At 71.2% G+C, this 51,559-nt stretch carries 42 protein-coding genes; 16 read left to right on the top strand and 26 right to left on the bottom strand.

What is annotated here, in order from left to right:
- The first annotated feature begins 105 nt into the window (after positions 1-105).
- From ABT130_RS27395 to ABT130_RS27405, 3 genes are all read left to right on the top strand, one after another.
- On the top strand, positions 106-309 hold the full coding sequence (locus ABT130_RS27395; protein ID WP_350959941.1) for a WD40 repeat domain-containing protein: 204 nt from the start codon (positions 106-108) through the stop codon (positions 307-309).
- A gap of 184 nt (positions 310-493) precedes the next feature.
- Positions 494-1,534 (top strand): WD40 repeat domain-containing protein, encoded by a 1,041-nt coding sequence (locus tag ABT130_RS27400; protein ID WP_350959944.1) that lies wholly within the window; start codon positions 494-496, stop codon positions 1,532-1,534.
- Positions 1,535-1,616: 82 nt separating this feature from the next.
- Complete coding sequence (locus tag ABT130_RS27405) at positions 1,617-2,144, top strand: hypothetical protein (protein WP_350959946.1); 528 nt, start codon at positions 1,617-1,619, stop codon at positions 2,142-2,144.
- 340 nt (positions 2,145-2,484) lie between these two features.
- Here the strand turns inward: ABT130_RS27405 and ABT130_RS27410 are convergent, their stop codons facing one another.
- A complete protein-coding gene (locus ABT130_RS27410) occupies positions 2,485-3,162 on the bottom strand; it encodes a TetR family transcriptional regulator (RefSeq protein ID WP_350959949.1) in 678 nt (225 codons plus the stop codon).
- Between the two features lie 98 nt (positions 3,163-3,260).
- Between ABT130_RS27410 and ABT130_RS27415 the strand changes: the two genes are divergently transcribed.
- The 3 genes from ABT130_RS27415 to ABT130_RS27425 all read left to right on the top strand — a co-directional run bounded on the left by ABT130_RS27415 (position 3,261) and on the right by ABT130_RS27425 (position 5,029).
- Positions 3,261-4,190 carry a zinc-binding dehydrogenase gene (locus ABT130_RS27415; protein WP_350959952.1) on the top strand — a complete coding sequence of 310 codons (930 nt, stop codon included), beginning with the start codon at positions 3,261-3,263 and terminating at the stop codon, positions 4,188-4,190.
- Between the two features lie 282 nt (positions 4,191-4,472).
- Positions 4,473-4,682 (top strand): hypothetical protein, encoded by a 210-nt coding sequence (locus ABT130_RS27420; RefSeq protein ID WP_343974976.1) that lies wholly within the window; start codon positions 4,473-4,475, stop codon positions 4,680-4,682.
- Between the two features lie 2 nt (positions 4,683-4,684).
- Positions 4,685-5,029, top strand: a complete 345-nt coding sequence (locus ABT130_RS27425; RefSeq protein ID WP_343974979.1) for a DUF1036 domain-containing protein — start codon at positions 4,685-4,687, stop codon at positions 5,027-5,029.
- A gap of 169 nt (positions 5,030-5,198) precedes the next feature.
- On the opposite strand, the gene ABT130_RS27430 is transcribed toward ABT130_RS27425, so the two are convergent.
- The 7 genes from ABT130_RS27430 to ABT130_RS27460 all read right to left on the bottom strand — a co-directional run bounded on the left by ABT130_RS27430 (position 5,199) and on the right by ABT130_RS27460 (position 13,965).
- The gene (locus ABT130_RS27430; RefSeq protein WP_350959954.1) at positions 5,199-7,034 is read right to left on the bottom strand and encodes a GTPase family protein; all 1,836 of its coding nucleotides are present in this window, start codon (positions 7,032-7,034) and stop codon (positions 5,199-5,201) included.
- Complete coding sequence (locus ABT130_RS27435) at positions 7,031-9,091, bottom strand: ABC transporter (protein ID WP_350959957.1); 2,061 nt, start codon at positions 9,089-9,091, stop codon at positions 7,031-7,033. The genes ABT130_RS27430 and ABT130_RS27435 overlap by 4 nt, the downstream gene beginning before the upstream one ends.
- A 326-nt stretch (positions 9,092-9,417) precedes the next feature.
- Positions 9,418-10,134, bottom strand: a complete 717-nt coding sequence (locus ABT130_RS27440) for a response regulator transcription factor (protein ID WP_350959959.1) — start codon at positions 10,132-10,134, stop codon at positions 9,418-9,420.
- 49 nt (positions 10,135-10,183) lie between these two features.
- Positions 10,184-10,768, bottom strand: coding sequence for a hypothetical protein (locus ABT130_RS27445; protein WP_350959961.1), 585 nt, complete (start codon positions 10,766-10,768; stop codon positions 10,184-10,186).
- 28 nt (positions 10,769-10,796) lie between these two features.
- Positions 10,797-12,068, bottom strand: a complete 1,272-nt coding sequence (locus ABT130_RS27450) for an ABC transporter permease (protein WP_350959964.1) — start codon at positions 12,066-12,068, stop codon at positions 10,797-10,799.
- A complete protein-coding gene (locus ABT130_RS27455; protein WP_350959967.1) occupies positions 12,065-12,796 on the bottom strand; it encodes an ABC transporter ATP-binding protein in 732 nt (243 codons plus the stop codon). Before ABT130_RS27455 ends, ABT130_RS27450 begins: the two co-directional genes overlap by 4 nt.
- Positions 12,793-13,965 carry an efflux RND transporter periplasmic adaptor subunit gene (locus tag ABT130_RS27460; protein ID WP_350959970.1) on the bottom strand — a complete coding sequence of 391 codons (1,173 nt, stop codon included), beginning with the start codon at positions 13,963-13,965 and terminating at the stop codon, positions 12,793-12,795. Before ABT130_RS27460 ends, ABT130_RS27455 begins: the two co-directional genes overlap by 4 nt.
- 148 nt (positions 13,966-14,113) lie before the next feature.
- On the opposite strand from ABT130_RS27460, the gene ABT130_RS27465 reads away from it, so the two are divergent.
- Entirely contained in the window at positions 14,114-16,018 is a 1,905-nt protein-coding gene (locus ABT130_RS27465) for an efflux RND transporter periplasmic adaptor subunit (protein ID WP_350959972.1), read from the top strand.
- 111 nt (positions 16,019-16,129) lie between these two features.
- Here ABT130_RS27465 and ABT130_RS27470 read toward each other — a convergent pair whose 3' ends face one another.
- The 4 genes from ABT130_RS27470 to ABT130_RS27485 all read right to left on the bottom strand — a co-directional run bounded on the left by ABT130_RS27470 (position 16,130) and on the right by ABT130_RS27485 (position 20,697).
- Positions 16,130-17,512 carry a sensor histidine kinase gene (locus ABT130_RS27470; protein WP_350916149.1) on the bottom strand — a complete coding sequence of 461 codons (1,383 nt, stop codon included), beginning with the start codon at positions 17,510-17,512 and terminating at the stop codon, positions 16,130-16,132.
- Entirely contained in the window at positions 17,512-18,219 is a 708-nt protein-coding gene (locus ABT130_RS27475) for a response regulator transcription factor (RefSeq protein WP_350959974.1), read from the bottom strand. Before ABT130_RS27475 ends, ABT130_RS27470 begins: the two co-directional genes overlap by 1 nt.
- A 34-nt stretch (positions 18,220-18,253) precedes the next feature.
- The gene (gene lhgD / locus ABT130_RS27480; RefSeq protein ID WP_350959976.1) at positions 18,254-19,444 is read right to left on the bottom strand and encodes an L-2-hydroxyglutarate dehydrogenase; all 1,191 of its coding nucleotides are present in this window, start codon (positions 19,442-19,444) and stop codon (positions 18,254-18,256) included.
- 227 nt (positions 19,445-19,671) lie between these two features.
- Entirely contained in the window at positions 19,672-20,697 is a 1,026-nt protein-coding gene (locus tag ABT130_RS27485; RefSeq protein ID WP_350915660.1) for an NAD-dependent epimerase/dehydratase family protein, read from the bottom strand.
- 327 nt (positions 20,698-21,024) lie between these two features.
- Between ABT130_RS27485 and ABT130_RS27490 the strand changes: the two genes are divergently transcribed.
- The gene (locus tag ABT130_RS27490; protein ID WP_350959978.1) at positions 21,025-21,402 is read left to right on the top strand and encodes an STAS domain-containing protein; all 378 of its coding nucleotides are present in this window, start codon (positions 21,025-21,027) and stop codon (positions 21,400-21,402) included.
- Between the two features lie 127 nt (positions 21,403-21,529).
- Here ABT130_RS27490 and ABT130_RS27495 read toward each other — a convergent pair whose 3' ends face one another.
- Entirely contained in the window at positions 21,530-25,054 is a 3,525-nt protein-coding gene (locus tag ABT130_RS27495) for an SCO7613 C-terminal domain-containing membrane protein (protein ID WP_350959980.1), read from the bottom strand.
- Positions 25,055-25,192: 138 nt separating this feature from the next.
- Complete coding sequence (locus tag ABT130_RS27500) at positions 25,193-26,326, bottom strand: hypothetical protein (protein WP_350959982.1); 1,134 nt, start codon at positions 26,324-26,326, stop codon at positions 25,193-25,195.
- A 120-nt stretch (positions 26,327-26,446) separates the two neighbouring features.
- Between ABT130_RS27500 and ABT130_RS27505 the strand changes: the two genes are divergently transcribed.
- Positions 26,447-27,415: an aldo/keto reductase gene (locus ABT130_RS27505; RefSeq protein WP_350915654.1), complete on the top strand. Its 969-nt coding sequence runs from the start codon at positions 26,447-26,449 to the stop codon at positions 27,413-27,415.
- A gap of 258 nt (positions 27,416-27,673) precedes the next feature.
- Here ABT130_RS27505 and thpR read toward each other — a convergent pair whose 3' ends face one another.
- From thpR to ABT130_RS27525, 4 genes are all read right to left on the bottom strand, one after another.
- Positions 27,674-28,246 (bottom strand): RNA 2',3'-cyclic phosphodiesterase, encoded by a 573-nt coding sequence (gene thpR / locus ABT130_RS27510; RefSeq protein ID WP_350959985.1) that lies wholly within the window; start codon positions 28,244-28,246, stop codon positions 27,674-27,676.
- Entirely contained in the window at positions 28,203-29,507 is a 1,305-nt protein-coding gene (locus tag ABT130_RS27515) for an MFS transporter (RefSeq protein ID WP_350915650.1), read from the bottom strand. Before ABT130_RS27515 ends, thpR begins: the two co-directional genes overlap by 44 nt.
- A gap of 131 nt (positions 29,508-29,638) precedes the next feature.
- Positions 29,639-30,100, bottom strand: coding sequence for a MarR family winged helix-turn-helix transcriptional regulator (locus tag ABT130_RS27520; RefSeq protein ID WP_350915648.1), 462 nt, complete (start codon positions 30,098-30,100; stop codon positions 29,639-29,641).
- Between the two features lie 193 nt (positions 30,101-30,293).
- Positions 30,294-31,763, bottom strand: coding sequence for an NCS2 family permease (locus ABT130_RS27525; RefSeq protein WP_350915646.1), 1,470 nt, complete (start codon positions 31,761-31,763; stop codon positions 30,294-30,296).
- A 131-nt stretch (positions 31,764-31,894) separates the two neighbouring features.
- On the opposite strand from ABT130_RS27525, the gene ABT130_RS27530 reads away from it, so the two are divergent.
- Positions 31,895-32,155 carry a DUF2530 domain-containing protein gene (locus tag ABT130_RS27530; protein WP_350915645.1) on the top strand — a complete coding sequence of 87 codons (261 nt, stop codon included), beginning with the start codon at positions 31,895-31,897 and terminating at the stop codon, positions 32,153-32,155.
- Between the two features lie 153 nt (positions 32,156-32,308).
- Here ABT130_RS27530 and ABT130_RS27535 read toward each other — a convergent pair whose 3' ends face one another.
- Entirely contained in the window at positions 32,309-35,425 is a 3,117-nt protein-coding gene (locus ABT130_RS27535) for a sacsin N-terminal ATP-binding-like domain-containing protein (RefSeq protein ID WP_350959987.1), read from the bottom strand.
- Positions 35,426-35,572: 147 nt separating this feature from the next.
- Complete coding sequence (locus tag ABT130_RS27540; protein ID WP_343980863.1) at positions 35,573-36,394, bottom strand: DUF3027 domain-containing protein; 822 nt, start codon at positions 36,392-36,394, stop codon at positions 35,573-35,575.
- A 169-nt stretch (positions 36,395-36,563) separates the two neighbouring features.
- Here ABT130_RS27540 and ABT130_RS27545 point away from each other — a divergent pair, with 169 nt between their 5' ends.
- Positions 36,564-38,174, top strand: coding sequence for an MFS transporter (locus ABT130_RS27545; RefSeq protein ID WP_350959990.1), 1,611 nt, complete (start codon positions 36,564-36,566; stop codon positions 38,172-38,174).
- A 36-nt stretch (positions 38,175-38,210) separates the two neighbouring features.
- On the opposite strand, the gene ABT130_RS27550 is transcribed toward ABT130_RS27545, so the two are convergent.
- Complete coding sequence (locus tag ABT130_RS27550; RefSeq protein ID WP_343982973.1) at positions 38,211-38,609, bottom strand: cold-shock protein; 399 nt, start codon at positions 38,607-38,609, stop codon at positions 38,211-38,213.
- A gap of 90 nt (positions 38,610-38,699) precedes the next feature.
- Positions 38,700-39,329, bottom strand: a complete 630-nt coding sequence (locus tag ABT130_RS27555; RefSeq protein ID WP_350915639.1) for an HAD family hydrolase — start codon at positions 39,327-39,329, stop codon at positions 38,700-38,702.
- A 304-nt stretch (positions 39,330-39,633) separates the two neighbouring features.
- Between ABT130_RS27555 and ABT130_RS27560 the strand changes: the two genes are divergently transcribed.
- The gene (locus tag ABT130_RS27560) at positions 39,634-40,257 is read left to right on the top strand and encodes a TetR/AcrR family transcriptional regulator (protein ID WP_350959992.1); all 624 of its coding nucleotides are present in this window, start codon (positions 39,634-39,636) and stop codon (positions 40,255-40,257) included.
- A 26-nt stretch (positions 40,258-40,283) separates the two neighbouring features.
- Here the strand turns inward: ABT130_RS27560 and ABT130_RS27565 are convergent, their stop codons facing one another.
- A complete protein-coding gene (locus tag ABT130_RS27565; RefSeq protein ID WP_350959995.1) occupies positions 40,284-41,609 on the bottom strand; it encodes a hypothetical protein in 1,326 nt (441 codons plus the stop codon).
- Between the two features lie 145 nt (positions 41,610-41,754).
- On the opposite strand from ABT130_RS27565, the gene ABT130_RS27570 reads away from it, so the two are divergent.
- From ABT130_RS27570 to ABT130_RS27580, 3 genes are all read left to right on the top strand, one after another.
- Positions 41,755-44,157 carry a helicase-associated domain-containing protein gene (locus tag ABT130_RS27570; protein ID WP_350959997.1) on the top strand — a complete coding sequence of 801 codons (2,403 nt, stop codon included), beginning with the start codon at positions 41,755-41,757 and terminating at the stop codon, positions 44,155-44,157.
- Between the two features lie 421 nt (positions 44,158-44,578).
- Complete coding sequence (locus ABT130_RS27575) at positions 44,579-45,139, top strand: DUF4190 domain-containing protein (RefSeq protein WP_350960000.1); 561 nt, start codon at positions 44,579-44,581, stop codon at positions 45,137-45,139.
- A gap of 222 nt (positions 45,140-45,361) precedes the next feature.
- Entirely contained in the window at positions 45,362-47,008 is a 1,647-nt protein-coding gene (locus ABT130_RS27580) for a DNA repair helicase XPB (protein WP_350915629.1), read from the top strand.
- A 188-nt stretch (positions 47,009-47,196) separates the two neighbouring features.
- Here ABT130_RS27580 and ABT130_RS27585 read toward each other — a convergent pair whose 3' ends face one another.
- The gene (locus ABT130_RS27585) at positions 47,197-47,511 is read right to left on the bottom strand and encodes a hypothetical protein (RefSeq protein WP_350960002.1); all 315 of its coding nucleotides are present in this window, start codon (positions 47,509-47,511) and stop codon (positions 47,197-47,199) included.
- 131 nt (positions 47,512-47,642) lie between these two features.
- Between ABT130_RS27585 and ABT130_RS27590 the strand changes: the two genes are divergently transcribed.
- Complete coding sequence (locus ABT130_RS27590; RefSeq protein WP_350960005.1) at positions 47,643-49,667, top strand: HelD family protein; 2,025 nt, start codon at positions 47,643-47,645, stop codon at positions 49,665-49,667.
- Positions 49,668-49,680: 13 nt separating this feature from the next.
- Here the strand turns inward: ABT130_RS27590 and ABT130_RS27595 are convergent, their stop codons facing one another.
- Together ABT130_RS27595 and ABT130_RS27600 are read right to left on the bottom strand one after the other, a co-directional pair.
- On the bottom strand, positions 49,681-50,682 hold the full coding sequence (locus ABT130_RS27595) for a YVTN family beta-propeller repeat protein (RefSeq protein WP_350960007.1): 1,002 nt from the start codon (positions 50,680-50,682) through the stop codon (positions 49,681-49,683).
- Positions 50,683-51,151: 469 nt separating this feature from the next.
- On the bottom strand, positions 51,152-51,559 hold a 408-nt coding region (locus ABT130_RS27600; protein WP_350960010.1), incomplete at its 5' end, for a TCP-1/cpn60 chaperonin family protein.

The following is a 51,559-nucleotide window of genomic DNA, read 5'->3' on the forward strand; positions in this document are numbered from 1 at the left end:
TCCGGAAGACACCGCCCCGACGCCCTGCACAGTCTTCCGCGACCTGCGACGCAGCGGTTTACCGCCAATGACTGTCCCGCTGTTCCTCAACCCCGTATATCGTCGGTGGCCTTCAGCCCGGACGGCGAAACCCTCGCCACCGGCAGCGCCGACAAGAGCGTGAAGTTGTGGGACGTGGCCGCCCGCAACACCGTCGCCACCCTCACCGGCCACACCGGCGAGGTCTTCTCAGTGGCGTTCAGCCCGGACGGCACAACCCTCGCCACCGGCAGCGCCGACAAGAGCGTGAAGTTGTGGCCGATCCGCTGACCCAGTAGATCATCACCGCTTCAGCCCTACCGCCAAAATCCGGTCCGATCCTCCCCGAAGGCCCGTCCGGCGCGGCCGCGCTCCGGAGCCGTTCGCCGCCGGCGAGCTGCTCGGCCCGGGCGGGCAGAAGGTGATGCAGAGGCATACAAGTCAATCTCAAGCGTGATCTTCTACACCTACGGGGGTGAATACGATCTCTCCGCGGCAGCGCCGTTCACTATCTCGCCGTACCCTGCTCCGGGGCGGGCTCGGCGCCCTGGCCGCCATCGGCGTGCCGACCATGGTCGCCTGCACCCCCGACCCCGCACCAAACGCCACCAAACCCACACCGAACGCCGCCAACCTCGCCCTGAGCGCCACCCTCACCGGCCACACCGATATCGTCCGCTCGGTGGCCTTCAGCCCGGACGGCAAACTCCTCGCCACCGGCAGCCTCGACCAGAGCGTGAAGTTGTGGGACGTGGCCGGCCGCAACACCATCGCCACCCTCACCGGCCACACCGACTGGGCCTTCTCGGTGGCGTTCAGCCCGGACGGCAAACTCCTCGCCACCGGCAGCGGCGACCAGAGCGTGAAGTTGTGGGACGTGGCCAGCCGCGAAACCGTCGCCACCCTCACCGGCCACACCGACCTTGTCACCTCGGTGGCGTTCAGCCCGGACGGCAAACTCCTCGCCACCGGCAGCGCCGACCAGAGCGTGAAGTTGTGGGACGTGGCCGGCCGCAACACCATCGCCACCCTCACCGGCCACACCGACGATGTCTACTCGGTGGCGTTCAGCCCGGACGGCAAACTCCTCGCCACCGGCAGCTTCGACGACACGGTGCGGTTGTGGGACGTGGCCGGCCGCAACACCATCGCCACCCTCACCGGCCACACCGACGATGTCTACTCGGTGGCGTTCAGCCCGGACGGCAAACTCCTCGCCACCGGCGGCCTCGACCAGAGCGTGAAGTTGTGGGACGTGGCCGGCCGCAACACCATCGCCACCCTCACCGGCCACACCGGCAATGTCTCCTCGGTGGCGTTCAGCCCGGACGGCAAAACCCTCGCCACCGGCAGCCTCGACAACAGCGTGAAGTTGTGGGACGTGGCCGGCCGCAACACCATCGCCACCCTCACCGACCACACCGAATATGTCACCTCGGTGGCCTTCAGCTCGGACGGCACAACCCTCGCCACCGGCAGCACCGACAAGAGCGTGAAGTTGTGGCAGGCCCGCTGACCCAGTAGTAGCTCATCACCGCTGCAGCCCTACCGCCAAAATCCGGTCCGATCCTCCCCGGAGGCCGATGAAAGGGGAACGAATGAGGATTCCGGGAGGCGCCGCCGTGTGCCTGCTGGCGGCGGCCGTGGGCGAACTGCTGGTCGCGGGGGGCACTCTCATCCTGCTGCCTCCCCTTCAGGGGGAACTGACGGCCCAGCACGAGCGCGACAATGGTGTGGACTACTCCTTCTTGGAGAGCGCGGTGTCCTCCCTTCAGGGCTGCATGTGGGCCTACGCCGCAGCCGGTGTGATCACGCTGGCCCTGGCGGTCCTGGCGTGGCGGCGAGGCGGGACCGTAGGGGCGCGGACCGCCACCGCGTTGAGCCTCATACCGTACGCCGCGTTCTATCTTGTCTTCGGCCTGCTGGGGTGGTTGCCGTTGGACGAGTGGCATGCCCAGCTGCCACAGCGGACCTCGGCCGATGGGCATGGGATCTGGTACTCGGACATGATCCGCGGGCTGGCGGGCGTGGCCGGGCTCCTCTACCTCGCGGGGGCGATTCTGCTGTTCTTCACCGAGCCAAACGTTCGCCAGGCGCATCGGGTCGAGGTCTCCTCCGAGACGTGACCGCCCATGGCGCGGGGCGGTCACCGATCCGGCTGCGCACGATCACTCCACGGCGTGAACGTGGCGGCATGGACCCTGAGCTGAACGCCGCCATCCGCGCTACTGTCCGCCTCGATTTGGAGAAGTGAGGGCGCGGCTCCGGAAGACACCGCCCCGACGCCCTGCACAGTCTTCCGCGACCTGCGACGCAGCGGTTTACCGCCAATGACTGTCCCGCTGTTCCTCAACCCCGCAGATGACGAAGACACGAAGGCTTTGAACTTCAACACACCTACTTGACAGGGAAGCAGGAAACCGCGCAGACCCGCGCGGACGTACAACTCGTTGACCTGACCTGTCTCTACGAGGGCGTCTGAGCTTCCTCCCGTAGGCCGAGGGTCAGCGTGAGGCTGCCCGGGATCGCGGCGAAGGCGTCGCGGGTGTGGGCGGCCAGTTCGGCGCGGGTGGGGGCACCGGGCCGGGATATCCATGTCTCCAGGGCGCAGTGGAACGCGGCGACGAGCATGTCGAGGGCGAGCCTGGGGCGCAGGTCGTACGGGTCGGCCAGGTTGAACCTGCGGTGCAGGATCGCGAGTGCGGCGCGGCTGGTGCGGTCGCAGAAGTGCAGGCCGTGCGCGTCCATCGAGGGGGCTTTCTCCGCGAGTCGGCGACTGAGCCGAACACGGTTCTCCCAGCCCTCGGCGGTCATCCGGTCGAGGGCGGCGAGCAGGGCGTCCTGAAGCATCTCCAGGACGGGGCGGCCACCGGGTTCACGGGATTCGAGGTCGTCGAGGAAGGCGGTCCACAGGTCGTGGACGGGCGCCATCGCCACGTCTTCCTTACTGCTGAAGGTACGGAAGAAGGTGCGCTTGGAGATCTCGACCGCCGCGCAGAGCTCGTCGAGTGTCGTGCCGTCGAAACCCCGCTCGGTGAACAGCTCCAGAGCGGTGTCGATCAGCGCCTGGCGGGTGCGGAGCTTCTTGCGCTCGCGCAGCGGCAGCCGGTCGGCCGGGGCGGTCGGTGAGGGCGAGGTGGTCATCGCGGCCAGTCTAGCGAGATACGAATGCCCCTTATAGGCTTATGCCACTCAGTGGCATTATGGTGATCGTCAACGTCCTCGCGAAAGGTTCACGACCCATGCGCGCTCTGCTTGTCGACCGTTCCCTGCCCGGCGGGTTGCGATCCGGCGAGGCCCCCGACCCCGCCCCCTCCCCCGGCCAGGCACTGATCAGGGTGACCGCGACCTCCCTCAACTACGGCGAGGTCAAGTTCGGCCTGGACAACGCGCCCGAGGGCAGCGTGCCGGGCTGGGACGCGGCCGGGGTGGTGGAGCGAGCCGCCGCCGACGGCTCCGGCCCGGCCGCGGGCACCCCGGTGGTGACGCTCGCCGCCGACGGCGCGTGGGCCGAGTTGCGCGCCGTCGACACGGAGCTGATCGGCACGGTGCCGCAAGGTGCCGACCTCGGCGCGGTCGGCACCGTCCCGGTGGCGGGCGCCAGCGCACTGCGCGCCCTGCGCCGGCTTGGCCCGATCGCCGGAAAGCGGGTGCTGATCACCGGCGCCACCGGCGGGGTCGGACGGTACGCCGTGCAGCTCGCCCGGCTCGGCGGCGCGCACGTGGTGGCGTCCACCGGCGACCCGGGAGCGCACGAGAACAGCCTGCGGGCACTGGGCGCGCACGAGGTGGTGGCCGGCCCGTCCGAGGTCGATGCCCCGGTGAACGGCATCGTCGAACTGGTCGGCGGACGCCAGCTCGTGGACGGCTTCGACAAGCTTGCCGAGGGCGGCACGCTCGTGTCCGTCGGGCACGCGACCAGCGAGGGCGAGCACTTCCCGTTCGGGGCGCTCTTCGGCGACCAGGGCCGCCACGACCGCTCGATCGTCACCTTCTTCCTGCTCGCCTGCTCGGGCCTGGCACCGGACCTGACCTGGCTGGCCGGGCAGGTCGCGGCCGGCCGCCTGGACCCGCAGATCTCCTGGCGGGGCGGCTGGGACAAGGCCGCCGAGGCGGTCGAGGCTCTCCGCGACCGCAGGCTGCACGGCAAGGCGGTTCTCGACATCGGCTGAGCCGGTCACGTTTCCCTGATTCGCGAACGGCGGGCAGGCGACCAGACGCTCCTTCCTTGATGATCCGGGTGTTTCCGCACACCGGGGCGCACGGAAACACCCGGATCAAGGAAGAGCCGACAGCGCCCTCCCGGCCCCACTCCGAGATCCGCCGTCTCGTCGAACCCGTTCCGCCGACGCACTCACTGTGGAAATGAAAACGATTCTTTACATGACCTTGATTATGACTGTATGTTGTTGCCCGATCACCCTACGCACTCAAACGAATGTAGGTGAGCAACCATGCCGGACAACGGCACCGAACATCCCCCGGACCCCCGGGTGGCGTTCGCGGACGCCACGGCGGCCAGCACGGGAGAGACGAGCGAGCGGCCGGGAGCGGCCGACCGCGTCGCGGTCGTCGCGAAGAGCGACGACCACCTTCCCCCGGTGGCCGGCGAGGCGCTTGACGACAGGCCCCTCGCCCTGCGGTTCACGGAAGCGGAGGAGTAGACATGCAGCTGCGTTTCCGTAACCGCTACGGCTCCAAGGTGTGGGTCGCGATCATGTTCTACAGCCCCGACGGCTGCCGCGACTACGGTCAGTGGGGCACCCGGGGCTGGTGGGCCATCGACCCGGGCGGCGAGGCGTTCGTCCTCAACACCAACAACCGCTACGCCGCCTACTACGCCGAGGCCGCCAACGGGGCCGTCTGGACCGGCGCCTACGGCCCGATGTACGTCTACCAGAACGCCTTCGACTCCTGCATCAACATCGGCAGCACCGCGGCCAGGCGCGTGGGCACCCGTCTGATCGACATGAACGGCTACTCCACGTACTACGTCAACCTCGTCGCCTGATCCACCCCTCACCTGACGCCCCGACCGGCACTGACCGGCCCGGCCCTGTGGTGAGGACCCATCTGAGCGCCTCCTGCGTGACGGACACCGATCTCCCTTCTCCGGGTCCGTCCCCTTCTACCGGGAGGCGCTCGCCCCCAGAGCGCACCTTCTCTCCTGAGAGATCACCTCACCTGCGAGTCCCGTTCCGGGCCAGCGTGACCGCTTCGGCAAAGCGGTGATATCGGGACAGCTCCTCCTCCATGGGGTCGAGCACCAGCTCACGGGCGACCCGGTCGACACTCGCCCGCAGCGCCCTCGCCGCCCTGCGGGCGCGGCGCCGGCCGCCGAGCCAGGAGGCCACCCGGGAGAGCAGCGCGATCAGCAGGCCGAGCAGGACACCCCCGATCAGCAGCGTGGTCGGCCAGGGCAGCTCTCCCGCGGTCGGCAGGTAGAGCTGCGGAAGTCGTAGGTAGTCGATGGCGACCAGGGCGAGCAGCCAGGCCCCTCCGGCGAGCACCGTCGCCAGTGCCAGCCACTGCGCCAGCCCGGCCAGCCGCCACCACAGGGGCCGCCGGGCGGCACCGAGAGAGGTGGTGGCGACCGCTCGGTCCAGGCCGTCCTCCAGTTCGTCCCCGTGTGACCTCGCCGCCTGCCGCACGGCCGCCGTCCACGGCGCGGGCAGCCCGGCCGAGGCGCTTCTCGCGGCCTCCCTGATCGCGTTGTCCATCCGGGAGCGCTGGACGACCGTCGCCACCGGGATCGAGGTCCTCCCGACGATTTCCCCCTGCTCCCCCGACTCCCCGGAGACGCGGCTGGTGGCGTCCAGGCGGAGGCGGCGGAGCGGATCGGGCCGCAGGCGGCGGATCCATCGGGTGGGCGGCCATCCCGTGGCGGCGACCGAGCGGTGCCGGTAGGACCTGGCCACGGCCTCGACGACGACCGGCACCCCGGCGGCCTCCGACAGCGCGTCCCTCAGCGGCTTCACCAGATTGTCCATCGAGGGGGTCTCCCCCGGAGTGGTGGCGCTGGACGCCTCTCCAAGCGCGTCGGCGGCCATGCCGGTGTCGGCGGCGAGACGTGCGGCCCAGGACCGCCGGTCGGCGACCCGGGAGGCGAGCAGGGAGCGCAGCTCGGGGATGCCCGCGCCGGTGCGGGCGGAGACCCCGATCACCGGCACCCCGGCCAGCCCGTCGGTGTCGAGGAGCCGCCGGAGGTCTTTCAGGCACCGCTCGGCGGCGGCCGGGGAGAGCCGGTCGATCTGGTTGAGGACGACGACCGTGACCTCCCGGTGCCGGGCCAGCGGCCTGAGGTAGCGGTCGTGAACCGCCGCGTCGGCGTACTTCTGCGGATCGAGCACCCAGACCAGCAGGTCGACCAGCTCGACGAGCCGGTCGACCTCCAGCCGGTGCGAAGGCACGATCGAGTCGTGGTCGGGCAGGTCGAGCAGGATCAGTCCCGCGGCCTCCCCGCCCATCCCGGACGGCTGACCGACGGGCACGGGAGCATCGGGGACGGCGGAACGGATCTCGCGACCGCCCTCGGAAACGCCGGAGCCGGGAACGTCGAGAAGCTCCTGCTCCCCGGAGCCGAACTCCTCCTGGGCGACGTCAGCGGAGCGGATCTCGCGACCTCTCTCGGGGGTGACACCGGCCGAGCCTGAGGTGTCGAGAAGCTCGTGGCGGCGGGGGACCCCCAGCCAGTCGAGCAGCGGTCCCGCCCCGCCGCCCTCCCAGAGGGCGGCCTGGGCGGTCGAGGTGGTCGGCCGGGTGACCCCGACCGTGGCGAGCGAGGTACCGGACAGCAGGTTGAACAGCGAGGACTTACCGCTGCCGGTGGCTCCGGCCAGCGCGACCGCCGTGTGGTCGACCGACAGGCTTGCCCGTACTCCGGCGCGGGAGACCACCGAACGCGCCGCGGCGACCGCCTCGGCGTCCAGCCGCCCGTCGGCCAGGTCGGCGGCCCGCGCCAGCGCCGCCAGCCGGTCGTCCAGCGAGACCGCCTTCTCCCGTCGCAGCAGCTTCACGCCTCGCCCGCCTCTCCCGCGCCGGGAGCCCGCCGGCCCCCGTCATCAGGTCCGCCCGGCGGACGCGGAGAGCCGGGCCCGCCTGTCGCGCGCGGAGAATCAGGTTCACCGTCCGCCCGTGGAGCACCGTCGGATCCGCCCGGCGAGCGCGAATGACCAGGTCCACCGGTCGCGTGCGGGAAATCCGGCCTTTCTGCCGGATGCTGGACGCCGTCGGACCGTCGCCGGGAATCGCGTACGGTCTCCGAGCCTTCTTCAGGCGCCGTCGTGGCGGAAGCGGCGGAACCCGCGCCCTCTGGGACCGCGCCCGGCGAAAGAGCTGCCCGGCGGTTCGCGACGGGCAGTTCGCGCAGGTGCTCGCGTACCGCGTCCGCGGTGGCGCGGAGGGCGGGGGCGGTGCTCTCGGGGGGCTGGACGGCGTCCAGGAGGGCGATGAACCGGTCGGCGTCCTCACCGAGCAGGATCGCCACCCGGGCGCGCAGATCGGAGCGGGCCTTGACGGTGAGGGTGCGGACGGCCTGGTCGCCGAAGACGGCCTCCAGGACCTTCTGGCTGAGCACGCTGGTGCCTCCAGCGATGCCGACCTCGATGCCGGTCAGGCCACCGGTCGAGGCGAACACCGCGAGCATCAGCAGCAGCCCGGCGCCGTTGAGTCCGAACGAGGTGATGCGGGCGGTGGTCCGCTTGTCCGCCCCCTCCTTTCTGACCAGGTCGAGCACGTACGACTGCCAGCCCCTGACCGCCTCCTGCGCCCTGGCGGGCAGGTCGGCGGAGGCCCTGCCGAGACGCCCCGCGGTGGCGACCCCCTCGCGCTCCAGCAGGGCGCGCCCCGCCGGGTGCGACGACCACGACTCCATCAGGCGCTCGGCGGCACCGTCGGCCGAGGCCCTGATCAGTGCCTCCACCCCGCTCTCCAGCGCGACCCGCAGCTCGCTCTCCGGCGCGGGCCGCCCGGTGACGAACGCCACGACCCGGTCCCTGAGCCGGCCGACCCGGCTCTCCAGGGAGCGCATCAGGTCACCGGTCCCGATGAAGTCCTGCCAGCGGGCCAGGACCTCCCCCCTCAGCAGCGACCCGTCTCGCATGCCCTCGTCGAAGGAGGCGAGGCCCACGGCGTAGGCGGCGTCCGCCATCGAGCGCAGTTCGGCGGCCCCGGCGTGCTGGCGCTCGACCGCTCCGGCGAGCGCGGGAACGCGGGTGGAGAGGCTCTCCAGCGCACCGGACAGGGTGTGGCGCACCACGTCGGCGCGGGAACGGGAGTCGGCGGCGATGACGGTGAGCCAGTCGGCGATCGGCTGGACCGCCTGGCGCGGCAGCCGGGCGTTCTCCTCGGGCAGCACCAGCTCGGGCACCTCGAAAAGCTGAGTTCCGCCCAGACCGTTGGCCTCCAGCAGCCGGGCCAGGTCCTTGCGCACCACACCCAGCGCCTCCGGCGGCACCCGGGAGAGGATGACGGCCAAGGCCGTGCTCCGCTCACTGGCCGAGCGCAGGAAGCTCCAGGGGACCTCGTCGGCGTACCGGGCGGCGGTGGTGGTGAACAGCCACAGGTCGGCGGCGGCGAGCAGCTGGGCGGCCAGCTCGCGGTTGGCGGTGACGACCGAGTCGATGTCGGGGGCGTCCAGCAGGGCCAGTCCCGGCGGGAGTGCCTCGGTGGTGACGACCCTGAGCGAGCCGGGCTCGCCCCTGCGGTTCCCGGTGACGCGGGGCAGACCGGGCAGGATGTTCTGGGCGGTGAACCAGTCGCGGTCGGCGGGACTGGTGACCAGGGTGGGGGCCATCGTCGTGGGCCGCAGCACGCCGGGCTCGGAGACGTCCGCACCGACCAGGGAGTTCACCAGCGTGGACTTGCCGGCCCCGGTGGAGCCGCCGACGACGGCGAGCAGCGGGGCGTCGATGGCGCTCAACCTGGGGATGAGGTAGTCGTCGAGCTGGCCGGTCAGCTCGCGCAGTGCCCGGCGGTCAGCCGTCACGTCGCCGATCGCGAGGGGGAACAGATCACGGTCGAGATGTCGCCGCAACTCTCGCAACGTCTCCAGCAGACCGTCGTTGTCGCCCATACGGTCGATCCTGCCCGACAGGATGCCCCTCTAGACGCGATCGGCACCACCGCTCGCCCGGGTCATGGCGGCGAACCCTGCCGACGGGACCCCCTCCAACGAAATTGGCCCCACCGCCTGACCGGGTTACGGGGGCGAACTCGGTAAAGCGGTGGGGCCCAGCCCTCGGATCCCAGCCGCGGACCGTGCCGGACTCGTCTCCCCCGCAGCTGGAGGCGAGCCCGAGTCCATCGGATGGCTCCGAGGCGATCGGGGGTCGTGCAGTGTCTATTTGAACACACAAAACTCAGAATCAGGTCAGGTAGCGCTGAATATCGGCTGAAAATTCAATCACTGTGCGGGGGGCGCAGCACGTACCCCACCCCGCGGAGGGTGTGGATGAGCCTCGGCTCGGCCGTGTCGACCTTCCGGCGCAGGTAGGAGACGTAGGACTCGACCACTCCGGCGTCGCCGCCGAAGTCGTAGTTCCAGACGTGGTCGAGGATCTGTGCCTTGGACAGCACCCTGCCGCTGTTGACCATGAAGTAGTGCAGGAGCTTGAACTCGGTGGGCGACAGCCGCACCGGAACGCCGGACCGCCAGACCTGGTGCGCCTCCTCGTCCAGCTCCAGGTCACCGACCTGCAGGCGGGCCGGCAGGTCGAGGTCTCCCCTGGTACGCCGGAGCACGGCCCGGATGCGGGCGAGCACCTCCTCCAGGCTGAACGGCTTGGTCACGTAGTCGTCGGCCACGCGCAGCCCGGCGACCTTGTCGTCGGTACCGTCCCGCGCGGTGAGGAAGAGCACCGGCATCTGCCCGCTCATCTCCCGCAGCCGCCCGGCCACGGCGAAGCCATCCATGTCGGGCAGCATCACGTCCAGCACGACGAGGTCGGGGCGGATGCGCTCGGCGAACTGCACAGCCTCCCGACCGTCCACCGCGGTCACCACCTCGAACCCGGACAGTCGCAGGCTGGCCGAGAGCAGCTCCCTGATATTCGGTTCGTCGTCCACGACCAGCAATCGGGCTTCCACTCTGTCCAGCACCCCCTGAGGCTCGCTCACCTCTCTGGAACGAAGCTCAGCCGAAGCTGAATGTTTCCTGGGAACCGGCTCACCGTCGGCCGCCCCCCTCGTTGATCGCGGTCGCGCTGACCGAGCCGTCCTCGGCCCTGGCTCCCTGTACGACCACCGTGCCACCGGGCTTGAGGTCCGCGACCTTGCCCTCCTTGGTGAGGCGCACGGACGTCTCGTCCGTGGTGTTCACCGTCACGACGGATCCGTCGGCCGTCTGGAGGTAGACCTTCTCGCCCTCCACCCGCTGCACGGTGCCGACGGTCATGCCGCCCCGGCCGCCACCGCCCTGCCCCGGCCCCGCCCCCGGCCCTTGGCCCGGCCCCTGGCCACCCTGCTGCCCGTTTCCAAAGCCGCCGTATCCATTGAAACCGCCGGGACCCGCACCCTGCCGCATCGCGGCTCCCGGGGAACCGGTGGGACCGGACGCGCCACCCGTCGCCTTCTGCACCTGGATGCCCACGATCACCCCTGCCACGAGCATCACCCCGGCGCCCAGCACGAGGGTGAGCGTGGACAGCCGGCGCGGCGGCCGGGCCGCCAGCTCGCTGTCCAGGTCCCCCCGGAACGGGGAGCCCTCCAGGGATCTCCCCGCCGGGACCGTCTCGTCGGCGTTGCCGCCCATGTCTCTCTCCTTGCCTAAGCCGTACGGGTCACTCGTGGCGCAGGGCCTCGATGGGCCGGAGCTTGGCCGCCCGGTTGGCCGGGTAGCCGCCGAAGAACAGCCCGATGCCCACCGAGACGCCGAGGGCCAGTGCGATCGAGGACGGCACGAGCACCGGTGAGATCCCGGCGATCGTGAAGCGGGTGCCGGCGAACGCGATCGCGACGCCCAGCAGGCCGCCCACCAGGCTCAGCACCGTCGCCTCCAGCAGGAACTGGCCGAGAATGGCGCTCCTGGGCGCGCCGATGGCCTTTCTGATGCCGATCTCCCTGGTCCGCTCGGTGACGGTGACCAGCATGATGTTGGTGATGCCGATGCCGCCGACCAGCAGGGAGATGGCGGCGACCGCACCGAGCAGGGCGGTGAAGATCCCGATGGTCGAGCTGACCGTCTCCTGCAGGGTGGCCTGGTTCAGGATCCGGTAGTCCGCGGTGCCCGTCGGGGTGATGCCGTGCCGCTGGTTGAGTACGGCGGTGACCTCGGCCTGCGCCGAGTCGGTGGCGTCCGCACCGGTCGCCTGCACGATGATGGAACCGAGCGCGCCGAACCCGGTCAGGCTCTGCTGCACGGCGGGCAACGGCACGATGGCCACGTCATCGGCGTCCTGCATGCCCGTGGAACCCGACTCCTTGAGCACCCCGATCACGGTGAACGGCACGCCTGAGACGCTGACCGGCTTGCCGACCGGATCGGCGGTGCCGAACAGCCCCTCGGCCACGGTCCGCCCGATCACCATGACCTTCCTGGCGGCGATCACGTCGTCGTTGACGAAGTAGGTACCGCTCTCCACGGGCTTGTTCGTCGCCTCGAAGTAGCTGGGGTAGGTTCCCACGAGCTGCGCGATCGTATGGCTGGCGCCCTCGTGGACCGCGGCGGCCGAGTTCGCGGTCACCACGGGCGACACGCTCCGTACCGAGGGCACCTGCTCGCGGTCGGTCAGCGCTCTGGCGTCCTCCAGGGTGAGCGGCCTGGCCTGGGTACGCGGGCCGGCGTTCTGTCCCGCGCTCACCCGGCCTCCCCCGGCGCCGCCGAAACCGCCACCGCCTCCACCGCCCCCGGCGAAGGACGCCGAGATGGTGAGGGTGTTGGCGCCGAGCCGCTGGATGGACTGCTGGATGCTCTGTGAGGCTCCCTCGCCGAAGGCGACCAGCAGGATCACGGCCGCCACCCCGATCAGGATGCCGAGCGTGGTCAGGAAGCTGCGCAGCTTGTTCGCGGCCAGCCCGCGGAGTGCGAACCGCAGGATCTCCAGTTGGCTCACGCGATGACCTCCGGCATGCGGGGCGGGAGCCCGTCGACGGGGGCCTGGCGGCGGTCCTCGATGATCCGGCCGTCCACCAGACGGATGACCCGCTTGGCGTGAGCGGCCACGTCATCCTCATGGGTGATGATCACGATCGTCCTGCCTGAGACGCTGAGCCCGTCGAGGATGCCCAGCACGTCCTCGGTGGAGGCGGTGTCGAGGTTGCCGGTCGGCTCGTCGGCGAGGAGGAGGGCGGGCGCGGTGACCAGCGCCCTGGCCACGGCCACCCGCTGCTGCTGGCCACCGGAGAGCTCGTTCGGCTCGTGGCGGACCCGGTCGGAGAGACCGACCTGCTCCAGGGCCGCCAGGGCGCGGGCCCGCCGGTCCGCGGCGCCGACCCCGCCGTACGCCATGGGCAGCTCGACGTTGGCGAGCGCGCTCATCCGGGGGATGAGGTTGAACGACTGGAAGACGAAGCCGATCTTCCGGTTGCGGAGCACGGCGAGCCGGCGCTCGTCCAGCGAGCCGACATCGGTGCCATCGATGTGGTAGTCGCCCGAAGTGGGCACGTCCAGGCAACCCAGGATGTTCATGAGCGTGGACTTGCCGGACCCGGAGGCGCCCATGATGGCGACGTAGTCGCCCCGTTCGACGCTGAGCGAGACACCGCGCAACGCCCGAACCTCGGCGTCTCCTCGGCCGTACACCTTGGTGATGTCCTTCAGGGAGAGGACGGGGACGGTCATCTGCCGGCCCCTCCCCCGCCGCCGAAGCCGCCACCGCCGCCGATACCGCGACCGCCGCCCCCGCCCCCGAGGCCGGGGAAGCCGCCCTGCTGGGTGGTCCCGGTGGCCGCCGGGCGGACCACCTGGTCGCCCTCGTTCAGCCCGGACTTGATCTCGGTGAGCGTGTCGCCCTTGACCCCGACCTCCACCTGGACGGGCACCTGCTGCCCGTCGCGCAGGCCCGTCACCGTGCTGCGGGAGCCCGTGGTGGAGATCACCGTGGAGGAGAGCGCGAGCACGTTCTCCACGCTCTCGACGACGACCCCGACCGTGGCGGTCTGGCCCAGCCTGACCTCGTCCGGCACCTCGGTGAAGGAGATCGTCACCGGGTACTGGACCACGTTGTTGCTGGTGGTGGCGGTCGGCTGGATCTGGGTGACCTTCCCGGCCGCGGTGACGCCGTTGAGCGCGTCGAACCCGATGGAGGCCGCCTGGCCGACCTTGAGCCGGGTGACGTCGGACTCCGTGAAGGTGCCGACGAGTTGGAGCCTGCCGGTGTCCGCGATGTCGATGAAACCGCCCGAGCCGCTCGCCGCACCGCCGGAGGAACCCGCACCGGCCGCGTTGCCCGAGTTGCCCGCGCCGCCGGTGTTTCCGGTGTTTCCGGTGGCCTTGGCGGAGGCGCCCGAGGAGCCCCCGACCGTGCCGTTGACCGCGGTGACCGTACCGGAGAACGGCGCCTTGATGACCGTGCCGTCCACAGCGCGCTTCGCGGCCCGGTAGGTGTTCCTGGCCGTGATGTACTGGGCGTAGGCCGCGGCGGTCGAGGTGTCGTCGTCCGCGGTGTCGAGGGCGGCGGCGGCCGCGTCCAGGCTCTCCTGCGCCGAGTCGTCGTCCAGCCTGGCGAGGATCTGGCCCTTGGTGACCTTGTCCCCCACCTTGACGTAGATCTTCTCGACGGTGCCGCTCGATGCGAAATCCAGCGCCCGCGCGCGGGCGCTGGCCACGGTCCCCGAGGCGGAGACGGAGGCGGTGACGGAGGCCCGGGTCACCTGCACGGTCCGCACCGCGGCGTCGGCGGATGAGGCCTCGCCGCCGAGGGAGGAGTAGGCGATCACCGCTCCGCCCAGCAACAGGACCCCGAGGGTCCCGTTCACGATCAGCGCTCCGCGCTTGGTCGACAGCTTCACAGCGCTCGACCCTGGCGTACCAGGCTTGGGCCTACCCCGACAAAGGCTGAAGATTTCCTGTAGACCGTGTCGTACCGCTCAGGATGCACAGCAAACCTTCAGGCACCTGTGAGCATGCTGTGAATCAGACGGTCCAGGATTGTCCGCCATGAGACCGACCCATCTGTCGAAGAACCTGCGCGTGGGAGGGCTTGCCCTCGCCGCCCTCGTCCTGGTGGGCGCGGGCGCGATCGTCGTACTCGACGGCGGCTCCGACCAGGCTCCCCGGGTGGAGTTGGCCTCCGCCAGGCGCGGGACGGTGACCGCCGCGGTGTCGGCTGCGGGCAACACCGTGGACGACGGCACCCGGGACCTGGCCTTCGGCGGATCGGGAACGGTCACGAAGGTCTATGTCAAGGCCGGGGACAAGGTCAGCAAGGGGGATGTGCTCGCCAGGATCGGCTCCGCACCCGCACGCGAGCGTTACACCGCCGCGAAGGCGCAGCTCGCGGCGGCCGAGGAGGCGCTGGAGGAGACCGGAAGCACGACCGGAAACACAGCGGGGGACGCGACAGGCGGAGCTCCCCAGCAGCAGCAGTCGACACCGGGCCAGACCGGGACCGGCCGGTCCGATCCCGCCGGGCAGACCGGATGCGAGCCCACCGCGACGCGGCCTCCGGGGGCGGGCGCCACCCCCGCACCGACCGGGACGAGCGCCCCGGCCCCGGCGCCCGAGCCGACCGGAGCGGAGCGGGAGGTACGGGTCGTCCCGGCCGCTGGTATCGCACCCGCCGGATACCGCCTCATGACGGCACCGGTCACCCCGACGCCCGTACCTGACCCGGCGCGCTCCTCCACTACGGCCGCCGCGCTCACCCGGACCTCGCCCGCGACGCCCACTCCCACCCCGTCAGCGGCGGGACGGCCGGGGGACGACTCTCCCCAGCCCGCCCCGACGGTCACCGTCACCGTGACGGCCGCTCCGACGGTGACGGTGACGGCCACCGCGACGGTCACCGTGACCGCGAGGCCGGACGGTGGCGGGCCGCCCGCGACCACGGAGCCGGTGCCCACGGCCCAGCCCTCCGGTCCGACGACCGGCCCGGGTGGGCCCGCAGGACCGACGGCCCACCCCGGCCCGACAGCCGCCCCCACCGGCGCGGCCAGGCCGACGGCGACCGCCAGGCCCACCACCGTCAGGACGCCGACCCCCGGACCCACCGGATGCTCCACCCCGAAGCCGGGCGCGAACACCGGCGCGGGTGCGAACGCAGGCGCGGGTGCGAACGCAGGCGCGGGTGCGGGCCGGAACTCCGGGCAGGCCGCCAAGCAGGGCACCGCCCCGAACACCGCCCCGAACACCGCCCCGAACACCGTCCCGAACACCGGACAGAGCGGCGGGGCCGGGCGGGGGACGCTCAGCGTGGAGCAGGCCGAGGCCCGCGTGAAGCAGGCCCAGGCGGAGCTGACCGACGCCAAGGAGGAACTGGCGGGCGTGCGGATCGTCGCTCCCGCCGACGGCACCGTCATGTCCGTGGCCGGCGCGGTCGGCGACAGCGCGGGCACCGGGACGTTCCTCACCCTGGGGGACCTGGACGAGCTTCAGGTGGAGGCGCTGTTCACCGAGTCGGACATCGGCAGCCTGGAGCTGGGCCAGCAGGCGGCGATCACCCTGGCCACCCGGCAGGGGAAGCGGTACACGGGCACCGTGACCGGCATCGCCCCCACCGCGACCACCACGGACCGCCTGGTGAGGTACGGCGTCACGATCGCGTTCGACGAGCCCCCGGCGGACCTCATGGTGGGCCAGACCGCCTCGGTCACCGTGACCGTCGCCAAGTCGGCGGAGGCTCTCTACGTCCCGGCCCAGGCGGTGAGGACCAGTGCGGGGGTCTCCCGGGTCACCGTGCAGGGCGGCGTCGAGCGGGTCGTGGAGACGGGTGTCCGGGGCGACCAGTACGTCGAGATCACCTCAGGGCTGGCCGAGAACGACCGGGTGGTACTGCCCGGCGGCGCGGCCGGCGGGGAGTTCCCCGACAGCAGCTGGCCGGAGGCCGGCACCGGCGCCCGCTGAGCCCGGACGACCATCGCCGGCACGAGAGCCGGGGTGGGGCCGCCACACCCCGGCCCCACCCCGAACGGACAGGCGACACCAGGCAGGACCGGCGTCGTACCGGACGGGAGGTCAGTCGGACTCGGGGGCGAGGGGAAGAAGCACCCGGAACGTCGCGCCCTTGCCGAGTTCCGAGTCCACGGCGACGCTGCCGCCGTGGGCCTCGACCATCGCGGCCACGATGGCCAGGCCGAGCCCGCTCCCGCCGTCCTCGGGGGCGCGGCGCCCCCGGGCGGAGTCGACCCGGTAGAACCGCTCGAAGACGCGTTCGCGCTGCTCGGAGGTGAGGCCGGGCCCCTCGTCCGCGACCTCGATGACGGCCATCCCGTCATCGGCGGAGAGCGCCACCCGCACGGGGGTCCGCTCGGGAGTGTGGGTGAGCGCGTTGGTCATGAGGTTGCCCACGACCTGGCGGAGCCGTACCTCGTCGCCGGAGACGATGAGCGCGGAACCGTCCACCGAGAGCGTGACCTCGCGCTCAGGGGCGAGGATGCGGGCGTCGTGGACGGCGTCGGCGGCGATGGCGAGCAGGTCGACCGGGCGCATGACCAGCGGCCGTTGCTGGTCCATCCGGGCGAGCATCAGCAGGTCGTCGACGAGCAGGCCCATCCTGACCGCCTCGGACTCGACCCGGCGCATCAGCGGCGCGGCGTCGATTCCCGGCCCCTGCCGGTAGAACTCGGCGAACCCCCGGATCGAGGTCAGCGGCGTGCGGAGCTCGTGCGAGGCGTCCGCCACGAACCTCCGCATGCGCTCCTCCGACCTGCGAGCCGAGGACTCCGACTCCGAACGGGCCCGAAAGGCGGTCTCGATCTGGGCGAGCATGCCGTTGAGCGACCGGCCGAGGCGGCCCACCTCGGTGCGCGGGTCGGCATCGGGGACCCGGCGGCTCAGGTCTCCGGCGGCGATGGCCTCGGCGGTGCGCTCGATCTCCTCCAGCGGGCGCAGGCTCCTGCGGATGATCAAAATCCCGGCCCCGGCGAGCATCAGCATCAGACCGCCACCGCCGAGAAGTTCCACCAGCGCCAGCTGGCCGACGATCTGCCGGACCTCGGCCATGTCAACGGCGGCGACGAGATTTCCACCGCCGTTCAACGGGACCGCGCGAGCTCGCCAGTCGCCGCTGTCGAACGGCCGGTTGTCCTGGCCCTGAGGCACCGACGGCCCCGGCTTGCCCTCCACGTCGGCGCCGCTGTAGACGTCGAAGGTCCTGCCGCTGGAGCCGCGGAGCTCCAACCTCGCGTCGGGCGACAGCGGCTTGCCGATCGGTATGACTCCCCGGTTCATCCGGCGCAGCGCGGTGTCGACCATCATGTCGATCTGGGTGTCGACGCGGTCGATCAGGTAACCACGCATGATCGAGACACTGCCGATCCCGATGAGGGTGAGCGCGATCGTCAGCAGGGCCAGGATGACGGCGATCAGCTTCACCCGCAGCGGGGTCGCGTTGAGCATCACGGCGTCGGCGGCAGGCGCAACACGTATCCGACGCCGCGCAGCGTGTGGATCAGCCGCGGGTCCGTGTTGTCGATCTTGCGACGGAGCACAGAGACGTAGGACTCCACGATCCCGACATCGCCCCGGAAGTCGTAGTCCCACACGTGGTCGAGAATCTGGGCCTTGGACAGCACCCGCCCCGCGTTCGCCATGAAGTAGCGGAGCAGTTTGAACTCCGTGGGTGACAGTGCCACCGCCTTGCCCTTGCGCCACACCTCGTGGCTCTCCTCGTCGAGCTCGACGTCCGCGAAGTTGAGCCGGGGCTGGCGGGGGGCGAGGTCGCCGGAGCCGGTACGGCGCAGCACCGCCCTGATCCGGGCCACGACCTCCTCCAGGCTGAACGGCTTGGTCACGTAGTCGTCCCCGCCCAGGGTCAGCCCCCGGATCTTGTCCTCGGTGGCGTCGCGCGCGGTGAGGAAGACCACGGGGGTGTCGCTGCCACCACCGCGCAGACGCCGTACGACGTCGAAGCCGTCCATGTCCGGGAGCATCACGTCAAGCACGATGAGATCGGGCCGGTGCCGCTGGACGGCGGCGACGGCGTCCGTGCCGTTGCCCGCCGTGTTGACGCCGAACCCGGCGAACCTCAGGCTCGCGGCCAGAAGCTCAAGGATGTTCGGCTCGTCCTCGACGATCAGCAGACGTGCCTCGGGTGAGTCGGTCACTGGTCTATTTTCACCGGCCCACATGAGAAAGCAGTTAACTGGTCAACACAGAGGCTAACCCCACAATATGTCTGGCAATGGCCAGACTGGAGGTTGCCGCCGGTGAGGGGGCGTTGCGCACGAGGGCGACGCGGCCGTGCACGTCGATCGCGAAGTCGTCCAGCATGCCGCCGGAGGCGTCCACGGCCTGTGCGCGAACGCCGCCGGTGGTCCTGACCAGGTCGGCGGCGGTCAGGGCCGGGACGTAGCGGCGCGCGGCCTTCAGGAACGACCTCCTGCCCATCGAACCGGTCACCTCCCTGATCCCGGTCCGCCAGTGCCGGGCGGCCAGCCGCCGGGTGCCACGCCAGGCCAGAATCCGGCCCAGCTCCGCCAGGTCGACGTCCCGCCAGGAGTAGCCCTCCAGCGCCAACGCCATGACCGCGTTGGGGCCGACCAGCACCTCACCGTCGATCCTGCGGGTCAGGTGCACGCCGAGGAACGGGTAGCGGGGGTCGGGAACCGGGTAGACGAGCCCTCGGACCAGGTCCTTCGCCGCGCCGGCCAGCGCGTAGTACTCACCGCGGAAAGGGACGATCCGCACGTCCCCGGCGGCCTTGACCATCCGTGCGACGGTGTCGGTACCGAGCCCGGCACAGACGATCAGCCGGTCGAAGCTCAGCGTCCGCTCCCCCGCCAGGACCTTCACCCCACTCGCGGTCTCCCGTACCGCGCGCACCGGATGTGAGAGCAGCACCGATCCGCCGTTCTCCTCCACATCCGCGGCCAGACGCCTGGCGACGGCGGGGAAGTCGGCGATCGCGGTGCGCGGGGAGTGCACGGCACCCGTGCCGACGGTGTGCGGCTCGACCTCCCGCAGGGCCAGCGCGTCCAGCTCGGCGATGCCGGGAACCCCGTTCGCGCGGGCCCGCTCGGCGATCCGCCGCAGCTCGGGCCGCTCGGCCGAGGTCGAGGCGACGACGAGCTTGCCGACCTCGTCGTAGGGGATACGGTGCTCGGCGCAGTACTGCCGCAGCAGTGCCACGCCCTCACGGCAGAGCGTGGCCTTGAGCGAGCCGGGCCGGTAGTAGATCCCGGCGTGGACGACGCCGCTGTTGTGCCCGGTCTGGTGGGCTCCGACGCGGTCCTCCTTGTCCAGCACCGTCACTCTGGCCCCGCGGGTCAGCGCCACCTCCCTGGCCACGGCCAGACCGACGATCCCCGCACCGACGACCCCGACGTTCATCGCCACCCCCCACCCACACCTCGACCCCGATACCCATCGCCGACACCCACCCACAAACCGGCCACGGCCAACCCGACGTTCATCGCCGTCCCCCGCCCACACCTCGACCCCGGCACCCATCGCCGACGCCCACCCACGAACCGGCCACGGCCAACCCGACGTCCATCGTCGACTCCTGACTGTGAGGTGGTCACCGCCGCCACCCCTGTCGCGCTGGAGGGATCGCGTTACCGCGTGACACTACCCGCCAGCCTGCCGACCTTGTCCAGACCGAGATGCCCTTCCTGCGCCAGCCAGCGCAGCGAGTCGGTGACGGTCTCCTGGACCGGCCGCAGCCCCACGCCGAGCGCCTCAAGGGTCGGGGTGTCGTACGCGCGGACCATCGTGACCATCATCTCGACGGCGTCCCTGGTCAGCGGGTAGTCGATCTCCTTGATCAGTTTCATCGCGTCGACCACGGCCGCCGCGCCGCGCAGCACCGAGCGGTGGACCCGGAACCTCCGGCAGCGGTTCCCGGTCACCTCGTCGCAGACGTCGGCGAGCTGCGCCCAGGTGAGGTAGTGCCCGCCCAGCATGAACCGGCGAGGTCCCCGCCCCGGTTCGAGGCAGCGGGCGAGTATGAGAGCCAGATCCCGTACGTCGACGACGCCGACGCCGCCGGCGGTGATCGGCCATCCCTGTTCCAGCCCCGCGCGCAGCCCGTCCATCAGCGCGTCCAGCGCGGGCTGGCACGGTCCGGCGACCGCCGCCGGGTAGACGATCGTGACCGGCATCCCCTGTTCCTGGAGCCGCCTGGCGTAGTGCTCGGCGGAGATCTTGCTTCTGCCGTACTCGTTCCTCGGCGTGGAAAGCGGACTCTCGGTCGTGATCACCGGGCCGGTCGGGGGCACGAAGACGCCGATGCTCGAGATGTGCACGACCGGGTCGAGACCGAGTTCGACGGCCTGCCCGAGGACGTTCTTCGCTCCGGTCACATTCGTACCGGCCAGGTCGCCGACACGGCCGATGACCCCGATTTCCGCGGCGGCGTGAATGACCGCGTCACACTGTTCGAGCCCGTCCCGCACGGCCGCCGTGTCGCGGATATCGGCCCTGTGCAGGGGAACCGGATCCGTCACCCCGACACCGGCCAGCACTTCGCGCGTTCTCTCTGGATTGCGTATGAGAAGAAGCGGCTCGTGCCCGTCGGCGAGAAGCGCGGCGACCGCATGCGAGCCGACGAAACCTGATGCCCCGGTTACCAGAACGCGCATCTTCGAAAGTTAGCGGCAATCCTCACTGGAAGAGAAGGGATAACCCCTCTGGTTCTTAACCATCATTGCCTATTGCCGGAAATCCATCCGGGACGGTTGAGGAATACCCGAATATGTCAGGGCAATAAATCTGGATGCGGTCATTCATCTTCGGCATGGGGTCACGTTCCGGACCGGTCGGCGGCACGGGAGACGAGCGATGGTCCTCGTAGCCGTTACGCACATGTCTCCCGCCCGTCGCCCACCCCGGCGGTCCGGCGGGGTATACCTTGATCAGGTCGGACGACAGCCGAAACCGACAGCTTCACCGGGTGGAAATGCGAGGCGATGAGCAGAGAACTCTCCATCGGCGTCGACCACCACGAGCGTGCCGGCTGCACCGTGATCAGCGTCGCGGGCGATATCGACCGTAACTCCAGCGAGCTACTCAGGGAGACCATCGAGCGGCTGGTCTCCGAATACCGCCCCCGGATCGTCGTCGACGCCCAGAAGATCACTTTCTGCGACTCCACCGGGCTGCGGGTGCTTCTCAGCGGCGTGCGCATGACCTCGGAGGCGGGCGGCTGGTTGCGGCTGGCGGAGGTGTCGGACGTCCTGGAACGTCTTCTGCAGATAACCGGGCTGCACGCCTGGTTTCCCATCGACGCCGACGTGGCGACCTCCCTCGTCCAGGCGACCGGCCGCACCCCGCGCTCTCCCGGCTGAGCCCGGAAAGAAGCGCCGTGTCCCGGCTCCGGGGAGACCGGCGGGACCATACCTCGGGATCACCGCGTCCGGGCTCCGGGAAGGCCGCCGCCGACCGGCGCGGCCGGGATTCGCGGGCCCGGAGCGGTCAGCGCATCCGGCCGACCGCGGCCCGCAGGCGCCGCACGTCCCGCAGGCGCGCCTCGTAGGTCGCGCCGACGGAGACGAGCAGCAGCCCACCCAGCGCCATCGGCACCCACCGGGGCACCAGCACGGCCACCTCCACGAGCCACGGCGCCAGCTCGTGCAGGGCGACGACGGCCAGGGCCAGCCCGCCGAGCACCGCCGGGGCCTGGAGCCGGAACCGGGCACCGGCCAGCAGCATGGCCAGCGAGACCGCTCCGAGCAGCAGCGGCCGGAGCCAGCCAGAACCGGCGAGCAGCGCGAGCGCGCTCGGCACCAGGCTGGAGGCGAGCGCGGAACCGTAGGCGATCCAGGACGACACCTTCCCGCCTCTCGCCCGCCACCAGCCGAACACCAGCAGCACCAGCGAGAACGGCACCGTGTACGCCTCGACCACGCTGACGTCGGAGGCGAGCAGCCGCAGCCAGGAGGCCAGCAGCAGAAACCCCGTCCCCGCGTATCCGGCCCACCGCCGGTCGGGCCGCAGTGCCGTCCCGGTCAGCAGCACACCCGCCATGGCGCAGGCCAGGCTCACCGACGGCAGGCCGTCCGAGGCGAGCGAGCTCCCCGACGGCAGACCGCCCAAGGCGAGCGACAGGCCCGCCGCCGCGAGGGCGTACCCCGCCGCCTCCACCCCCGCCGCGAACCTCGCCCTCCTGAACCGGGCGGCCAGGGCTGCCGCCACGCAGGCCACGGCGAGCAGGCCGAACACCGCGTGCGCGACCGGCCGGTCCAGCGCGAGCCCTCCCGCCAGCGCCTCCCCTCCCGCCAGCAGCGTCGCCAGCCCGGCCGCGACAGGAGCCACCGGCGTCCCCCTGCCCCCGGACCCGGCCGCGACCGGCGTCCCCTGACCACCCGGTCCGGCTGCGACCGGCGTCGCCCGCTCTCCGAGCGCGACCGCCACGGCGACCGCCGCCACGACCGGCAGGACGATCAGGGTGGCGGGCTCGCTCATCAGAGCCCAGGAGATCGCGACGAAGGCGGCCCACAGCGCCGCCACCCCGCCGAACGCCCGACCCGCACCGCCGCGCGCCACAACCCACGCCGGCGGGACGACACCCGCGACGAACAACCCCACCTCCACGCCGTACGGCAGGGCGACCGACACCGGAAGGGCCACCAGCACCGCGGGCCAGGCGAGCACCGCCGCCCTGAGCGCGCCCCGCCACCGCGCGACCTGCCAGGAGATCAGCACCGCCGCCACGGCGACGAGGACGATCACCACCGCGAGCAACGGGTAGCGGCCCGCCGGACCGTCCAAGGCCGTCCACGGGCGTACGAGGGGGCGGTGGAAGGCGAGCGTCGCGGCGACGGCGGTATGCGCGGAGAGGACCGCGAACACGGCCAGCACGGCGCTCAACACCAGCCCGGCGGCCCAGCGGAGATCACCGTCCCGCCGGTCCTTCCCCGTCTCCGGCGCGCTAAAGGCCGCTCGGCTCTCTCCCACCATCGGGCGGCGGAAGACGAGCAGGGCCGCGAGCACCGCGCCGGCCGCCAGGGACAGGGACAGGGCGTCACCGGCGGGGAGCCACCTGGTCCCCGCGCAGACCGCCCAGACCAGGCCGGGCGCCGCCAGCGCGCCCACGACCAGCGAGAGCGCCCCGGCCTCCCGCAGCCTGGCCGTGAACGCCGCCGCACCCCAGGCCGCGAGCAGGACCGCGAGCGCCGCGTACGTGGAGGTCCGATCGGCGAGCGCGGTGGCCAGCGCCACCGCGGACACCGTACCGGCCGCGACCGCGAGGGCCCCCGCCCACCGCAGTCGCCCTGCCAGGGCCGTACCGACCACGAGCGCGACGGCCAGCGCCAGCAGGACCGTGAGGTCCGCCGCGTGCCCCCAGCCGAAGGCGACGGGGGCGACGGCCACCGCGAGCGTCCCGGTGGCGAGCGCGGCGAACCCCATGGCTGCCCGTCCCCGAAGGGCCGCCGAGATGGAGGCGACGGCCAGCAGTCCGGACACGACCGGGAACTGCGGGAACGGCGCGATCAACCGGGCCTCAGCAAAAGCGGGAGATCCCGACCAAACATCGCCAAACCGATGAAACGGCGCGAAAAGGGTGAAGCCCACCGCGGCCGCGAAGGGGAGGGCGGTGAGCGCCGCCAGCACCCCGGCGGAGGCCGCACCGACCGAGCGGACCCTCGGCTCGCCCAGGCCGGGCGCGTACAGCATGACCGCCACCGTGACCAACGCCGCCACGGTGTACGGGACGACCCACCAGGTGTGCGGCAGCATCGGCCAGACGGGCGCGGCCAGGCCCGCCGCCAGCGCGAGCGCCGAGACGGCGGTGACGACCGCGAGACAGCCCGTGTCCCGCACTCCCCGCGCGACCGCCAGCCCCATCACGGCCAGCACGACCAGCAGGACTCCCCTGACCGAGGAGGCCGCGGCCCCGCCGACGGGCAAGGGGCTCAGCAGTTGCAGGAAGGAGCCCAGGAGCCCGTGGCAGACCCCCAGGCCCCACACCATGCCGAAGCAGGCCGCGACCGTCGTCCGCAACCCGCGCCTACCGGCCGGAACGCGCCCAGGCACCTTCCGTGCGAGGTCGCCGGACGTCTCCCGCTCCCCGCTGCGGGCGGCGCGACGGACCAGGAAGGCGGCGTCGGCGGCGGCCGTCACCGCGAGGGCGACGGGGGCGATCCACGACGCCGTCTCGTAGAAGGCCGGCAACAAGAGCGGGAACTGGGCGAGGACGACCGCGACGGGCAGCGGCGTTCTCAGCGGGAGGAGCCGCGAATACCCCGCCATGGCGAGCGCGACCAGGGCGAACAGGAGAGCGGCGTAGTGGGGTCCCGCGAGGCCGTCGGCACCGGCCAGCCCTGTCCGCCAGGCCGCGTAGCCGTCAAGGAAGAGCAACGCGACGCCGAACAACGCGATGGTCTCGGCGGTGGCGACGAGCCCGCGCCTCACCAGGAGCACCGGCGCGGCGAAGGTCAGCCCGGTGACCGCGGCGAGGACCGCGGCCCGTCCGCCGAGGCCCATGCTTCCCCAGCTGACCACCGTGAACACGACGGCGGCGACGACCAGCAGCAGCCCGCCGGCGCCGAGCAGCAGACTCTGCACCGCCCGGGGCGAGAGGTCCCTCCCCGGCCCGGGTGCCGCTCCCGGCCGCTCGGGGAGACCGGCCCCACCCCCACCCCCCGGCGGCCCGGAGAGGGACGCGAGCGGGGCGGGACGTGAGGGTTCGCCCGGGGCCGGTTCCCTGGTCGCCTGGGACGTCTGCCGTATCGGCGGGCCACCACCGACCAGACGGGTCCGCTCCTCGCCCAGCAGGCCGAGGAGGTGGTCCCGGCGTAGCAGAAGCTCCGCCTCGCGGGTGCGCAGCCCGGCGAGGGCGCCGTCGAGCTGCCACAGCTCGGCCGCCACCGGCCCCCGCAGGGGCAGCGCGCAGCTCGGGCAGCGCTCATACGTCCCGGTGAGAGGTGCGGCGCACTCCGGGCAGCTCACCCGCGGCGGGGAGCGGTGGGAGGTGGGTACCGGGATCTCGTCACGCATGGCCAAAGGATGGCGGCCAGGACTTGCGCTTCGCCTGCGCTGTGCTACTCAACCGGGCCTGAGTATCTTCCGGCGGCCATGGCGGCCGGGCTCGCACGGGGCCGGGCGGTGAGCGTTCCGGGAAGACCCGGCCATCTCTCAGCGGGTGTTACGGGCGATCAGGGTGATGGTGCCCGTGGCGCCCGCGGCGATGGCCAGCCAGAGAAGCACGGCCGAGGTCGGCACCCCCGCGTCCTCACCGGTGTCGTCCTGTTCGGCCTTCGCCCCGGCGACCGGCGTGGAGGGCAGTTCGGGATCCGGCGTGGGAGCCGGTGTGGGAGCCGCCCGCCGCAGGGCGGTCGTGGGTTCCGGAGCCGCCTCACGGAGAACCTCCTCGGGCAGCGGCACCTGGTAGACCGGGCTGCGCTTCCCCTCGCTACCGGTCAGCAGGTACCTGCCGTCACGCGTGTAGGTGATCGACTCGGCCTGCTCCAGCTGCGGCATCGTCACCCGGGTGATCTGTTCGCCGGGAGCACGGTAGACCGTGGCGGAGAAGTAGGTCCGGATCACGAAGCTCGACCCGTCGGGGGCGTAGGCGGCGTCGGTGGCCATGATGGGCGCCGGGCCGACCTTGCGGAGCACGTTGACCCTGTCGGTGCGCAGCCGTTTCGGTGCCTCGTAGACGGCGCCGGCGAACTGCTTGGTCACGATGTAGAGGCGCCCGGTGCGGGGGTTCACCATGACGCCCTCCGCGTTGTGCCCGCCGTCCTCGTAGCGGAAGCGGTAGCGCACGGCGGGGACGACGGCGTCGCTCAGCACCGTGGGCTCCGCGACCTTGTATACCGAGATGTCGGGCCAGGCCCCGTCGAAGTTGTCGCCGATGTCCGCGAACCAGAGCACCCCCCGGCCGGTCTTCTGGTCGATGGAGGCGGCCATGCCCTCCCAGTCGCGGGCCTCCGCCCCCCGCAGGGTGAAGGTCGCGCGGGTCTGACCGTTGGGACCGACCGCGTAGAAGACCGGCCCGGCGCCGCTGTCGTTGTGCGTGTAGTAGACGTCCTCGTGGGTCGGCGAGACCGCCAGCCCGCTCGACTCGCTGATCCGGCTGTCCTTGAAGCGAAAGAGCATCCGCTCCTCACCGTCCGCCCGCACCCCCTGCCCCGCGCCCTGACCCGCGTCGGCCCATGCCGCCCGCCCGTCGCCCACCGATGCGCTCTGCCCCGTGAAGGCCATGGCCGCGGTCAGGCCGACCACCGCGAACGCGCGAACCAAGACTTCCCCCGGCTTACTCAGCATCCAGCCATCATGCCCCGGCGGGACCGGCGGGCAGCACAGACGCGACGGGGCCGGCCGACACGGATTTCCCCGCTAATTCCTCTCGCCTGGAGTGCACTCCAGGTATTTAGTGTGGGGCGCATGGAATACACGCAGCTTGGCCGTACCGGCCTGAAGGTCAGCCGCCTCTGCCTGGGCACGATGAACTTCGGCCCCTTGACCTCGGAGGAAGACTCCTTCGCGATCATGGACCACGCCCATGAGCTGGGGATCAACTTCTTCGACACGGCCAACGTGTACGGCTGGAAGAAGGGCGAGGGCATCACCGAGAAGATCATCGGCCGATGGTTCGCCAAGGGAGGCGAGCGCCGCGAGAAGACGGTGATCGCCACGAAGCTCTACGGTGACATGGGCGACTGGCCCAATGAGGGTCGCCTGTCCGCGCTCAACATCCGGCGCGCCGCCGACGCGTCGCTGAAGCGGATGCAGACCGACTACATCGATCTCTACCAGGCACACCACATCGACCGGAACACCCCGTTCGAGGAGTTCTGGGAGGCCATGGACATCCTCAAGCAGCAGGGCAAGATCCTGTACGTGGGGTCGTCCAACTTCGCGGGCTGGCACATCGCCAAGGCCCAGGAGAGCGCGCGGCGGCGCAACACTCTCGGCCTGGTCTCCGAGCAGTCCCACTACAACCTGATCGTCCGCGCCCCCGAGCTTGAGGTCATCCCGGCGGCCGAGGACTACGGCCTGGGTCTGATCCCGTGGAGCCCGCTCGCGGGCGGCCTGCTCGGCGGCATCCTCAAGAAGATCGACAAGGGCCGGTCGGCCTCGGAGCAGATCACCGCCCAGTTGGAGAAGCACCGCGACAAGATCGAGCGCTACGAGGCGTTCGCGGACGAGCTCGGTGTGGACCCGGCCAACCTCGCGCTGGCCTGGCTGCTCCACCAGCAGGTCGTCACCGCGCCGATCATCGGGCCGCGCACGCTCGACCAGCTCGACGGCACCACCAAGGCGCTGGAGATCGCGCTGGACGAGAAGGCCCTGACCCGCCTGGACGAGATCTTCCCCGGCTTCAAGACGGCGCCGGAGGAGTACGCCTGGTAGGCGGTGCCCGAACGGTGACCCCCGCGAGGTCGCCGGGCAAGCCGCCGGTGGGCGGCCAGAGCCCCTGTCCCGCGGATCTCGCCGTGGCCAGGCTCGGTCAGCGGGCCTCTCGTGAGGCGCGGTGACCGACGAGGCCCCGCCTGCAGATCCAAGGGACACGGGGCCTAGGACACGAGTGCGCCGATCACCACGAGGAGCACGAGAAGCACGAGCACCGTGGGCAGCAGCCAGCGACGGGGACGATCCACGCCCTGGAGCCTAGCCCTGCCCACGAGGTGCCCGTGCCGCCAGGTCCCATTCCTCAACCGTTTCGTAGCGGACCCTGGCTCCGAGGTTGCTCCGTATCAGGTGCACCGTCTCCAGTTCCCACTCGGTGCCGGAGAACGGCCCGAACGCCTCGACCAGGGGACCGATGTCCGTCTCGGGGCGGCATCTGGCCAGGCTCAGATGCGGTGCGAACCTCCGGTGCTCCGCCTGTCCGGCTCCGGCGCGGCGCGCCCCGGCCGCCACGGAATCGGCCAGGCGGCCCAGCCGGGGGAGATCACCGCGCAGCCCGGTCCAGAAGACCCGCGCCCTGCCCGCCGAGGGAAACGCGCCGGCGCCGGCGAAGGACAGCGTCATCGGAGCGTGCCGCGCGGCCGCCCTGGCGAGGCGCGTCCGCAGCTCGGGCAGCACCCGGTCGGGCACCTCCCCCAGGAACGCCAGCGTCACGTGCCAGTTCTCCGCGTCCAGCCAGCGCAGCCCCGGCCATCGCACCAGGTGAGGTTCGAGGGCGCGGACGAGCTCATCACGCGCCGGCGCCGGCGGCGGTAATCCCACGAACAGCCGCATGCGACCTCCTGCTGATCAGCCTTGTCAGCATTGTCGCCGCAGCGGCGCCGATCAGGGTGAGCACCCCGCCGATCACGACTCCGGTACGCACCCCGCCCAGCTCGGAGATCCAGCCGAGCAGCGGCGCGCCGAGGGGGGCTCCCCCGGTGAACACGAGCACGTAGATCCCCATCACCCGGCCGCGCATCTCCGGCGAGGTGGCCAGCTGCACGCTGGCGTTGGCCGCGGTGTTTATCGAGATCAGCGCGACGCCGGTGGGCACGAGCAGGATCAGGTAGAGCGGATACCAGGGTGCCAGGCCGCTGGCGATCTGGAACAGGCCGAACGCGACGGCGCCGCCGACCAGCAGGCGCCTGCTCGGCTTGACCCGCCGCGCCGCCACGAGGGCACCCGCCAGCGCTCCGACCGCGAACATGCTGGAGGCGAGCCCGAACGAGGAGGCCCCGGCCCCGAAGACCTCGCGCGCCATCAGCGCTATCGACATCGAGAACGACTGCGTGAACATCGAGACGAAGGCGATCAGCAGTATCGGCATGAGCAGCTCGGAGCGCTCCATCACGTAGCGCAGCCCCTCGCGGAGCTGGCCCTTCCCCCTGGGCACCGGTTCCGGGGTGGTCAGCTGGGAGGTGCGCATCAGCAGCAGCCCGCTGAGCACCGCGGCGAACGACACGAAATTGATCAGAAAGATCGGGCCGGTGCCCCCCAGCGCGTGGATCAGGACACCGGCGACGGCCGGGCCGACCACGCGGGCCAGGTTGAAGCTCGACGCGTTCAGCGCGATCGCGTTGGACAGGTCCTTGCGGCCTACCATCTCGACGACGAACGCCTGCCGGGTCGGTATCTCGACACAGGCGATGAGGCCGAGCATGAAGGCCATCACGTACACCTGCCAGACCTGGGCCGAGCCGGTCACGGTGAGCACACCCATGGTGAGCGCGAGCAGGCCCATCAGCGACTGGCAGACGATCAGCAGCGACCGCTTGGGATAGCGGTCGGCGAGCATGCCGCCCCAGAGGCCGAACAGCAACAGCGGCAGGAACTGCAGCGCGACGGTCAGGCCCAGCGCGGCGGCGCTGCCCTTCGTCAGGTCGAGCACCAGCCAGTCCTGCGCGGTGCGCTGCATCCAGGTGCCGACGTTGGAGACCACGCCTCCGGCCGCGAACAGCCGGTAGTTGTAGACGCGGAGCGACCGGAACATCCCGTCCCGCGTCTCGGGCACGGCCTGGGCCGATCCGCTCTCGGTGGCCTGGAGCTCGTTCACGGTGGCGGCCCTCGCGGCCCGCCGCCGCATCCGCGCCCGCAGTCCGAGCCTTCTCCTGGACTTTCCGCCTGGCACGGCGGACGCCCCGGCGTCACTCGGGACCGCCGGGGCCCCGGGTTCCTCGGGGTCGGCTAGATCCGGCTGAGCTTCTCCAGTATCGGGGCCGCCTGCCTGAGCGTCGCCCTCTCCTCGGGTGTCAGCTCCTTCAGCTGCCGCGTCAGCCACGCCTCCTTGAGACGGCGCTCCTCCTTCAGCAGTGCCGAACCCTGGTCGGTCACGCTCACGGTCACCTGGCGCCGGTCGGTCGGGTGCGGTGTACGCGACACCAGCCCCCGCTCGACCAGCACGGCGATCACGCGGGTCATCGAGGGCGGTTGCACCTTCTCTAGATCGGCCAATTCTCCGGGGGTTATCCCGGAATGCCGTTCCACGGCGGCGAGGGTCGCGAGCTGGGTGGGCGTCAGCGAGTGCACCGCGGCCTGCCTGCGCAGGCGCCTGTTCAGTCGTGCCAGAGACACGCGCAGGGCCGAAGCCAGACCGGCGTCGCTTCGCAGGATCGCGACGTGGTCCTTCCTGGGATGATTCGTTATCATAAGTCATTACCTTTGCTAACTATATACGACTGCACGTGATTCCCTCCAGGGGTTTACTTCTCGACGCGAGCCGTACGGCGCGCCGGACGGCCAGGGCTCGCCAATCTTGGCGTGAAGCAGTCGCCCTTGACACGCGAAAGCCGCCACGGCGACCGACATGGGTCGAGCACCGTGACGGCTTCCGCGCCGATTCTCAGCCCAGGTTGAGCAGGGCCTTGATCGGGCCGAGGGCGAAGTAGACGGCGAACAGCGCCGCGACGATCCACATCAGCGCGTGCAGTTCGCGGGCCTTGCCCTTGATCAGCTTGATCAGCACGAAGGTGACGAAGCCCGCGCCGATACCGGTGGCGATCGAGTACGTGAACGGCATCAGGACGATCGTGAGGAACGCCGGGATGGCGATCTCGTAGTCGGTGAAGTCGATCTCCCGGATCGAAGTCATCATCAGGAAGCCGACCACGACCAGGGCGGGGGCGGCGGCCTCGTAGGGGACGACGGCGACGAGCGGTGAGAAGAAGATCGCCAGCAGGAACAGGGCACCGGTGACGACGCTGGCGAGGCCGGTGCGCGCGCCCTCGCCGACACCCGCGGCCGACTCGATGTAGGTCGTGTTGGAGGAGACGGAGGCCGCGCCTCCGGCCGCCGCGCCGATCGAGTCGACGAGGAGGATCTCCCGGGTCCTGGGCAGGGTGCCGTCCTCCTTGACCAACCCGGCCTGGCTGCCGACGCCCACGATCGTGCCCATGGTGTCGAAGAAGTCGGTGATCAGCAGGGTGAAGATGAGCAGCAGGGCCACGATGACCGAGACCGAGCCGAAGGCGCCGATCGGGTCGAACTCCGCGAACAGCACCAGCGGGTTGTGGAACCCGAAGATCTCCTTGGGCATTTCCGGAACGACGAGCTGCCAGCCCGCCGGGTTGGGGTCCTGGCCCGGCACCGTCGCGGCGCCGACCTTGGTGACGGCCTGGACGATGATCGCGAGAACCGTCGTGGCGACGATGCCGATCAGGATGGCGCCCTTCGTCTTACGCGCCACCAGCACCACCATCAGCAGCAGGCCGACCACGAAGACGAAGATCGGCCAGCTGGCCAGCGAACCCGCGATGCCGAGTTCCAGGGGCGGTCCCGCGGCCACCCGGCGGACGAAGCCCGAGTCCACGAAACCGATCAGGGCGATGAACAGGCCGATGCCGACGCTGATCGCGGTCTTGAGCTGGGGTGGGATGGCGTTGAACACGGCGGTGCGGAACCCGGTCAGCACCAGGATCCCGATGATCACGCCCTCCAGGAACACCAGGCCCATCGCCGACTCCCAGGACATCTGCGAGGCGATGCCGAAGGTGACGAAGGCGTTCAGGCCGAGGCCCGCGGCCATCGCGAAGGGGACCTTGCCGATGACCCCCATCAGGATGCTGAGCACTCCCGCCACAAAGGCGGTACCGGCCGCGACGAGCGGGACGTTGGGCACACTTCCGTCGCCGATGAACTGGCCCTCGACGTCCGGGACGGTAGCGATGATCAGAGGGTTGAGCACGACGATGTAGGCCATCGTGAAGAACGTGGCGAACCCACCACGCACCTCCCGACCCACGGAGGAGCCCCGGTCGGAGATGTGGAAGAAACGGTCAAGTCCACTTATTTGGGAGGTTTTACTATCTTTCACTCACGCAGAGTGACAGCGAGTGCCTCTTTCGGGAAGACCCGGTTGCCGATGGTGATGGTTTCGAGATGGATTCGCGCCTTCACGTAATCCGTTTTGCGAACAGTGAGACACCGTCGCCTAGTCTGGAGCACGTGAACCAGCCACGACGCCCGGATCTGCAGCCGTTGAAGACCAACGACACGCTCACGATCCTCACGGGTACGGGTCTGTGGGCCGTCGCCCTGGTCGTCCTCCTGGTCGTGCAGCCGGACCCCGAGCACCGCTGGTGGATCTGGATGTGCGTGTCGGGCATCTGTGGCGGCCTTTTCGGCCTCTGGTTCGTACGCCGCCGCGACAGCCGCCTCCCGCCCCCGTCCGAGGGTCCGATCGAGCCCACCACGGCGACCTTCTGAGCCGCTCGGCCGGTCCCCGTGCCGGCCACGCCCGCGCCGATTCCGGCAGCGTGCCCGGAACCGGTGCGAGCGTGACCTGACGAAGCTCGGCGGACGTGTCACCCGGCGCGCGCCCGAGACGATATCGTCCAGGCCGGGCCCTACGTCGAGCCCCTAGGTCGAGGCGGTCCAGCTGTCCAGGTCGGCCTCGGCGAGCAGCAGCGGCACCGCCGCGGGATCGCGCAGCAGCGCCGCCACCGCGAGCCGGTCGCCCCACTGGCCGGACGCCCAGGCGAGCCCGCGCGCCAGCCCCTCCACATCCGAGGCGTGCACCGTGCCCTCGAAGAACCGCCAGGCCGCGGGGACACCGTCCACCAGCAGCCGCTCGTGCGCCACGTAGCTCGCGGGCGCGGTCGGCAGCAGCGACCGTACAGCGGGCGGGACGTCGCGGACCTCGCCCGAGGACGTCACCTCCCCGGCCGCCTCCTCACCGGCCAGCGGCAGGTCGAGCAGCTCGGAGAGCGCCTCCGCCAGGTCGAACGGGGCCAGGATCAACGGCCGTCCCGCGACGAGCGGCAGCAGGTCGGGCGCCTCGACCACGACCGGCTCGCCCGCGCCCTCGTTCCCCGAACCGGCGTCGGCGGACACCGGCCGGCCGTCAGCGGCGTCGACGACGACGATCTCGTCACCCAGGACCGCGCGGACGGCGCGCGGGGGCGCGACGCGGGCGGGGTCGACGGCGGCGAGGGCCACCCACAGGGAGCGGAGCTGCGCCCGGTCGACCTCCACGGAGGGGTCGCCCAGCAGATCGAGCAGCTCGTCCGGACCTCCGTGGGAGGCGAGCAGGTCGGCCAGCGTGCTCCGGACGCCGATCATCGCCAGCGCGGCCTCGTCGACATCCGCCGGGGCGTCCCCGTACAGGCCGAACAGCAGCGGGTCACCCGCCGGGAGCCGCAGCTGCGTGGGGCGCCTGCCGCCGAGCACCGGGTGCGTGGAGAGCCACCACGCGGTGTAGGACGGGACCTCCACGATCTCCCCCGACACCAGGATCCGCAGCGGGTGCAGTACCGAGCGGAGCGGCGGGCGGGACAGCAGGGCGAGGGCGGCGGGCCAGTCGGCGACGTACTCCAGGTCCCGGACCGCGGAGAACTCCCGGGCGACCGGCGGCACGTTCATCTCGGGCAGCAGGTCGAGGACCGTCTCCAGCCACTCGTCCTCGCGGTCGAGGTCGTGGTCGCACTCGTCCGGGTCGATCATCACGTCGTGATCGTTGACCACGGCGAAGCCGTCGAGCACCCCGACCGCGGCGAGTACCCTCCGGCCGTACCGCTCGACCAGCTCGGGCGCGGCGGTGCCGAAGTGCGTCTCCGCGTCGAGCAGCCCGGCCAGCGCCCCGTCGGCGAGGAGCAGTTCGCCCGCCGGGTACAGCTCACCGTCGGCGCCGCGCAACGCCAGCTCGGCCAGCCAGGGCGCGTCGCCCGCGGTCAGCCCCGCAGCGTCGACCAGCGCGAGCACCGCCTGGGCCACCGGTTCCGGGTCGGGGCTTTCCAGCGACTCCGAGACGGCGGAGCGGGTCAGCGGATCCTCCAGGACCGTGCGGGGAGTCGCCTCACCCGCGCCGAGCCTGAGCAGGAGGGGGTGGGCCGCATCCGGGTGCACCACGCGCAGCCCGAGCGGGGCGAGGACCGCCGGATCCAGCGCGGAGCCGTCGGTCAGCAGCAGCGTGCCGCGCGGCCCCCTGACCAGGCGGCCGTCGGCGAGCGGCACCGGCAGCGCGCCGAGTGCCTCCGGGTCGTCGGCGGGCAGCACCTCGTACAGCGACCGCCACCAGGCCGGATCCCTGTCCTTGACGGCGTCGCCGGAGAGCATGTCCACGATGTCGGAGAGCTGCACCCGCCTGACGCCGAGCGCGTTGATCGCCGGATGCCGTGACGGCCACCCCGCGGGCAGCAGCCCGCCGATCATCGGAGCGACCCTCTCCAGCAGCTCGGCCGTGGCCGTGACCACGGACGCCTGCCGCCCCGAGATGACCAGGTCCGCGCCGACCGCGGGCGGAGCCCAGGCCGCGCCGGCGCTCTCCGCGAGGTCGTCGGGAAGCAGGGGCGAGGCTCCGGCCTCGGAACCCTGGTCGGCCGGCAGCGAGAGCGCGGGGAGCAGCGGGGCGTCCGGGAGCCTGCGCAGGATCGCCCGGCGGATGCTCGCGTCAAGCTCGCCCTTGCCCATCAGGCCGGGGACGAGGTCGAGGAGCCGGGGCGTCCGCGGCAGGCCGGTGAGCAGTTCCAGGTAGGTGTCCGCGGCGCGCTCGACCAGGAAGTCGGCCAGCGGACCCGGTGCGACGTGCCGCCGGTCGGTGGCCATCGGGAACGAGGCGATCAACAGCGCGGGCAGGTCAAGCGGCTCGTCACTCGGCGTGGGCGCGTGCACCACGGGCGGCACCGGCGCGGGCAGCGGCCGGGGCTCCCCGGTCGCCTCGCTCACGGGTACGGCCCAGCGGACCAGCCAGTGCGGCCGGGAGCGCTCCTCGGTCGGGCGGTCGGCGAAGAGCTCGGCCATCTGCTCGGGGGTGAACCGCCCGGAGGCCGAGACGACCTTCCAGCCCTCCGCGGTGACAATCCTCGTCTCCCCGTCCAGGTCGACCTCGATCACCTCCAGAGCGGGCAGGCCCAGCAGCAGAGCCGGGCTGGTCTCCCGCAACATCGCTCTGACCGCGTCCTCGGCCGCCCTGTCCCGGAGCGGCAGCCGCACGAGCGTGTCGAACCCGGCGGGGATCTCGACCGGGCCGGCGGGGAAGGGCAGGCGCAGCAGCGGGACGTGCCCACCGCGCTCGGCGAGCTCCTTGGCCAGCTCGGGCTCGGCGGCCACCAGGGCGGCGGTCTGGTCGCGGGACCAGCGGACGACCCCTGAGCCGAGCGAGCCGATCACCGGTTCGTCGCAGACCGACACCACGGCCGCGAACCCGACGCCGAACCGGCCGGCCGCGTGGGCGTCGCCGCGCTTGGCGGAGACGCGCAGCGTGGACAGCGCCTCGATCCCGTGGGCGTCGATGGGAGCGCCGATGTTGGCCGCCGACAGCACACCCTCGCGCAGCGAGAGACGTAGCCTTCCCGGCACCCCGGCGCGGAGCGCGGCGTCCGCGGCGTTCTGGGCGAGCTCGACGATCAGCCGGTCACGGTAGCCGCCGAGCGCGAAGTCCTCCTCCGCGTTGGCGTCCTCGCGGAAACGCGCGGGCGACGCCTTCCAGGCGGCCAGGACGGTGGAGCGCAGTCGTTCGGTGCCGAAGATGTCAGTCAAGGCGATCTTCCAAAGGTCGGGGCCCACGCGGCCAGGCACCCCGGCCGGGACACCACGGGAACCGCGCCCGAACGGCGGCGGCCGGGCGGACCGCTGGGATGGGCGGCGGGGGCGGCTGCGGGGCGGAACAGACCCGGCGGCGCCGGGTCAGGAGTGACCGAGCGGCTCGGAGGCCGTATCGTCCACCGACCCGGTCAGGTCGGGTTCCGGGACGTCCTCGGCGGTGTCGTACGAGAGCGAGAGATCGTCGAGGATCGGCGCGGTCGGCTCGACCTGGTGCGGCAGCACCGCGGCCTCGGAGTGCGCGCCGCAGCCGTGGTCGGCGGCGACCACCCGCCCGTCGTCGGGGGCGTACTCGTTCGCGCAGACGCCGAAGCCGGTACGCAGCGCACCCGCGAGCGGCCAGTAGAAACCGCAGGTGGAGCACTGGGCGGGGGCGGCGTGCGCGAGCGGGGTGTGCGGCCCCGACTCGCCGGAGTGCCAGCGCCGCACGGCTCGGTCGCGGCCGATCGGAGAGAGCACCCGGGCCCGGCCGAGGCCGTACTCGAAGATCATCTGCTGGTCGGAGTCGTCACCGGTCTCGGTGAAGCCGGGCGCGAGCCGGTCGTCGTCCTCCGAGGTGGGCAGCAGGTCGCCCACGCCGAGGTCCCCCGGGCGGAGACGATCGCTCCAGGGCACCCACTGCGGCGGCATCAGCGCGCCCGCCCCCGGCAGGAGCACGACCTCGCTGACCGTCACGTTGCGTGCCCGCGAGGCGCGGGCGACGGTGACGGCCCAGCGCCAGCCGCGGTAGGCGCGGTCGAGACATGCGAAGTAGTGGGTGACGACACGGTCGCCCTCGCCCTCGACCCCGAGGTGCTCGCCCACATCGCCCGGCCTGACGTTCTCCTCGACCGCGGCACGGGCCAGGTCGACGGCCGCGACACACGCCTGGTCAAGGACCACGGCGCGGGATCGAGTCCGGCTCACGAGTCGTCTCCCGTCAGCCCCGCAGCACGACGGCTGCTGTCCCTACTGGCTCGCTCGCTCACTGCGCTCACAGTTCATTCTCACCCATGACCGGAGCGAACGGCACCGCGGACTCCCGTTAGCCCGGGGAGTGACCAGGCGCACCGGACAACTCCCCCACCCTTCGGGTATGACTGGATACGTGGCAGCTGGGTGGGAGCGGGTTCGCAAGACGGTGAGTGACGCCTCTCGACAGGTCGGCAGGTCGGCCGCCGCCGCAGGCCGAGCGGGCGCGCGCGCCGGCCGGGGCACGGGCCGGGCGACGACGCGGGCGGCCCTGGGCGCGGTCAACGGTACCCAGCGAGTGGGCAGGGCCGCGCGACGGCTGACCCACGCCCAGGGCGCGGGCCGCACCGGGCTGGGCCAGCTGATCGAGCTGACCGCCGCGCACAGCGCGGGTGACGCCCTGGTCACCGCGGCCCTGGCCGGGACGCTCTTCAAGCTCCCGGTGAACGAGGCCCGCGGCCAGGTCGCTCTCTACCTGCTGATCACGATGATTCCGTTCGTGGTGGTCGCGCCCTTCGTCGGCCCGGTCCTCGACCGGTTTCGCTCGGGGCGGCGCTTCGTGATGGCCGGCACCCTCTTCGGCCGCGGGCTGCTCTGCTTCGCGATGGCGGCGGCGATCGTCCCCGGCGACGTGTTCACGATCTTCCCGGCGGCGCTGGCCGTGCTGGTGCTGTCGAAGGCGTACAACGTCTCCCGCGCGGCGATCATGCCGAGCGTGCTGCCCGCAGACATCGCGCTGGTCACAGCCAACGCGAGGGTCGCCCTGTTCGCACTGGTCACGGCCGGCGTCGCGGTACCGGTCGGCGCGGGCGTCAGCGCCTGGCTCGGCGCCGAGTGGGTGCTGCGCGGGGCGACGGTGCTCTTCCTGCTCCAGGGTGTGCTGGCCGTACGGCTCCCGCGCCACGTCGACTCCCCCGACCTGGAGGAGCTGGACGAGAGCGGCGAGGAGCGGCCGCACCGCTGGCGCACGATGCTGAACGTGGGCCCGGTGGTGGCCGAGGCGATGTGGGCCAACGTGGCCATCCGCCTCTACTCCGGGTTCCTCCTCTTCTACCTGCTCTTCCTCGTGCAGGACAGGAACCTGCCCGGCCTTCCGCCGACGGTCGCCATCGGTGTGCTGGCCGTGGCCGCCGGTGCCGGCGGGCTGGCGGGCACGGCCGTGGCCTCCTGGGTGCGCAACCACTCCCCGCAGGTCATCGTGCTGGCCACGCTCGCGGTGACGACCACGATCACGGTGCTGGCCGCGGTCGTCTTCCAGCTGTGGAGCGCGGTGGCGGTCGCGCTGGTGGCCGCCTTCGCCCAGGGCCTGGGCAAGCTCGCGCTGGACGCGATCGTGCAACGGGAGATCGGCGAGGAGGTGCGCTCGTCCACGTTCGGCGTGGTGGAGGCCTTTCTGCAGATCTCCTGGGTGCTGGGCGGCCTGATCGGGCTGCTGCTCTCGCTGTTCGCCGGCGGATCGGCCGGGCTGGCCCTGATGACCGTGGTGCTGGCGGGCTCGCTCGGCTGGCTGCTGGTCCGTCGCCGCAGGCGGGTCCGGGAGGTGGACGCCAGGGTCAAGGCCGCCCGGGGTCCGGGCACGCCTCGTCCCACCGAAGGTACAGAGCGGTTCGCACGGGACGGGGTGTCCGCCGAGTGGGTCAGGCCGCGGGCCGCGGGGACGGCCACAGTGGTCGTGCGGCCTGAGAACGCCCCCACGGAGAAGCGGACCAGACCGCTGACCACCCCCCACGGCTGAGCCGGGGCACGCGGGGGGCGGGCGGTCGGCGGGCTGTCAGTCGTCCAGGTCGTCGGCCACCGCCCGGAGCACGGCAGCGATCTTCTTCGCGTGCGTGGCCTCGGGGTGTTTGCCCTTCTGGTACGACATGGAGACCGTGTCCAGGAGCTTGATCAGGTCTTCCACGATGACGACCATCTCGTCGGGCTTCTTGCGCTTGCCCTTGGGCTTGGCGGTCTTGGCGAGCGTGGGGGGCTGGTCGATCACTCGAACCGAGAGCGCCTGCTGGCCGCGGCGCCCCTCGGCCACACCGAACTCGACCTTCTGGCCCGGCTTGAGGGAGTCCACGCCGGAGGGCAGCGCGGAAGAATGCACGAAGACCTCACCGCCGTCGTCGCGGGTGAGGAAACCGAAACCCTTGTCGGCGTCGTACCACTTGACCTTGCCACTCGGCACAGGGGTGACCTCGTTCAGACTGTCGTGAAAAGGAATGGATGTAGGTTATGCCCAGCGGGCGCCGAGAGCGACCGTGTATTGGGGCCCGAATTACACAAGAGCCGTGGGAGTTCGCCAGCCGTCGAACCATTCGGCGAACTCGGTCAGATCGCCCAGGATCACATCTGCTCCGTGATCACGCAGTTCCACCGCCGGATAGACGCCCGTTGCCACCGCCACGCTGACGGCTCCTCCCGCTCGCGCCGCCTCGATGTCCGCGACATGATCTCCAACATAGGCGGCGGCGCCGAAAGTCGCGAGCGCGGGCCCCTTGGCCGCCCCGAAGACCGATCCGACGAGCTCGTCCACTTCCAGGCCGAGGAACTCGACGGTGTGCGCCGCGTCGCGGGCGTTCTTCCCCGTCACCACGGTGACCCTGCCCCCGGCCCGCCGTACCGCGTCGACCGCCTCGCGCGCACCGGGCATGAGGGTGGTGACCGGGACCGCGATCGACGGGTAAAGCCGCCGGTAGACGTCGGCCGCCGCGGGGACCTCGGCGGCGGGCATCCAGTTGGCCAGTTCCCACTCCAGCGGCGGCCCCAGCCTGGCCAGCACGGCGCCGCTGTCGATGAAGAAGCCGGTGCGCAACGCCACCTCGTCGTAAACGGCGGCGATGCCCGCGCGGGTGTCGGCAAGCGTCAGATCGAGGTCGAATCCCACCGAGTTCATCGGGTCACTCACCGCTCCTTGTCGGCTACTCGAAGAGGTTTCTTCGAGAAGCCCTCAAAGAATGCCAAATCCCCCTAAATATGGCCAATCCCAAGTGTTGTACATGACGCCGCCCACTGTGGAACCCTGCACCGGAAGGATTTACTTATCCGCCGGCAAACGGTCCCTCCCCGGACGGTTCCCCCTGAGCGCCCGACGGTCGGCACGCCCTCTCGGCGAGTCGGCAGGCGTGCCCTCGCAACGGGCTTGGACCGGCGCGGTGCGACCCGGCATGGTCGGCACTGGATAGGGTCATGGTGGAGGTATCGGCAGAGAAATGACCAGATCAACGCGCGAGCGGATCATCGACGAGGCCCTGCGACTGTTCGCCGAGCGGGGCTACTCGGCAACCTCGGTGGCCGAGATCGAGGCCGCCTCCGGGCTGTCACCGGGCGCCGGTGGTCTCTACCGGCACTTCAAGTCCAAGTACGAGGTGCTGGCCGCGGCGGTGAACGAGCACGCGGCCAGGACACGGGCGCAGATCGCCGAGAGCCTGGCCGAACTCAGCGTCGTCGACACCTCGATCGAGATCGAGGAGCGGCTGGCCCAGCTGTGCAGGTCCGGGCTGGCCAAGGTCCGCGAGGAGAGAGACCTCACGCGCGTGTTCTTCCGCGACCTGAGCCAGTTCCCCGAGCTGGTCGCGACCGTACGCGACGGCCTCCTGCAGCCCATGTTCGACGCGATCACCACCTGGTTTCGCGCCCAGCCCGAGTACGCCGGGGCCGATGCCGACTGGCCCGCCATCGGTGCCGTACTCGGCGGGGCGGTGGTCCATTACCGGCTGTTCGAGGAGACCGTGGGCGAACCCCCCGGCCGCGCGGAGCGCGACCGTTTCGTCGCGGCCTGGGTGTGCCTCGCGCTCGGCCTGCTGCCCCGGCCGGCGGTCCAGGCCATCGGCTGAGAGCCCCCGGCGCGGCCCGCGGAGCGTCACCTGCCTCCCCGCCCCGCGATGACCTCGGGATCGAGCAGGCGGCAGGCCAGCCAGAAGACCCCCCATGCCGCGCCCAGCAGGAACATGAGCCCGCTGATGCCGAAGAACTCATCCACCACGGTGCCGAGGTCGTTCCTGGCCCGGACGAGGGCGACCAGGCCGCCACCGAGGGTGTAGCTCACGATCGGAGCGGCCAACCCGAGCACCTTGTCAGAGGTGTGCCAGCTCTGGCAGGCGATCACGACGAGCACCGCGACGGCCCAGACCAGCACCGGGATCCGGAAGATCGCGATCGGCGCGAGGGGGATGGGGATCAGCAGCCCGGCCAGGGCCAGCAGGCCCATGCCGACCGTCTCACGCCGGTGGCTCAGCAGGATCGCCCGGGTGTCACGCGCGGCGGGGGCGACGTCCTCCCGCGACCGGGCCGGGCTCCACCGGCGCGGCCACCCCCGCTGACCGCGTACCCGCCGCCTGGCCAGTAGCTCCTCCGCCTCCCGCATGCCCCTGACCACACCGGGCGGCAGCTGGCCCCGTGACCCCGTGTCCTCCGGCCTCCCACCCGGCGCTTCCGGCGACGCCCCTTCCACCGCCTCCGGCCGAGCCGTTCCCGATGCCGCGGGTGCCGCGGGTGCGGCCTCCCGCGCCTCAGGCGGGGCTCCCTGCGCTTCCTGCGGTGAAAGATCCCGTATGAGTGGTATCTCCTCGGTCGGCGGATCGCCCTCCACGATGTCCTCCCACTCGTCCACGGAGTCCTCTCCACCGCCCGATCCGCCACCCGGGTCGTCGTCGGGGGCGACCGGTGACGCCCCCTGGTCCTTTCGCCCTGACCCGTGAGCGGCCGAGAGGCCGGGATCGCCCGGTGCGGGCTCGGCGGCATCCGAGGGGACTCCCGTCGAGGCGTACGGATGCCCCCGCACGGGCCGGCGGGGAGCGGGGACACCGAGATCGCCCGGTGCGGTCTCGCCGGGGTCCCGCGCCTCGCGGCCGGCCGCACCGGAATCCGCCGGATCGGAACCGGGGACGGAGTCGTCCGGTGTGGGCGCGGCAAGAGGCATGGCCGGAGCGACGACGCCCGCGGCCCGGGAGCGCGGCTGGGCGCCCAGGCGGCGCAGCTCGCGGCGGACCAGTGCGGCGGGGTCACCGAACCGGGCCAGCACCCTCTCCACCGCGGCCGGATCGTCCGTTCCCGCCCGCTCGGCGTCGATCCGCCTGCGCAGCACCGCGACGAAGTCGATCCGCTGCCTCGGCTGCAGCACGCCCTGGGCGGCGTCGGCCGCCTTGCTGACGTAGTCCAGGACGAGCTGGTCGGCACGCTCGGTCACACTGGCCATCCTCTCTCGACATCGTCTCGCTCGTGAGCTTCTTCCCCCATTCACCCCCCGTCACGTGATCGATTCACACCCTTTGTGTGATCACGGAATTCGCTCAGGCCGCATGATGTCGGTCAAGCCTCTTACCATTGACGGAATGAGCACGGAGTTCACCGAGTGGCTGCGCAGTCAGAGCGACGACCGGTTGCGGGCACTCGTCTCCGTACGCCCCGAGCTCATCACCCCCGTGCCCGCGCATCTGGAGGGGCTGGCCGGGCGAGCCGGCAGCCCGTCGGCGGTGGGCAGGGCACTCGACCGGCTCGACCGGTTCACACTCGCGGTCATGGAGACGCTGGTCGTGCTCCCCGCCCCTGTCCCCTACAGGTCACTACGCGCCCAGCTGGCCCGCGCCCTGCCGGGGGCGGCAGGCCCGGCCTTCCAGAGCGCCCTCAAGGAGGCGGTCGAGCGGCTGCGCACCATGGCGCTGGTCTACGGGCCCGACCGGGCCCTGACTCCGGCCCCCGGGGTGCGGGGGGCGCTGGACGCTCCCGCCGGGCTCGGCCCGCCCGCCGAGGAGGCGTTCCGGCACCATTCCGCCGAGCGGCTGGCCGAGCTGATCCAGGACGCCGGAGGCGAGGGCGGCGACACCAGGGAGGCCCTCGCCGCGCTGCTCGGTGATCCGGAGATCGTCGGACGGCTGGTCGAGGAGGTCTCGCCGCAGGCCCGGTCGGCGCTCAACGAGCTGGCCTGGGGGCCGGCCAGCGGCCGGGTGCCCAACGCCCGCCGCGAGGTTCGGGCCGCCACCGCACAGTCGCCGATCGAACAGCTCCTCTCCCGCGCGCTGCTGGCCGCCACCGGTGAGGAGACCGTGGTGCTGTCCCGCGAGGTCGCGCTGTTCCTGCGCGACGGCCGGATCCACCGGGACCTGTCCCCCCTCCCTCCCGCGTCCGGGGGCACCGAGCGCGACCAGGGGCTCGCCGACCGTACGGCGGCCGGACAGGCGTTCACCTTCACCCGCGCGGTGGAGGAGCTGTGCGAACGCTGGAGCGTCGACCCGCCCGGCGTGCTCCGCAGCGGCGGCCTGGCCGTGCGCGATCTCAGACGGGTCGCGACCCTGCTCGACCTGCCCGAGTGGGTGGCGGGGATGATCATCGAGGTGTGCTACGCGGCGGGGCTGGTCGCGGCGAGCGGCGCGGTCGACGGGGAGTGGATGCCCACCCCCGGCTACGACGGCTGGCGGGTGAAGGCCACCGAGGACCGCTGGGCCGTGCTGGCAGGCGCCTGGCTCACCATGGACCGGGTGCCGGGGGTCATCGGCGAGCGCGACGAGCGTGACCGGCTGCTCAACGCCCTCCATCCCGACCTGCGCCGCGCCGCCGCCGCCGAGGTGCGCGCCACCACCCTGGCCATGCTCGCCGCGACGCCGGGGGTGGCCCCCACTCTCGACGCGGTGCGGACGCGTCTGGCCTGGGAGCAGCCCCGCCGTCGCGGCGGCCAGCGCGACCAGTTGGTGGAGTTCACGCTGCGCGAGGCCGAGCAGATCGGTGTCACCGGCCTCGGACTGCTCTCCGGCCACGGCCGCGCCCTGCTTCCCGAGGCCCTCGACGGCCCCGGCGTCTCCGGTGACCCCGGCGGTGGCCGTGCCGCCTCCGCCGCCCGCCTGCTGCTCCCGTTGCTGCCCGAGCCGCTCGACCACGTGCTCCTCCAGGCCGACCTGACCGCCGTCGCCCCCGGGCCGCTCACCGGCGACCTGAGACGGTGGCTGGCACTGGCGGCCGAGGTGGAGTCGACCGGCGGTGCGACGGTCTACCGCTTCGACGAACGGTCGATCCGGCGGGCGCTGGACTCCGGGCAGGGCGCCGAGGAGATGCTGGCCATGCTGGAGCGCCACTCGACCACGCCGGTGCCGCAACCGCTCAGCTACCTGGTCACCGACGTGGCCCGGCGCCACGGCCGGATGCGCGTCGGCACGGCGAGCGCGTACGTGCGGTGCGACGACTCCTCGCTGCTGGACGAGGTGATGGCCGACAAGCGGGCGATCCCGTTACGGCTGCGGCGGCTCGCCCCCACGGTGATCGCTGCCCAGTCCTCCCGGCCGACGCTGGTCGACTCGCTGCGCGCGATGGGTTACGCCCCGGCCGCGGAGTCCCTCGACGGCGACGTGATCATCACCCAGCTCGACGTCCGCAGGACCGAGAGCACCCTGGCGGTCCGCGCCCCGGTCACGTTCGGCGGCCCCGAGGCCGACGTGGTGGCGGCCGCCGTCCGTGCCGTGCGCGCGGGTGACGCCGCCCACCAGGCCCGCAGGGCCCCGGTGGCCGCCCCCGGCGGCCAGGTGCCGCGCTCCCCCGCCACCGCCACGATCGTCGCCCTGCGCGAGGCCATCCGGCAGGGGTCGCAGGTCTGGATCGGCTACCTCGACTCCCAGGGCAACGCCACCAGCCGGATCCTCGAACCGGCCCGGATGGAGGGCGGCTATCTCACCGCCTACGACGAGACGCGGGCGGCGGTGCACCGCTTCGCCCTGCACCGCATCACCGGCATCGCCGACATCGCCTGAGATATCCTCGGCGGGTCCGGCCGGGATCGGGGACGGCCCCGGCATGCCAGGGAAAGGCCACGGGGTAGTCTCGATCTCGGGATGAGGCCGCCGCGAGCTCGGTCACCGGTCCTGCGGGACCGCGTCACTCGCCGGGACGCGAGGGCCCCTTCTCAGTCTCATCCCGGCCTTGGGCTCTGTCCCGCGGATCTTGACACCGCGAGGATCGGTCGGGTGCTGCCTCGCGAGGCGGAGGGAGGGAGCCGCGGTGGCCGACGACGCGGCGGGGCGTCGGCTGAGCGACCGCGATGGGCAAAAGTTCCAGGAGGGTAGGGCCTAGCTGCCGGAATGCGACGATTCCATTCGCCAAAGGCGCACGGCTTACGACCCATATCGTGATATCTGTTGATGTTCCGAGCTCCACAGAAGTGAGAGATCCACAGTGAGCAGCGGTCACTCCGAAGGCCCCAGCACCAACCCGGACGACTGGAAGAGCCCCTATAGCACGGGGCCCGGCCAGACCCCCGGCTACGGTCAACCCCAGCAGGGTAACCACTCCGAGCACTTCCAGCCGTCCGGCTACGGCCAGACCCCCGGCTACGGACAGCCCGGTTACGGCGAACCCGGCTACGGTCAGGGCTACGGGCAGCCCGGCTACGGTGAGCAGCCCTACGGGCAGGGTTACGGCGAGCCCGGCTACGGACAACCCGGCTACGGAAAGGGCTACGGCGCACCCCCGTACCGCAACACCGAGGGTGTCAGGACCCACGCGATCGTCGCCATGGTCATCAGCATCGTGCTCACGCTGAGCTGCTACGTGACCCTCGGCGGCCTGGTCGGCGTCATCCTGTCGAGTGTCGCCCTGGGCAGGGTGGACACCGACCCCCCGGGCGCCAGGAACCTGCTCAAGTGGACCTGGATCAGCATCGGCATCAACATCGGGCTGCTCATCCTGGGTGCGGCCGCCTTCATCATCGCCGGCATCAACGGCGCCTTCGACTGAACATCCCCGGGGACCGCCATCCGCGGCCTGTGGTCGCGCACGGGTGCCGTAGACCGGGCAGGCGAGGAATCGCCGGGTGGTGAGATCCATCACGCCGGACGGGAGGCGGGACTGCCCGGGCGTTCCCGCCCGTTGCACACAGGAGACATGGAGCGGGGCGCACCCGCGAGTGCGACCATGAGCTGATCCGCCGTAGCCCGCAGCGACCATAGGGAGAAGTCTGTGACTGACGGACCACTGATCGTCCAATCGGACAAGACCCTGCTCCTTGAGGTCGATCACGAGAAGGCCGGGGAGTGCCGCAAGGCGATCGCCCCGTTCGCGGAGCTGGAGCGCGCGCCCGAGCACGTGCACACCTACCGTGTCACCCCCCTGGCGCTGTGGAACGCGCGGGCCGCCGGGCACGACGCCGAGCAGGTGATCGACGCGCTGATCGCCCACAGCCGCTACCCCGTGCCGCACGCGCTGCTGGTCGACGTCGCCGAGACGATGTCGCGGTACGGCAGGCTCCGCCTGGAGAAGCACCCCGCCCACGGGCTCGTCCTGACCAGCACCGACAGGGCGGTGCTGGAGGAGGTGCTGCGCTCCAAGAAGATCCAGCCGCTGCTGGGCGAGCGGCTGGGCGACGACGGCGTGGCCGTGCACCCGAGCGAGCGCGGCAACATCAAGCAGCATCTGCTCAAGCTGGGCTGGCCCGCCGAGGACATGGCCGGGTACGTCGACGGCGAGCACCACCCGATCGCGCTCACCGAGGACGGCTGGGAGCTGCGCGCCTACCAGCGGGAGGCCGCCGAGGCGTTCTGGCACGGCGGCTCCGGCGTCGTCGTGCTCCCCTGCGGCGCGGGCAAGACGATCGTGGGCGCGGCGGCGATGGCGCAGGCCAAGGCGACGACGCTGATCCTGGTGACCAACACGGTCTCGGCGCACCAGTGGAAGCAGGAGCTGCTCAAGCGGACCTCGCTGACCGCGGACGAGATCGGCGAGTACACCGGTACGAAGAAGGAGATCCGGCCCGTCACCATCGCCACGTACCAGGTGATGACGACCCGCAGGCAGGGCGTCTACCGGCACCTGGAGCTGTTCGACGCCCGCGACTGGGGCCTGGTCGTCTACGACGAGGTGCACCTGCTGCCCGCGCCGATCTTCCGGATGACCGCCGACCTGCAGGCCAGGCGGCGGGTGGGCCTGACCGCGACACTCGTACGCGAGGACGGCCGCGAGGGCGACGTGTTCTCCCTGATCGGCCCCAAGCGGTACGACGCGCCGTGGCGGGAGATGGAGAACCAGGGCTGGATCGCCCCGGCCGACTGCGTCGAGGTGCGGGTGACGCTGACCGACGCCGAGCGGCTGGCCTACGCGATGGCCGAGTCCGAGGAGCGCTACCGGTTCTGCGCGACCACACCGTCCAAGACCCGGGTGACCGAGGCGCTGGTCCGGCAGCACCCGGGCGAGCAGGTGCTGGTCATCGGGCAGTACATCGACCAGCTCGACGAGCTGGGCGAGCACCTGAACGCGCCGGTGATCAAGGGGGAGACGAAGGTCAAGGAGCGGGAGCGGCTCTTCCAGGCGTTCCGCGACAGGGAGATCCAGGTCCTGGTCGTCTCCAAGGTCGCCAATTTCTCGATCGACCTGCCGGAGGCGGCGGTGGCCATCCAGGTCTCGGGCACCTTCGGGTCGCGGCAGGAGGAGGCGCAGCGGCTCGGCCGGGTGCTCCGGCCGAAGGCGAACGGAGGCGGGGCCCGGTTCTACTCGGTGGTCAGCCGCGACACGGTCGATCAGGATTTCGCCGCCCACCGGCAGCGGTTCCTGGCCGAGCAGGGGTACGCATATCAGATCATCGACGCGGACGACGTGCTCGCCGGAGAATAGCCCCACATGGCGAACACGTCGTCAATTTGTGTCAGGTCCACGAAATCCCGCGGGCTTTCGACAAACAAACCACCCCCTCGCTAGGCCTCGCGGCCACTGGCGACATACCCCCATGATCTGCGGGAGTCACCATGTTCGCCTGGCTTTTTCGCCATTTCACAGGAGAATGACGGAGGGTGCCAGGATGATTACCGAACGATCAGTCCACCGACAAAGAAAACGCTTTCCGCGATCATCCACATGATCACCGCAGCGATCATCAGAGTGATAAAACGATTTTCGTCACCGCGAATCCGGGGCATCAGCCAGGCACCCGCCGTGCAACCGGCCGCGATCACCGCGAACAGGGCCGATGTCCCGGCCACCCCGTCCAGCCGAGCCACGCAGCCCGGGTCGGAGCAGAATGCCTCCGGCCCCCAGCCCGCGAACACCGAAAACCCCCAGAGCGCGGCCAGGAGAAGATTGGCGACCGTCGGTATGACAGGGGAGATCCGCACGCCCATCGGGATACCCGCGCCCGCCGCGCCCCAGTCCGACGTTAATCCTTTTGAGACACACCGGTGCCACCGCTAGGCTGGCCCATTCGCTACCCGATGACCACCACCTCCGTTTATCGAATGGGAGGCGCTTCAGCGTGCCCGCACATCAATTGGCCCCTGACATAGCCGACGATCCCGCCCGGACCCTCGCCGCCGAGCGCGAGCACCTGGCCACCTCCAGAACGGCGCTGCGCGCGATGCGCGAGCACGCCCAGTCCCTCTCCTCCGACGCCGCCGGAGACTGGGTCTCCCAGCAGATCCTGCAGGCGCTGCTGGACCAGCGGGTGGCGGCGCTCGCCGACCACTCGGGCACGCCCCTGTTCTTCGGCCGCCTCGACCGCCAGGCGGACGACGACCTTCCCGGCACGGTCTACGTCGGGCGCAGGCACGTCCACGACGAGCGCAGCCGCCCCCTGGTGATCGACTGGCGCGCCCCGGTCTCGCGGGCCTTCTACCAGGCCAGCCCGTCCGACCCGATGCGCGTCGTGTTGCGCCGCCGGTTCGGCTACCAGGGCGGCGACCTGACCGCCTACGAGGACGAGCGCCTCGACCAGGGCGGCGCCGCCCTCGCCCAGAGCAGGATCCTCACCGAGGAGATCGAGCGCCCCCGCTCGGGACCGATGCGCGACATCGTCGCGACGATCCAGCCCGACCAGGACGAGATCGTCCGCTCCGAACTCGGCCGGACGGTGTGCGTCCAGGGTGCCCCCGGCACCGGGAAGACCGCCGTCGGCCTGCACCGGGCCGCCTACCTGCTCTTCACCCACCGTGAGCGGCTCGCCAGGTCGGGTGTGATGATCGTCGGCCCGAACCGGGCGTTCCTCTCCTACATCTCCTCGGTCCTGCCCGCGCTGGGCGAGGTCAAGGTCGACCAGACCACGATCGCCGGGATCCTCGGCGACCACTCCGCGCCCGAGGACCCCGCGGTCGGCACGCTCAAGGGCGACGCGAGGATCGTCGGTGTGCTGCGACGCGCCCTGTGGGCGCACGTGGTCAAGCCCACCGAGGGCGTGCTGTTCACCAAGGGGATCAACCGCTACCGGGTGGCGGACCACGAGGTCCGCGAGATCGTCGCCTCGCTCCGCGGCACCACCCGCTACGGTCCGGGGCGCGCGACGCTCGCCCAGCGGCTCGCCCACCTGGTGCTCGTCCGGATGGAGCAGCGCGGTGAGTCTCCCGACGACCGGGTGCAGGACGCGGTCGCCAGGTCCAAGCCGGTCAGGCAGCTCGTGGACGCGGTCTGGCCCAAGCTGACCCCGCAGCAGGTGCTCCATCGGCTGTTCAGCGACCCCGCCTTCCTCGCCGCCGCCGCCAAGGACGATCTCACCGCCGCCGAGCAGTCGCTGCTGCTCTGGCTCAAGCCTCCCAAGTCCTTCCGCTCGGCTAAGTGGTCGGCGGCCGACGGCGCGCTGATGGACGAGCTGGGCGACATGATCGAACGGACCGTCCCGCTGGGCCACCTGGTCGTGGACGAGGCCCAGGACCTGTCGGCGATGCAGTTGCGCGCCCTCGGCCGGCGCTGCCGCACCGGCTCCGCCACCGTCCTGGGCGACCTCGCCCAGGGCACCACGCCCTGGTCCGCCCGGTCCTGGACCGAGGTCCTGGGCCATCTGGGCTTCGAGGACGGCGCCGTCACCGAGCTGACCCTCGGCTTCCGCGTGCCTCGCGAGGTCCTCGACTACGCGGCCAGGCTGCTGCCCTCCGTCGCCCCGGACCTGGCCGCCCCCCGGTCACTGCGCCCCGGCGCGGGCTCCCTGTCGGTGCGGCCGGCACCCGACCTGACCGCGGCACTGGCCCATGCCGCGCGGGAGGCGCTCGCCCGCGAGGGCTCGATCGGCGTCATCGTCCCCGACGCCCTGGTGGGCGCCGCGTCCGAGGCCCTGTCCGACCTGGATCACCGGGTGCTGAGCCCCGACACCGTCGAGGACCACCGCCTCCTGGTCATCCCGGCGACCCTGGCCAAGGGCCTGGAGTACGACCACGTGATCGTGGCCGAACCCGCGGACATCGTCGACGCCGAACCTCGCGGCCTGGCCCGCCTGTATGTGGTCCTGACCCGGGCCGTCACCTCACTGACCGTCCTGCACGCCCGGGAGCTTCCCGCCCAGCTCGCCGGGTGACCGCCTGATCGGGCTACGGTCCGCTCCCCGGCCCGCGCGCACTGGTCGGGGCGGTACTCCGGCGAATGTGATGCGCCGCTCTGATCCCGAAAGGATTTATACCGACCGGGATGACCCTGATGACCCCGTTGGTCTTGGGGTTGATCACAGTCACGCTGTCCGTGTCCAGGTTGGCCACATAGATCTGGGCACCGTCAGGGGAGATCGTGATTCCGAAGGGAGAGCCCTCGACCGGGATGGTGGCGGTGACCTTGTTGGTCTTGGCGTCGATCACCGTCACGACGTTCGGAATCAGGTTGGTCACGTAGACGTAGGCGCCGTCATCGGAGACCGCGATCCTGAAAGGATGGTTACCCGCGGGAATCTCGGCGATGACCTTGTTGGTCCTCACGTTGATCACCGACACGGTGTCGGAGTCCTGGTTGGCCACATAGACAAGGGGACGAGTGGGAGAGAATCTGATCCCGAACGGACTGTGGCCGACCGGGATGGTGGCGATGACCCTGTTGGTCACCATGTCGATCACCGACACGGTGTCGGAGTCCTGATTGGCCACATAGACACGGCGATAGGGAGCGGCGGCGAGTCTGAAGGGGCTGTGGCCGACCGGGATGATGGCGATGACCCTGTTGCTCCTCGTGTCGATCACCGACACGACGTTCGCCTGCACATCGGTCACGTAGACGCGGGTGCCACCGTAGGAGACGTCGACCCCGACAGGGTGGCCGTCGATGGGGATGGTGGCGGTGACCTTGTTGCTCCTTGTGTCGATCACCGACACGTTGTCCGACTGCGCGTTGGTCACGTAGACATGTGCGTTGTCGGGAGCGACCGCCACCCCGATGGGGTTCTCACCGACGGTGATGGTGGCGGTGACCGTGTTGGTCGTCGTGTCGATCACCGACACGGTGTTCGACTGTGAGTTGGCCACGTAAACGACATTCTCCGGCGGCGTGGTCGCCACAGCCGTGGCCGTCGGCGCCGCCAGTCCGGCCACGATGACCAGCACCGCCATGGCTGGGAGGACACGTGACCGCCACCCACCCCCCGGTAACCGACCAGGTGGTTTCCAGTGGTTATGATCCATCGTTCCCCTCACCTACCGCTGCACCACCAAGAACCCCGTCACTACAGCAAGGACTTTGTTCTATGGCCGCACGGCAGCGCGTCCCGGAAACGACACACCGGCTTGAACTCTTGTTCCGTCCGCCTTGTCCATTTATTGCTTGATAGCACCGAAGTCAGCCGACCAGCTGGGATGTGACCGCGCCCCTCGGCCGGTCCCCGGCTTTTCGAGATCCCTCTTCTCCGTACCGGCCGGCGCCGGATCGAACTCCGCGGCTCGTGGCCTCTCCGGCGGCGCCCATCGGGACGGCCCCTTCGAGGACGCACGACGACAGGTGACGGACGATGCCTCGGGGAACACGTAAAAGAGGCGCCCCCGACATCTCGGGGTCGCCTCTTTTACCTGAAAGCGGTTGGACTTAGAAGTCCATGTCGCCGCCGCCGGGCATGGCGGGAGCGGCCGCGGCCTTCTCGGGCTTCTCGGCGATGACAGCCTCGGTGGTGAGGAACAGCGCCGCGATGGACGCCGCGTTCTGCAGAGCGGAACGCGTCACCTTGGCCGGGTCGATGATGCCCGTCTCGAACAGGTTGACGTACTCGCCGGTGGCGGCGTTGAGACCCTCACCCGCGGGAAGGTTGCGCACCTTCTCCACCACGACGCCGCCCTCAAGGCCGGCGTTGACGGCGATCTGCTTCAGCGGCTCCTCAAGGGCCTTCTTGACGATCGCGGCACCGGTGGCCTCGTCGCCGGAGAGCTCCAGCTTGTCGAACGCCTTGGCGCCGGCCTGCAGCAGAGCCACGCCACCGCCGGGGACGATGCCCTCCTC

This window comes from Streptosporangium sp. NPDC001681, assembly GCF_040298085.1.
Classification (GTDB): domain Bacteria; phylum Actinomycetota; class Actinomycetes; order Streptosporangiales; family Streptosporangiaceae; genus Streptosporangium.

Coding starts and splice junctions, on each gene's coding strand:
- ABT130_RS27405 (WP_350959946.1), top strand. CDS start 1,617: ATGAGGATTCCGGGAGGCGCCGCCGTGTGCCTGCTGGCGGCGGCCGTG.
- ABT130_RS27410 (WP_350959949.1), bottom strand. CDS start 3,162: ATGACCACCTCGCCCTCACCGACCGCCCCGGCCGACCGGCTGCCGCTG.
- ABT130_RS27415 (WP_350959952.1), top strand. CDS start 3,261: ATGCGCGCTCTGCTTGTCGACCGTTCCCTGCCCGGCGGGTTGCGATCC.
- ABT130_RS27420 (WP_343974976.1), top strand. CDS start 4,473: ATGCCGGACAACGGCACCGAACATCCCCCGGACCCCCGGGTGGCGTTC.
- ABT130_RS27425 (WP_343974979.1), top strand. CDS start 4,685: ATGCAGCTGCGTTTCCGTAACCGCTACGGCTCCAAGGTGTGGGTCGCG.
- ABT130_RS27435 (WP_350959957.1), bottom strand. CDS start 9,091: ATGGGCGACAACGACGGTCTGCTGGAGACGTTGCGAGAGTTGCGGCGA.
- ABT130_RS27445 (WP_350959961.1), bottom strand. CDS start 10,768: ATGGGCGGCAACGCCGACGAGACGGTCCCGGCGGGGAGATCCCTGGAG.
- ABT130_RS27455 (WP_350959967.1), bottom strand. CDS start 12,796: ATGACCGTCCCCGTCCTCTCCCTGAAGGACATCACCAAGGTGTACGGC.
- ABT130_RS27465 (WP_350959972.1), top strand. CDS start 14,114: ATGAGACCGACCCATCTGTCGAAGAACCTGCGCGTGGGAGGGCTTGCC.
- ABT130_RS27470 (WP_350916149.1), bottom strand. CDS start 17,512: ATGCTCAACGCGACCCCGCTGCGGGTGAAGCTGATCGCCGTCATCCTG.
- lhgD (WP_350959976.1), bottom strand. CDS start 19,444: ATGAACGTCGGGGTCGTCGGTGCGGGGATCGTCGGTCTGGCCGTGGCC.
- ABT130_RS27485 (WP_350915660.1), bottom strand. CDS start 20,697: ATGCGCGTTCTGGTAACCGGGGCATCAGGTTTCGTCGGCTCGCATGCG.
- ABT130_RS27490 (WP_350959978.1), top strand. CDS start 21,025: ATGAGCAGAGAACTCTCCATCGGCGTCGACCACCACGAGCGTGCCGGC.
- ABT130_RS27495 (WP_350959980.1), bottom strand. CDS start 25,054: ATGCGTGACGAGATCCCGGTACCCACCTCCCACCGCTCCCCGCCGCGG.
- ABT130_RS27500 (WP_350959982.1), bottom strand. CDS start 26,326: ATGCTGAGTAAGCCGGGGGAAGTCTTGGTTCGCGCGTTCGCGGTGGTC.
- ABT130_RS27505 (WP_350915654.1), top strand. CDS start 26,447: ATGGAATACACGCAGCTTGGCCGTACCGGCCTGAAGGTCAGCCGCCTC.
- thpR (WP_350959985.1), bottom strand. CDS start 28,246: ATGCGGCTGTTCGTGGGATTACCGCCGCCGGCGCCGGCGCGTGATGAG.
- ABT130_RS27520 (WP_350915648.1), bottom strand. CDS start 30,100: ATGATAACGAATCATCCCAGGAAGGACCACGTCGCGATCCTGCGAAGC.
- ABT130_RS27545 (WP_350959990.1), top strand. CDS start 36,564: ATGACTGGATACGTGGCAGCTGGGTGGGAGCGGGTTCGCAAGACGGTG.
- ABT130_RS27560 (WP_350959992.1), top strand. CDS start 39,634: ATGACCAGATCAACGCGCGAGCGGATCATCGACGAGGCCCTGCGACTG.
- ABT130_RS27570 (WP_350959997.1), top strand. CDS start 41,755: ATGAGCACGGAGTTCACCGAGTGGCTGCGCAGTCAGAGCGACGACCGG.
- ABT130_RS27585 (WP_350960002.1), bottom strand. CDS start 47,511: ATGGGCGTGCGGATCTCCCCTGTCATACCGACGGTCGCCAATCTTCTC.
- ABT130_RS27595 (WP_350960007.1), bottom strand. CDS start 50,682: ATGGCGGTGCTGGTCATCGTGGCCGGACTGGCGGCGCCGACGGCCACG.